Below are 47,063 nucleotides of genomic sequence, written 5' to 3'. Positions count from 1 at the left end.
CGTCGGACAACTCTCGGGTTCCATCCTGGACCCCGCATCACAGCGGGATCGATTCGGCATCAGCGGACTCCTTTTCCACTGATACGAAGCCCGATCGAAGAGCGTTTAGCTAGCAACACGAAGTTTTGTAACTGCTTCTAGAACATTCACGCTCTTGCACGAACTAGTTCACTTAGCGCTCGGCATTTCAACGATCGACGCAGGCGGAAAAGAAGGAGTAGTTAGATCGGCTAAGAATCGTATCGAGAAGTTTTGCAACACGGTTGCCGCCGAGATAATCGTTCCTTGCGACGATTTCGTTCAATATGTTCCAAGTAATTGGCAAAGTCGAGGCATAATATTTCTTGGAGAGTTAGCAACTAGATACAAGGTCAGCCGACAGGTTATTGCAATTCGATTGGTAGAATGTGGTTTCGCAGATCGCGACTGGTTGCGAAAGACATGGAAACTGTTGAAAATCAAATCGCAAAAGAAATCGGGCGGAGCAATACCGCGTCACGAATTCGCGTTATCTCGCTACGGGCAATCGTTTTGTAAAACAGTCCTCTCCGCGTACACTACAGGCGAAATCCATGGTGGCCAATTGACAGGCCTTATTGGGTTAACGCTTAAGCACGTTCCGAAACTGCTTGGCAAATTGTATCCGACAATGGTGCATCCGCGAAAGCAAGGGTAGCGAACGTGGCTCAGTTGTTTTGCCTTGATACAAGCTTCTTCATCAATGGTTGGCATCGTCATTATGCTCCAGATGTGTTTCCTGCCATCTGGACTAAACTGGAAACTCTCATGGGAACAAATGAAGTGTTCTCATGCGCGGAAGTACTCGACGAGTTAACGATGCAGCAGGATGAACTATATCGCTGGGCAAAGGCGCGAAAGCGATGGTTCGTACCGCCTGATGAGACCGTGATTTGGCAAATGCAAGAGGTCATGTCTCGGTTTCCAAACTTCGCCGCCTCCGGTGGTGCGCCGAACGCAAGCGATCCGTGGGTGATCGCACGCGCCAAGGCCGAAAAGGCGGTATTGGTGACGGACGAAAGGAAGGCTAGTAATCCACCGAAAAGCACTCGACCGCCGAAGATGCCGGACGCCTGTACTGCATTGAACGTGCAGTGGCTTTCGCCGCTCGATTTTCTAAGAGCCATCGACGTACGCCTATAGTGCTTCGATCGCTAATGAAGCCCTTAACCGCTTATGCTTTCCAAGTGCGTATTACACCTGAAACGACCTTTGATTGACCAAGGCTTCAACCGCCTTTAGGATGTGTGCGCTCAGGTCTAGTCTTACGTCACCGATGCGCGGAACCGCGGATGATCGTCCAAGAGTTGCATAAAATTCAGCAACGACACGGCTTCTTGCCGAAAGACGAACTCCACGAGCTCTCGCATCGCCTCGGCACTCCGCTCTACCGGCTGAACGAAGTCGCGAGCTTCTTCCCCCACTTCCGCCTCGAGCCCGGCCCGAAGGTCGAGGTGCTCGTGTGCCACGACATGGCTTGCCATCTGCGCGGCGGCGAGTTGATGCGCGAGGAACTCCAACGACAATTTCCGGAAGGCTCGCGCGACGTCGCGGTGCGGCCCGTCTCCTGTTTGGGTCGGTGCGATCGTGCGGTCGCGGCGACGGTGAACGGTCGGCTGTACGTGAACTGCGATGCGGCTCGCCTAGCCGACACGGCGAAGGCGATCGCCGCGGGAACGAAACCCGCTCACGATCGTGACGACTCCCAGGCTCGGCATGCGCCGCAACCTTGGCTCTGCGATGTGTACCAAGGCAAGCCGGAGTATCGTGCCGCGCGCGCCTTCTTGGCGAACGCCGATGCCGATGGTTTCGCCGCGCAGCTGAAGGACTCGGACCTGCGCGGCATGGGTGGTGCCGGAGTTCCCGCCCATCAAAAGTGGACCGACGTGCGCAACACGGCCGGAGATCAAAAGTTCATCGTCTGTAATGCCGACGAAAGCGAACCGACCACGTTCAAGGATCGCGAGCTGTTGTTGCGCACGCCGCATCTGATCGTCGAAGGAATGATCTTGGCCGGACTCTTCACCGGCGCTACGCGCGGCTACGTCTACGTTCGCCATGAGTACCACGAACAGATCGAAGCCGTGCAGCACGAGATCGATCGGGCCGAAGCGCTCGGCGCCTGCGGAGCCAACGTCTTCAACTCCGGTCGGCCGTTCTTTCTGGAAGTGTTCGAGAGTCCGGGCGGATACATCTGCGGCGAACAGAGCGCGCTGATCGAAGCGATGGAAGATCGCCGTGCGCAACCGCGCAACAAACCGCCGCAACTCGAAACGAACGGACTCTACGACAAGCCGACCTTGGTGAGCAACGTCGAGACGTTCGCTTGGGTGCCATCGATCGCGATCCACGGCGGCGCATGGTATCGCGATCTCGGTAGGCCCGGCTGTCGCGGAGCCCGCTTCTTTTCGATCTGCGGCGACGTGCGCAAGCCCGGCGCGTATGAAGTGCCGTGCGGCATCACGCTCGGGGAGCTGATCGACGATTTCGCCGGCGGCATGGCGGGGAAGCTCAAAGCGGTCGCGCTGTCGGGCCCTTCCGGCGGCTTCGTGCCTGCCACGTTGCCGCTCGCCGAGCTTTCGCGCGGCTGGCAAGAGAAGCTGCCGAAATCGTTCGTCGAGAAGACGCTGGCGACAAAGCTCCCGACTTACGACATTCGCGACTTCCCCCTCGACCTGCAATGCTCGCGCGACATGGGCCTGATGCTCGGAGCCGGCATGATGGTGTATGCCGAGGGCTCGAACATGTTGGATCATGCGCTGAACTGTTTGGAGTTTTTTCGGAACGAGTCGTGCGGCAAGTGCGTGCCGTGCCGGATCGGGACGCAGAAGATGGTCGAGATCGCGGCCTCGTTTCGCAACCAAGCCGCGTCGCGCGCGAAGCCCGCATCGTGGGAGCCGGTCATTGCCGACTTGGCGCAAGCCATGGAGCTGACGAGCATCTGCGGCCTCGGCGTCGTCGCACCGAAGCCGCTGACGTCGGTTTTGAAGTATTTCCCGGAAGATGTCGCGTCGTTCGCTCGCAGCTAGTTAGGTTCGAGATCCGGTCGTCGGCGAGATATTGAAAAGGTGGAAGTTTTATGAGCGACGGGAATCGCGAAGTCACCGTCATCGAAGAAGAAAGCCTCTTCGCGCGCGACATCGACGGCCAACTCGTGCGCCTCGATCAAGTCGTGGCCGACGACTTGCAGAAGTCGATCACGATCGTCATCGATTCGCGCGAGGTAACGGTTCCGAAAGCCGTGCCCGCGACCGATGCGCAAGGCAATATCCGCCGCGATGCGCAAGGTCGGCCGATTCCTCGCGCCACGACGATCTACGATGCGACGAGCAAGCTCTACGTGCAGAAGCTAGGCGATAAGAACCCGATTCCGATTCTTTGTCATCAAGACCATCTCGATCCGGTCGCGGTCTGCCGGCTCTGTTCGGTCGAGATCTGGAAGGTGAAGCGCGGCAAAGTGCAACGCGAGCGGAAGCTGCTCCCCGCTTGTCAGCATCGCGTGGAAGAGACGATGGAAGTTCACACGTTGAACTCTCCGAATGAAGAAGCGCGCGAACGGATTCGTTCGTCCGTCGCGACGTTGACCGAGTTGCTCGTGGCCGACCATTTGACGAAGCCGCAAATCGAATCGGTGCAGCGGAAAGCGCTCGCAACGTCCGGCGATTCGACGCTCGATCACGGCAACGAACTGATGTCGCTCGCCCGTAAGCTCGGGATCGGCGAGCCGCGGTTTCCTTCGCGCGTGCTGGAACGAAAGCAAGACGACTCCTCGGCGTTCATCGCCGTCGACCACGCGGCCTGCATCTTGTGCGACCGGTGCGTGCGCGCTTGCACGGAAGTCAAACACAACGACATCATCGGCCGAGCCGGCAAAGGCTATTCGACGCACATCGGCTTCGACCTCAACGACCCGATGGGCTCGTCGAATTGCGTGTCGTGCGGCGAATGCATGGTGAGTTGTCCGACCGACGCGCTCACGTTCAAGCAGCGGCCCGCGCCTTCTGCGGACGAAGAGGAACCGGCCGACGGCGACACGGCTTGCGAGATCTTGCAAGCCGAAGAGATCAAGAAGTACGAGTTGTTCTCGAGCGTGCCGTTCAAGTTTCTGCAATGGAACACAGGCGCCGTGCAACGACGACGCGTTCGGCCCGGCGAAGTTTTATGTCGTCAAGGAAATCCCGGGAACACGGCGTTCATCATCATCAACGGCGAGTTCGAGATTCGCGTCCGGCCGTCGTCGAGGTTGGAGAAGCAACCGACGTCGGGCCTCGGCCGCTTCTTCGGCAAGCTGACGACGCGCGCCAAGCGCGAGTCGGAAGATGAAGACAAGGTCGTCGCGATCGCGACGAGCGACGATCTGATCGTCGGCGAGATGACGTGCATGAGCCACTACCCGCGCTCGGCGACCGTGCAAGCGAAGACCGTCGGCGAAGTGCTCGAGATCAATCGCAACATCTTGTTCTACTTGCAGCGCGATCGGACTGCGCGCAACTTGCTCGATCGCGCTTATCGCCGCAACGCGTTGGCCGATCAGCTGCGGCGCGTCCCGATGTTCAAGCAGTTCGACGACGTGACCCGCAATCGGTGCATCGAGCTGTTGCGCAAGAACGTCGAGCTCGTGCATGTCGATCCGGGCCAAGAGATTTTTCATCAAGGGGAACCGGCCGACCATTTCTATCTCGTGCGCTTGGGCTTCGTCAAAGTAACGCAGACCGTGCGCGGACAGACGCGCGTGGTCGATTACCTCGGCCCAGGCAAAAGCTTCGGCGAGATCGGCCTGTTGTCGAGCGTGAAGGCGATCGCGTCGGAGCATTTCCCGGCGGGCTTTACGTCGGGCGTGCGCACCGCGACTTGCTCGGCATTGGACGACGTCGAGCTCGTGCGCATTCGGGGCGAGCACTTTCGGCAACTGATTCAGACTTCTCCGCAAGCCGCGGAGTTGCTCGTCGAGAGCGCCGTGCGCATGCTGGCTCAAGACGAAGCCGCGCGCACGAAGATCGAACAACCGCTCGACCAGTTCTTGTCGCAAGGCTTGTTCAACGCGAACAAGCTGCTGGTGCTCGACTTGGAAAGCTGCACCCGTTGCGACGAATGCACGCGCGCTTGCTCGGACACGCACGAAGGGGTAACGCGGCTGATTCGCGAAGGGCTACGCTTCGATAAGTTCTTGGTCGCGAGTTCGTGTCGGTCTTGTTTGGATCCGTATTGTCTAGTCGGCTGCCCTGTGGATGCGATCCATCGTCGACCGCGCGACAACTCCGATCTCTCGCTCGAGATCGTGATCGAAGACCATTGCATCGGCTGCGGTCTGTGCGCGAGCAACTGTCCGTACGGCAACATCAACATGCACCCGCTCGAGAACGGCTCGTCGATCAAGGCGCAGAAAGCGACGACGTGCGATCTGTGTCGCGACGTGGTGCCGGCAAGCCAAGCGACGAGCTGCGTCTACGCCTGTCCGCACAACGCGGCATTTCGCATGAGCGGGCAAGAGCTGTTGCAGCTCGTCAGCCCGACGGCCGTTTCGCGCGGCTGATCTTCCGCGCTCGAAGCTGCGAATGCCGGCGGTGCTTCGCGCGCGGCGGCGTTGCCGGCAATGGCGCGGCTTCAGTGCATGAGATTGACGCATTTCGGGGGATCGACTACAAGCTCCATTCGCCGGTCCCCGTACGAGCGATTTGCCGCGACAAGGATGGAGCATGCGCAATCGGTTTTCGTCAGCGAACGATACGTTCGACTCCTCGACGTCGCGCTCGCTCGTCATCCGCTTGGCGTTGCTGTTCGTCGTCTGCATGTCGGTCGTCGGGACGTTGATCTTTCGCTCCGGCTCGGGCAACGGCGCGGAGCCTCCTGCGGTTCCCGCGCGCCCGACGCTCTTCGGCGCGCTGCCGAGCTTCAAAGCACCGGCCGAAGTCCCTGCGGAAACGGTTCCGCCGGTGGCCGAGACCGATCCGTTTCCTTTTCCGCCGGGCTTCTCCGCGGAAGAGCTCGTCAAGCAGACGGTGGAAAAAGCGGCCGACAAATCGATGGGCTGCATCCAGTGTCATCACGGCGTCGGCGATATGCATGCCAAGGCGACCGTGCATCTCGGCTGCACCGATTGCCACGGCGGCGATGCCTCGGCGACGACCAAGGAACGAGGTCATGTCGGCGCGCGATTTCCCGAAGCGTGGCCGACGGCGGGAAATCCCGTCCGCTCCTATGCGCTGCTCAACCATGAGTCGCCGGAGTTCATTCGCTTCGTCAATCCCGGCGATCTGCGCGTCGCCCACATCAGTTGCGGCGCTTGCCATGCGCAGGAAGTGCTCGCCGTTCGCAAGAGCATGATGACGCACGGCTGCATGCTCTGGGGCGCTGCGCTTTACAACAACGGTGCCGTTCCCAACAAGCGCGCCGTCTACGGCGAAAGCTACAGCATGTGCGGGTCGCCTCAGCGCCTGCAAACCGTTCCGCCGCCGACGCAAGAAGAGATCGAGAAGAAGGGAGTGTTGCCGTATCTGGAACCGCTGCCGAGGTTCGAGATCTCGCAGCCGGGCAACGTGCTGCGCATCTTCGAGCGCGGCGGCAGATTTCGGTTAGACACGGGCATTCCCGAACCGTTGGAAGTTCCCGGCAAGCCTCGAGCGCGGCTCAGCAACCGCGGCTTAGGAACCGAGAACCGAACCGATCCGACATTCCTCGGTCTGCAAAAAACGCGGCTGCTCGACCCGACGCTCAACTTCCTCGGCACGAACGATCATCCCGGCGACTTCCGTTCGAGCGGTTGCTCGGCGTGCCACGTGCCTTATGCCAACGATCGCTCGCCGGTGAACTCGGGCCCTTATGCGATGTTCGGCAACATGGGTCGCACGGCGACTCCCGATCCGACGATCTCGCCGAGCGAGTCGGGCCATCCGATCATGCACCGCTTCGCGCCCGGCAACTCCATTCCGACGAGCCAGTGTATCGTCTGCCACATCCATCCCGGCACGACGGTGTTGAACAGCTTCACCGGTTATCAATGGTGGGACGAAGAAACCGACGGGGAGTTGATGTATCCGAAGGTCGGTAAGCAGCTCACGAGTCAGCAGCTTTCGGAGTCGCAGATGTCGAACCCGGATGAAGCCGCGGCGCGCGGCTTATGGTCGAATCCGGACTTCTTAGCAAACGTCACCGATCTGAACACGCAAACGCGCCACACGCAGTTCGCAGATTATCACGGCCACGGCTGGGTCTTCCGCGCGGTGTTTAAGAAAGATCGCAGTGGGCGCATACTCGATCATCGGGGCGAAGTGTTGCCCGAGCCGACGAACGAAATGCTGCGCGCGGCGATCGCCGTGCCCGAGCTGTCGCGGAAGCAATACGCGATCGACGAAACGAAAGCTCCGCCGCCGCAACGCGATAACATTCCCGTCCACTTGCTCGACATCCATTTGGAAAAAGGGATGCACTGCGTCGATTGCCACTTCGAGCAAGACTCGCACGGCAATACGAAACTCTACGGAGAGGTCCGAGCGGCGGTCGAGATTCAATGCGAAGATTGCCACGGCACGATGGATCGCCGGCCGTTTCAGAAGCTCGAAGGAGACAAGCTCGTCGACTCGTTCCTCCGCACGTCGGGCCCGGCTTCGGACACTTCGTCGGTCGAAGGAGGCCGCAACTTGGAGCTGATGCGAACTCCGAACGGCCGGAAGCGTTTCGAGCGCGAAGGAAACAAAGTCTTCCAGAATTCGATGGTCGAGACGAACCTCCGTTGGGAGATCGTGCAGACGATCGACACGATCGATACGAAAAGCGAACACTACAACCCGCGCTCGCACCACGCCAAGACGGTGCGCACGTTCGACGATTCCGCACCCGACGCGGCCGAGGGAGACGCGAAGATCAAGTGGGGCGGCATGCCGCGCGAGAATCAATGTGCGCATCAGAGCAAGAAGATGAGCTGCATCGCTTGCCACTCGTCGTGGAATACGAGCTGCTTCGGCTGCCACTTGCCGCAGAAGGCCAATAAGAAACTCCCGAGCTTGCACAACGAGGGAGACGTTTCGCGCAACATCGTCTCGTACAACTTCCAAACCTTGCGCGACGACGTGTTCATGCTCGCTCACGACGGCGACGTGACCGGCAACCGCATCGGGCCGGTTCGTTCGTCGTGCGCCGTGCATGTCGGCTCGTACAACAACAACCGCGAGTCGATCTACGTTCAGCAACAAACGATCTCGTCCGACGGCATGAGCGGGATCGCCTTCAGCACCAACGTGCCGCATACGGTACGCGGCGGCAACACGCCGCCGAAAGATCCCGCGGCCTTGGCCGAGTGGCTGGCGAACTATAAGCCCGGCACCAACGAAACGAAGATGTGCAGCGATTGCCACGTCTCGAACAAGAACGACAACAACGCCATCATGGCGCAATTGCTGATGCAAGGAACGAACTACGTCAACTTCATCGGACGCTACTGTTGGGTCGCGGCCGGCGAAGAAGGGTTCCACGGCGTCGTTGCGACGGAGAATGACGAGCCGCAAGCCGTGCTCGGCAGCCATCTGCAAAGCTTGGCTTTCCCCGAGCGATTCCAACAACATCAAGCCCGCGGCAAGTTGCTCGAACACGGGCATCGCCATTCCGCGCGCGATGTCTCCGACACGCTGCTGCATCCGCTCAGGCAAGAAGAAGTCTTGAACCTGCAAGCTCGCGGCGAGTATCTCTACGCCGCGTGCGGCGAAGGAGGGCTCCGGATCTTCGACATCGCGTTCGTCGACGATAAGGGCTTCTCGCAACGGGTCTCCTCGGCGCCGGTTTCTCCGGTCGGCCAGCGGTTCTTCGTCAACACGAAGTTCGCTACGGCCGTCGCTGCACCGACGACCATCGCACCCGACCCGACGCGCAATCAAGATCCCGCCAATCGCGAGCCGAAAGTTCACGGACTGTATGCGAACATATACGTCGCGGATCGCTACGAAGGGCTCATCGTCGTCGGCGCGGGAACATTGCTCGACGGCAACCCGCTGAACAACTTCGTGAAGCGCGAAGCTACGTTCAACCCCCACGGCATCCTCAACGGCGCCCGCAGCATCACGATCGTCGGCACATATGCCTACCTCTGCTGCGATGCGGGCCTTGTGGTCGTATCGCTTGCCGATCCGAAGTGTCCGCAGATCGAAACCGTGCTCGGCTCGGCCGTGTTCGATGAGCCGCGCGCGATGCAGGCTCAGTTTCGCTACGGCTTCGTTTGCGATCGGCGCGGCATCACGGTGCTCGACATGACGGACCTCGCCCATCCGGTTCCGCGCGCGATGCTCCCGCTGCGCGACGCGCGCAACATCTACCTCGCGCGCACCTACGCCTACATCGCGGCCGGTGCGCAGGGCTTGGTGATCGTCGATATTACGAACCCCGAAGCGGCGTTCATCGATCAGGTGTTCGATGCCGGCGGCTGCATCAACGACCTCAACGACGTGAAGCTCGGCATCACCTACGTGAGCGAGTTCGCCTATCTCGCCGACGGCCACAACGGGATGCGCATCGTGCAGCTGACCTCGCCCGAGACGCCGGGCAACGACGGCTTCAGCCCACGGCCGACGCCGGAGCTGATCGCGACGTATTGCCTGCCGCGCGGCGGCCGCGCCTTGGCGATCTCCAAAGGGGTCGACCGCGATCGGGCCGTTGATGAGTCGGGAAATCAGATCTCGGTGTTCGGTCGGGTCGGCGCGGGTCCGCTCAGCGCCGTCGATCAGCACCGGATGTACTTGCATCGCAACCGGCTCTGGAGCGTGAGCGACGATCCGTTCGATCCGCGCCACTACGACTATCTGAATTTCGAAGCCCTGCCGCCGAACCCGAACGCGGGCCCGACTTCGAACCGGCGACGAGAAGCAGGTCTGCCGGAGCGCTAACCGCGCGAGGCAGCGCGAACCGAGCCGCGTATTTGACATAGCCCCTATGCATGGTCGATACTGGCTGCGAGCCGGCTTTCGAATCGAGCCGCGCCTGTTCGCAGCGTGTCGATCCGGCGGCGGGCATCGCTCGTGGTCGGCATCGACGAAGTTGGTTCGCCGTCCTGTTCGAGAAACCGGCACCTTGCTCATCTATCGCGACTTCGCTCGCCACCGTAACTGGATCATCTTCGTCGTCGTCGCGACTCTGACGGCGGTCGGATTCTATGTCCGCGCGGCTTCGCAAGCGGTCGAGCTCCCCGGCGGCGGCAGCCCGATCGGCTTGATCTACGGCACGGTCGGCGCACTGATCATCGTCTTCGAGATGCTGCTGTGGCCGCGCAAGAAGGTGCGCGCTTGGCGCATCGGCAGCGCTCAGGCTTGGCTGCGCGCGCACATTTGGCTCGGCCTGCTCTGCGTGCCGTTCGCCGTCTTGCATACCGGCTTCGTCTTGGGCGGGCCGCTCACGAGCACGCTCGTCGTCGTCTTCTCCATCGTCATCGTCAGCGGTGTGTATGGAGTCGTGGCGCAGCAGATCATTCCCAAGATTCTGCTCGACGAGGTTCCCGCCGAAACCATCCATTCGCAAATCGGTCACGTCTCCGAGCGCCACGCTTGGGACGCCGAAGACATGATCCTCGCGCTCTGCGGGCCCGATCCGCAGAATCGTTCGCGGTTCGTGTTTCCGAATCGGCGCAATCGTGGGAACGACGGCGCCGTGGTGAGCAAGATGCGCCGCGTCGGCGCGGTGCGCGGCGTCGTGCTGGAGACGCGTCGCGCCATCGGTGTGTTGAACGACGGACGCTTGCTGCGCGACACGTTCTACGACGTGATCGTCGACTACCTATTGAAGGGTCGCAAGAGCCGGTCGCGATTGGCCGATCAAACCTATTCCGCGCGCTTTTTCGCCGACCTGCAAGCGGCCGTCGAGCCGGAAGCGAAAATCGCGGTCGACTCGCTCGAAGACCTTTGCCGTCAGCGCCGCCAGTTCGATCTGCAATCGAAATGGTTCTTTCGGCTGCATAGTTGGCTCTGGCTGCATCTGCCGTTGTCGGCGGCGCTGTTCGTTTTGCTGGCGGTGCATATCTTCGTGGCGTTAAAGTATCTCTAGGGCGAATCTTTTCGAGGGCGATCAAGCAACCGACGCATGGCACAGAATCCGGCCGAAGACAACCCGTCGAAGTATGCGAGCAAGATGCGCGTCGAGCGCATTCCGCTCACCTACTATCGCCGCGCCGACCCGGTCGATCGCATCAAGCTCATCCTGACCGTCGTCGCCGTGCTGCTGTTCGGAGGTTGGGCCGCCTTCGGGCTCGTCGCCGATTCCAAGCAGCATTCGCCCGGGCCCGTCGCGTCCGTACATGCCATGTGGGACAAGCAATGCGCGGCGTGCCACAAGCCGTTCGAGCCGACGAGCGGCGAATCATTTGCGCTCTTCGGCGGTCCGAGTCGGCACGGCGTGATTCAATGTCAACAGTGCCACAGCGGCGGCGCACACCACACGAACCTCAAGACCGAAGAGCAAGCTTGCTCCGCGTGCCATCGAGAGCACCGCGGGCTCGACGCGAAACTAACGCTCGTCGCCGACGGCAACTGCACCAACTGCCATCGCGATGTCGACGCGCATGCACGCGACATCCGACTCGTCGACCGCGCTGCGCCGTTCGCCGCCGGTGCGATCGACTCGTTCGCCGTCGGGCATCCGGAGTTCAAGGCGTTGGCGGGGCCCGATCCGGGTCATTTGAAATTCTCTCACGCGCGCCACATGGCGCTCGGGCAGAAGCTGTTGGAAAACGATCGCGAGTTGCCCAAGAAACTAAGCGATCTACCGGAGCAACATCGGGCCGACTACGCGGCGTATGCCGTCGGCGCGGCCGGGATCTTAAAGCTCGAATGCGCGTCGTGCCACGAATCCGTCTCGACCGGCGCACAGTTGCCCAACGACGGCGACTACATGCAGCCCGTCAACTTCGAGCGGCATTGCGCCGCGTGTCATGCGCAAACCTATGCGCCGGTCGCCGAAGTCGACGCGAAGCTGGAGCTCATGCCGCACGGCCTCGGGCCCGAGCAAATGGAACGGGCCGTGAAGGGGGCGATCGTCGATCGCTTTCTCGCCGTGAAGGCGAAGTCGCCGGATGCGAACGACGAAACCGGCTTCGGCTTTCCGGGCAAGCGCCCGAAGGAAGAAACCGCCGAGACGGCCGCGTGGATTCAAAAGCATTTGCCGCGCGCCGAGCAAATGCTGCGCGATCGGTGCGTGCAATGCCACGAGTTTCCGCAAGACGCCGCGGCCTCGCCGCTGAAGTCGTCGCCGATGCGCACCGAAGTTCCCTCGGTGTGGTTGAAGAACGCGAGCTTCGACCATCGCGCGCACCGATCGGTAGCGTGCGTCGGTTGCCATGCCGCGGCCGGCGCGGCGTGGAAGCCGGGCACGCCGACGCTCGACCATGACCAAGTGATGATCGACGGCTACGCGAGTTGCGCGAAGTGCCACACGCCGCATGTCGCCGGAGGTGCCGTCGGCGCTCGATCCGATTGCGTCGCTTGCCACCGCTACCACGGGAGCGACAAACCGCGCGGGTATTTCGATCGCGCGTTTCAACCGCTCGACGCCCGCAACGACTGGAGTCTGATGCATCTCCTCGAGAAGAAGAATTTAGAGCAGGGCCCAAAGCAAGGCATAGAAAAAGACATAGAGCAGAAGTAGTTCGACGCGACTCGCGTTCCGCCGCAATTCGACGATTATCTTTCATGGCTACGCTTACGATCTGCGGCTTAGATGCTCATCATTTCTTGCGCGAGACGTTGCCGCTCGAGCAACCGGTCTGCATCGGCCGCGCGCCGCGCAACGGCTGGGCGATCCCCTGGGATGCCCACATCTCGCGCGAGCATGCCGAGGTGGTGTGGAATAGTCGCGAGCTGCGGGTGCGCTGTCTCGATTCGGCTCGCAACCCGCTACTGTACTTCGGGCGGAAGGTGCGCGAGCTGACGTTATCGCCGGGCGAAGAGTTCACGATCGGCTCGACGAAGTTCACCATTCAGCCCGACGAAGAATCGGTCGCGGGCCTGTCGAGCGTCTGCGAGTTTACGTTCTCGCGCTCGGAGCTACATCAACTCGCGTTCGTCGACGCCGAGCGCCGCCTAGAGCAGTTGGCGAAACTTCCCGACCTGATCGCCTCGGGCATGACTTCCGAAGCCTCGGCCGAAAAGCTGGCCGAGTTCTTGCTCTCGACGATTCGCTCGGCTTCGATCGCGGTGGTGGTGAACGTCGGGGCCGATCCCGCGCGGCGCGACTACGATCGCCCGGTCTTCTTAAGAAGTGCGAGCCGCGCAGCCGATGTGCGCACGCTGCCGAGCCGCACCTTGCTCCGCTCGGCGCTGCAAGGGCATTGCAGCATTTTGCACATCTTCAACAACGCGGCCGACCCGAGCGTCACGCTGTCGACGAGCCTCGACTGGGCGTTCTGCGTTCCGGTGTCGAATCCGGGGAGCGAGGGTTGGTGTCTGTATGTGAGCGGCGCGTTCGATTCCAACCTGCTCGGTCGCGGTCCGCGCGAGGCGGCCGACTTGAAGGGGGACGTGAAGTTCGCCGAGTTGCTCTCGGAGTTTCTCGGTTCGATCCGCGAATCGCAGCAACTCCGACGGCGAGAAGGAGCGATGTCGCAATATTTCTCGCCGATCGTCGTCGAAGCGCTGCGCAACCAGCACAGCGACGACGTGCTCGCGCCGCGCGAAGCCGACGTGACGGTCCTGTTTTGCGACGTGCGCGGCTTCTCGCGCCGCGCCGAGCGAGCCCGCCGCGAATTGCACGACTTGCTCCAACGGATCGGCACGGCGCTCGGAGTCATGGCCGATGCGATCGTGCGGCACGAAGGGATCATCGCCGATTTCCAAGGTGACGCTGCGCTCGGCTTCTGGGGCTGGCCCACCGGCTCGAGCGATGATCCCGCGGCCGCCTGCCGCACGGCGCTCGAGATCGCGGCGGAGTTCATGGCCGCGGCCCGCGACTCGAACCACGTGCTGACCGATTTTCGCGTCGGCATCGGCATCGCCCACGGTCGCGCCATCGCCGGACGAATCGGACCGCAGCAACAAGCGAAGGTCGGCGTCTTCGGACCCGCGGTCAATCTCGGCGGTCGTTTGGAAACGATGACGAAACATTTACGAGCCAACATTCTCATCGATGAAGCGACGGCCGATTACGTGCGCCGGACGATGCCGCCAGAGGAAGCGCGCGTGCGGCGAGTGGCGAAGGTCAGGCCGGCGGGCATGGACGATCCGTTGTGGATCGCCGAGCTGTTGCCGGCGGCGAACCAAGAAGGAGCCGTGAGCAACGAGCAGATCGGCTTATTCGAAAGCGCCGCCGATGCCGTCGTCGAAGGGAATTGGTCGGACGCGCTGAAGATTCTCTACGAGCTTCCGACGCACGACCGAGTCAGAGAGTTTCTGATCGCTTACTTGTTGGAACACCATGCCGAACCGCCGCGCGGCTGGGACGGCGTGATCACGCTCAAGCAAAAGTAGCCCGACGGCGACGTCCGGCTTATCGCAACTGGCGATCCTGGCGGCGAAATTCCGCGGCCAGCAGGTCTTCCAGAAAGACGCGTCGATCTTCCGGCGGCGGCTCGTCGACTTGCATCTTCCGGCAGAGCGCGCCGACCATCCCTTCGCCGATCTGTTGCCGCTGGGCGGCGCTCATGGTCGTCCACCGTTCCAAGATCCGCTCGACCGCGTCGATGTCGCCGGGCTTCAAACGTCCGAGCTTCGCGTGATCGAAACGGTAGCGAGCCTCGGCGGTCGTCAGGCTCGCGAGCCGGGTGCGGATCTCGCTCAGTTCTTGCGGCTCGTCGCTGACGACGATCGTGCCCGAGGCCATATCGCCGAACCGCTGCGAGCGCGACGACAGCAGCGGCACGATCCAGAGCAACGGAAAATGATCGACGACGCGAAAAATGTTTCGCACGAAAATACTCACGGCATCCAGCGCGAAGCCTTCGAGCTTGACGACCCGAATCTTCGCGGCTTTCTTCCCGATGGTTTGCCCGCGCAACAAAAGTTCGCTAAAGCCGAAGTAAACGAAACTGCCGAAGCCCCAAAACAACATCGCGATGCCGATGATGATGAGCCCGACCGTTTGGGGATCGCTTTTCCCTTCGGTTTTGAAATACCGATCGAGGTCGCGAAACCAGTCGCGGAGGATGCCGTCGAGCGACGCGGCGACGAACACCAACGCGATCATGAAGAAAAACAGTCCGACATGCAGTATGATCGTGTCTAAGAACCAAGCCGTGAAGCGGGTTCCCAAACCGGCCGGCTTGTAAGAGAGCCGGACGTTTTCCGGAGTTTCGTATTCGACCTGCGGCGCCATGCGACGGACTCTGATGTTCGGGTCGAGACTTTTTGCGGTGAGGGATCGAGTATGAGCGGTTTTCTCGCGCGGAACAAGCCGACGTGGAACGAACTCGAAGCGCTCGTGCGAAAAGGGCGCAAGTCGCTCCGTTCGATGTCGGTCGAAGAGCTCAGCCGGTTGGACGTGCTCTACCGTCGGACGACGATCCACCTCGCGCAAGCCTCGACGCGCAGCACCGACACCCGCTTGATCACCTACCTCAACAGCCTCACGGCTTCGGCGCATAGCCTGATCTATCTGCCGCCGCGACGTTCGATGCTGACCGGACTGGCTACGCTCTTGCTCGACGGCATCGCGCGCTCGATCGCGCGCAACTGGCGGTGCCATGTCCTCTCGGCCGTGTTGATGATCGGCGGCGCTTGGCTGGCCTACTTCGCTTCGATGACCGATCCGCTCGCAGCCTACGCGCTTTGGCCGCAAGCCGATCCTCGTCAACCCGGCTCGACCCATGAACAACTTTTGGAAGGACTGCGCGACGGGCGCGACCAAGGGGGAGGCCGGAAGTTCCTCTTCGCCTCGTTTTTGTTTACGCACAATCTCAAGGTCGGCATCTTGGCGATGGCCTCGGGCGTGCTCGTCGGAGTGCCGACGGCGCTCTTGATGATCTACAACGGCATGGTGCTCGGCGTGTTCGTCGCGATTCACGTGCGCGCGGGAATCGATCTCGAAATGTGGGCTTGGATCTTGCCGCACGGCGTGACGGAGCTCGGCGCGATCATCCTTTGCGGCGGCACCGGTTTCATTCTCGGCAGGGCGGTGCTCGCGCCGGGCTTGCAGACCCGCGCGGAAGCGCTGCGCGTCGCCGGCGGAGAAGCCGGCACGACCGCGATGGGCGCGCTTTGCATGTTGTTCGCCGCGGCGATCATCGAAAGCTTCTTGCGGCAGAGCCACCTTTCGACGGCCGCGCGGCTTTGGTTCGCCGGCGGTTCCGCGGTCTTCTGGGCGCTGTTCATCTGGCACGGTTTACTGCGCGAACGAGCGGCAAAGCAACTCTCGCCGCAACAAATCGCGCTGCTGCTCGACACGGCCGACGCTACAGCAAGTTCTTCGCTCTCAGCTCGACGAAGCGGTTTACCAGCGGCACGGTGAGCTTGCTCGGTTCGATATCGAGCACGAAGACGCCCGCGTGCCGGAGCGATTGCATGACGAGGGCCCGCTCGCGCACGATCCGAAACGTCACGGCCTTCTTCGCGCCGTCGAGCATCGTCTCGACCGGCTCGCGCACGATGCGGTCGAGCATCGGCGTACGCAGCGCGGCGAGCAACACGACATGCCGTTTGCTCAGCTGGGCCAACGAAGCGCGAAACTGCGCCGAGGTCTCGACGTCGACGATATCGGAAATGACGATCAACAACGATCGCTTCGCCTGCCGCAGTTGCAAGGCCGAGAAGATCGGCCCGAAATCCGACTCGCGAAATTCCGACTTCGCGGCGTACACCGTTTCGGCGAGGGCCTGCAACGACGGCACGCCCGACACCGGCGGCAGGTAGCCGCGAAGCTCGTCGTCGTAAAGAGCGAAGCCGCAACGATCGCCGCTTTGCAAGGCCGTGCGCGCGAGGATCAAGCCGGCGTCGATCGCGCAATCGAGTTTCGTTCCCCGATCTGTTTCGGCTCCCATCAAGCGTCCGCAATCGACGACGACCATCACATCGCGATGCCGTTCGATCTGAAAGCGCCGCACGACGGGATGTCGCAAGCGGGCGGTGGTGCGCCAATCGATGCGGCGCGGATCGTCTCCCTCGCGAAACTCGACGAGCGACTCGAACTCCGTCCCGACGCCGAAGCTCCGGGTCCGGACGTTTTTATCGAGCAGCATTTGCGCGGCTCCTTCATCCTTCATCAGCTCCTCGCGCGAGGCGAACTTCTCCGGCAAGACTTTGATGACGTTGCCGGAATCGATCTCGCGCTGAATCTCGATCAGGCCGAGGTCGCCGTGCAAGCGAATCCAGAGGGGGCCGAACGTGTGCCGACCCCGGATCGGGATGCGGAAGCTTTGCGCGATTTGCGACTCGCCCGCTTGCGGCTCCAAGCGAAACGGCGGGACCATGAACCGGGGCTCGGCGTGCGCGGGAGCGACGTCGCGCAGCTCGCCGTGGATCGGCTCGAGGCCGTCGTTCGCCAAGCGCCACGCGACCACGAACGGGAGATTTCTGCCGATCACGTTCGGCAGCGCCCGCTCGACGCGCAGACTCCGGAACCGCGACAACACCCGGCGAATTTCGAGGAACGCGGCGACGACGAGCGCCACGGCCGACGCGACGATCGACCAAAACAGCGGCGGCAACGGGAACAACAAATAGACGCTCGCAAGACCGCCGAGCCCGATCGCCGCGCGGACGAGATTCACTCCCGGCCGGATGCCGACCCACGGGCGAGCGGCAACCCACTTCGGCGGCGCGAGGGGTCCGAGCGCGGCTCCGCGCTTCGCGCGCACCGGCCGCACGTTCGGCGGGCGACGGCTTGGCGTGCTACTCGACATCATCGGGGGACTTCCACGGTTTCCATCAGCTGCCCGAGCACTTCGTCGGTCGTCGTGCCGTCTAGCTCGGCCGTCGGGTCGAGGACCACGCGGTGGCGCAGCGCGGGAACGAAGGCCGTTTGAATATCGTCGGGGGTGATGAAGTCGCGGCCGGCGAAGCGGGCCAAACTTTTCGCACCCATCAGCAACATCAACCCGGAACGAGGGCTCGCGCCGACGGCGAACGCATCGTCGCGACGGGTCGCGGCGAGCAACTGTTGCACATAGGCCGTGACCTCGGGCCGGACATGCGTTTCGCGAATCGTTTGACGAGCCGCGAGAATCTGATCGGCTCCCATCACCGGCAGGACGCCGATCCGCTTCGGGTCGGACAAGCCGCCGCCGGCATGATGCTCGTTCAACACGCGGCGCTCTTCTTCGTCCGACGGGTAACCGACCAGCACCTTGAACATGAACCGATCGAGCTGCGCGAGCGGCAGCGGATAGGTTCCTTCTTGCTCGATCGGGTTCTGCGTCGCGAAGACGATGAACGGATCGGGCAGCTTGTGGGTCGTGCCGTCGTGCGTGACGGAGAGCTCTTGCATGGCTTCGAGCAACGCCGACTGCGTGCGCGCCGAGGCGCGATTCACTTCATCCGCCAAGACGAAGTTGGCGAAGATCGGGCCCTGACGGAACTCGAATTGGTGCGCGTCTTGGCGAAAGATCGACGAGCCGGTGATGTCGTTCGGCAGCAAGTCGGGGGTCATCTGCACGCGGCGGTAGTTCAAATCCAACGACGCGGCGATCGTGCGCACAAGGAGCGTCTTAGCGACTCCCGGCGGCCCTTCGAGCAAGACATGGCCGCCGCTGAAGAGGGCCGCCAGGGCGAAATCGACGACTTCATCTTGCCCGAAAACCACCTTCGCGATTTGGGAACGAACGGCTTGATAAAACTGATCTAAAGACAACGGCTTATTCCTTGTATCGCACGCAGGGCTTCGGATTGAGAACAAGATTTGCCGCGAGCTTGCGCGGCGTCGAGCGAGCCGAGGGCTGCGCGAAAGCGCTCGGCTTCGGCAGGCGCGCGCCGACCGATCGCACCGGCGACCGCTTCGGGCGTCGGTTCGCCGGCGCCGAGATTATAGCGTTCGGCGAGCAGGCGTAAGACACCGCCGCGCACTTCGGCCAGCAGAAACGGGGTGCTCGCCCGGCCGCGATGCAGGAATCGCGACATCGCTTCCACGTATTCGCCGAGCGTGCGGCGCGACTTCGGCAAGGTTTCCAACGGCGGACCGAGCAGCATCCCGCGCCGCAGGATGACGAGCCCGATCAACGCGCTGCCGACCAGCGAGAAGACGGCGTAGCGGCTTTGCGTGAGCAACCACAACGGATTCCCGCGCACGGAGAGCCCGTGATAGAACTCGTCGAACACGACGCCCCGCTTGCCGCCGTCGGTGAGCAGGGCGTAGGCGAAGACGGCGTTGTCGCTCTCCGCGAGCTTCACGTTCATCGCGAGCGACGACTCGGCGACGACGACGATCTCGCCCCGGCCGCGCTGAAACGACGCTGCGAGAATGCGCTCGGTCTTGTCGGCGGCGGTGTAGCGGAGGAGCCCGGCGGCGGATTCGAGCGAGTCGTTGAAGGCGAGATCGCTCGTCGATTCGTGCGGCAACACGATCCGCTCAACGCCAGCCAACGTCTCCTTCAAGTTTCCCGTCCCTTTCACGGCGACGGTATCGAACGGAATCGAGCGCGGGTTTTGCACGTCTTTCCAAGCTTGCTCCGCGCCGCGACGGATGCGCGTGCGCCTGCCCGACGCTTGCTCCGATTCATCTTGCTCGTCGATTCCGTCCGTGGCGGCGAGGCCGGCGATTTCCAGCGCGCTGCGGCCGGCGAGTTGCACGCCGCCGAGCCCGAGCAGCGTGAGAACGTCGGTGGACTTCTTCGCCGCTAAGATTTTGACCGTGGGTTGGTCGCTCGGAGCCGGAGCGACGACGATGCGACCTCCCTGCTCGACCCACGGCAGAAGACGTTCGAGATAGGCCGGCTCCGCCGAGACGAGCTCGTCGTTCGGTAGCCACAAAACCAGCGTGGTCGGCAGCGGCAGGTCGGCAGGGGGCGGCGCGACGCGCCGATCGAGCGGCACACCGAGCTCGGCGAGCAGCTCGTAGGTAGCGCGCAGCCCGTGCCAGCGCGTGCCGTAGGTGTCGGTGGAGAGGCCATCGGAATCGGGAGGCCGGGAGAGCGACACGATGCCGAGCACCAACGACGTGACGAGCACGACGACGGACGCGACGATGGCACTACGCACCGTGAACATCGGGCTTCCTTCGGGTCAGGCGGCAGAGATCGTCGTGCGCAGAGCGGCAAGCGGCGTAGTCGCCGTCGGTGCAGACTTCATCGCCGTACCATTTCCGATCGATCATGTCGACGAACAGCCGGAGCAGGTCTCCGAGCGCAGGTTGCTTCTGATAACGTCGCAACAGCTCGCGGTTCGTCGTGCCAGGGCGATGGGGCTTGTTCTCCTGCTGCTCGAGGCGCAACACGCCGGCTCGGAACAACAGCCGAACGGCGGTGATGAAGTCGCGCTGCGCGGCCGCTTCGTCGGCGAGCCCTTCGAGCTTGCGCGGGTCGAGGCGGCGATGCGCATTTTTATCCGTGAGGCTCGCGACGCGCTTGCGGTTGTCGAGCGATTGGAAGATCGAATAGACGATATGCGATGTGATCAGCAGCAGCAGCACGCCGAGCACGATGACGATGACCCAGCGCAGCGCCTCGGGCAGCCCTTCGGTGAGGCTGAAGATCCAGCGAAACGGCTTGAGGATCCAATAGATGAGCTCGCTCAGGATGTCGAGGTGCCACGTCGCATCCCCCTTCACCGCTTCGAGCTTGTATTCGTCGCGAGCGACGATCTCCGCCGCCTTCGCGCGGACTTCGCTCGGAGCATGCGCCGCTAGGGCGAATCGTTCCACGGAGTGTTGCCCGATCTTGCGAAGTGCTGCGGAGAGGAACGACGAGGAAACCGCCGCCCGACGCGAAACCGTCGGGCGGCGAAAGTGGCGAGCTGCTCGGAGTTAGCGACCGGCCGGGGCCTCGTCGTCGACCGAAGCGGCCAGCATTTGCAGATCGAAGTTTTCATGCTCGCAGCGCGCGGAGAAGTAGAACACGACAAGCACCGCCGCGCCTAAAATTTGCGTCACGCCGGAGAGGACCGCTTGCACGATCAGGCTGACGAACGGCTGCGTGACCAATCCCCCGATCATGCCGACTCCGAGATTAATCACCCCGACGACGAGGAACACGATGAATAGCTTAAGGATGTTTCCTTTCATGAGTTGCTTGCTGCGGCCCATGGCGGTGCCGCCGCTGGTTCCCTCGAGGATGGCGACCGGTTGCGCGAGCGCAAACCAGAAGGAGAAGATGAGCCCGGGAATGACGAGCAACAGGATGCCGAGCGCGACGGCGAGGCCCGTCAGGAAGAGAGTTCCGACCAGGGGAAACCAGCGCTTTAGGCCCGACTTAATACACTCGCCGAGCGTCGTCGGCCGGGAAACATACATCGAGGCGATGCCGTGAACCGTCGCCGCGTTCCAAAGAGGATACGCGAGCAGATATAAGGGAATCGACACCAGTAGCGGCAAAAACAACGTCGTCAAAATGCCGAGTTGCTCCTCCGGCGGGAGTTTCTGAAGTGCTTGGACATCGAGCCCGAGCGAGAGTTGTACGAAACCTACGATGAGTGTAATGGGAAGCAGCGTGACCGCGTAAATGCTGAACAGCAGGACGAAATTGTCTTTGAAGACGTGGATCGCTTGGTCGAGAATGCCGCCGATGCCGAGCTTCTGTACTTGGTAACGCATAAAATCTTGGTCCCTGCCTTAGATGGCGGATTTATGGAGCGATACACGGATCGAACTCCCCGATATGATGCCGCCGCTCGGGCCGTATTGCAACGTCCAGGGTGTGAGTAAATCATTTTCACACAGCGGGCCGGTTTGGGCATTCGCCAACCAAAGCGTCTGAACATCGCCCAAAAAGCGGTTGGCGCCTGGCATCATCTTCGCCGGCTTCGGCGTCCTCAAAACCCGCTCGCATGGATGTCCGGGAATGAATTACGGCTTCCCGTCTGACGGGAAAAGAGTGGTATTTTCGGAATGGTATGCACCTTGCAATTAATCGTTGCAAAGCAGTCTATCGAACCGAGCCCTACTCCCCATCTCGTGCGCCACTCCCTTCTCCCGGCGTTTGAAAGGTCTCTCTATGTGCTCCTTTAAATCTGCGCGTCTCCTCCGCGCCACGACCGTCGCTTCTCTGGCGTTGATATTTCTGTTTCCCAGTTGGGCTCAGGCGCAGATCGCCATCGGCGGCATCAGCATCGGCGCCGGGGGCGGAGGCATCGGGGTCGGCGTCGGCGGGCCTAGCGGCATCGGCGTAGGAATCGGCGGCGGTGGGATCGGAGCCGGCATCGGCGGCCCAGGTGGGATCGGAGTCGGTATCGGCGGCGGTGGGATCGGGGCCGGAATCGGGAACATCGGAGGAATCGGCGGCGGCATCGGAGTCGGGGTCGGGCCCGGCGGGATCGGGATCACTCCGGGAGGAATCGGCGGCGTCGGCGGGATTGGGATCAACTCGGCCGGAGTCGGCTTCGGCGGGGCGAATATCATCGGTCGCGGGCCGGATGGACGCTTGGTAGTTCGCGCCGGTGCGCTAGTACGAGAGCGAGCCGATCTCGGCTTGAATCTCGGCCCGTCGCTCCAAGTGCTCCGCTCCGCTCGGGGCGTCGGCCTGCTGCCGGGCTTCCGCGTCGGCGATGTCGTCAGCGCGATCGACGGTCAACGAATTCTCACCCGGGCCGATATCGTGAAGGCGCTCGCCACACGGAGCCCGAATGAAGATGTGCTCGTAACGCTCACTCGCGCCGGCACGACGCGCGACGTGCTGGTTCGCTTAGGCAACACGCTCGCTTCGGCCACATCGCCGAGCACGCTGAGCCCGGGCAACTTAGTCGATCCGGCGCTTGTGATTTCGCCGGCCGACTCCGTGTTGAAGGTGCTCGCCGGCCTGACGGTGTTGAACGGCCTCGAGATCGACGGCGTCGATCCGACGGGTGCCGCGGCCGGTGCCGGGCTGCAAGCCGGCGATATCATTCTTTCCGTCGGCGGCCTCGCGGTCGCTTCGAAAGACGCCCTCGCCACGGCCTTGGCCGCGTTGCAACTCGGCAAGCCGCTCGACTTCACCGTGCTCCGCGGGGGCAACCCGACGAACGTGGTGATGCAGCCGACGAATGTGCCGAATGCGATCGTCGGCGCGGCCGGCGTGAACGGCGGCACGGGCCTGCACAATGCCGTGGTTGGCGACGTGGGTGCGGCTCCCGGCGCAGGCTTGGGAACCGTGATCGGAAAGTTTCCCGGCACCGATAACAACGCCGCGGCATTGGGAACCGGGGGCGGGGTCGGTGCTTTGTTGAACAACACGCCTGTCGGCGACGGCGGTGCCGGAAGCGGCGTCGGCGTCGGAGCCTTGCTCGGCGGCTTGCCGGGCAACAAATCAAACGACAACTCCGCGGCCGGAGCAGGCGGCGGACTCGGCACGGTCTTGAACAATACGCCCGTCGGCAATGCCGCAGCGGGAACCGGACTCGGCGCAGGCTTGTTGCAAACCGATCTGCGCACGCTCGGCACCGCAGACAACATCACGGCGCTCGGCACCGGCGGCGGCTTAGGCGCGGCACTCGATAACCAGAAGCTCGGCAACGCCAGCACCGGCCTCGGAGCAGGCGCAGGCGCGTTGCTCGGCAACGTGCCGACCGCGACCCGCCCAGGGGGCGGCTTGGCTTTGGGCACGGGTGCGGGCGGTGGTGCGTTGGATAAGAGCACACCGGTCGGCGATCTCGGCCTCGGCGGCGGTGCCGGAGCGGGAGCCTTACTAGGCGGGCTCGGAACCCCGGGTGGAAACAGCGCGAAGCTGACCGGTGTCGGCACCGGCGGCGGAGTGGGTGCGGTACTGAATAACACACCGGTCGGCAATGTCGACGCAGGGACAGGCCTCGGCGTCGGGGCCTTGCTCGGCGGATTCTCGGGCAACGGTTCGCCGTTGACGCCGGCCGTCGGCCTGGGCGATGGCACCGGAGTCGGACTCAATAACTCGCCGCTCGGCGATATCAACGCGCGTACCGGAGTCGGGGCGGGCTTGCTCCTTGGTGGGTTTACCAGCGGCAACATTCTCGGCGGCGGAAGCCTCATCGGCACGACTGCCGATGCCGGGGGCGGAGTGCTCCTCACGGGAGCCAACACACCGATCGGCAACTTCGGCGTCGAGCCGACTCCGGCCGTGCAACTCGCGCTCGGCCAAGGGAGCAATCCGGCCGGTGTCGTGGCCGGAGGGGGCGGTAGCGGATACGGCGGCGGATCGAACGGCGGGACCAGCCCGAGCCGTGACGGAGCGACGACGCTCGGCGGCGGCGGCAACTACGGTGGCGGCGGAGTCGTGGTTCCAGGCGGAAGCGGCAACACGGGTGGCGGAACGTCGACCGTCGGTGGCGGCGGCGGCAACTCGGCCAGCAGCGGCAACGGCGGCATCTCGATCCCGGGCGGCAGCGGAACCGGCGGCGGCACGGGCACGGGCACCGGCCCAGGCTCGACTCCCGGCAACGGCACCGGCGGAACTCCGACCGGCGACCCGACGACGAGCCCGAACACTTTGATCGGCGGAACCGGCGGAAACACGGGCGGGAACGGCGCCGGCGGCATCGCGATCCCAGGCCCGAACAGCGGTAACGGAAGCGGCACGGGAGGCGGCACCGGTGGTAACACCGGCGGCAATGGGAACACCGGCGGCGGCAACACGCTGATCGGCGGAACCGGCGGCACGCCGAGCACCGGCCCTGGCGGCAACGGAGCGGGCGGCATCGTGTTGCCCGGCACGAATGCAAACGGCGGTAACGGCACCGGTGGAAACACGGGGGGCGGTAACACCACGATCGGCGGCACCGGCGGCAACCCGACCGGCACCGGCGCGGGCGGGATCGTCATTCCCGGCGGCGGCAACGGTGGCACGCCAGGGACACCGGTCGTGATCGGCGGCGGCGGGACCACACCCAACGGCGGCGGAACCGGCGGGATCGTCGTTCCGACGGTCACGACGACTCCGACCACGCCGACGACACCAACCAATCCGACGAACCCGACGACGCCAGGCACGACGAACCCGGGCGGCTCCGGTGGGTCCGGCGGTTCGCTCGGCAGCTCGGGGGGCGCGTTCACGAGCGGAGCTCAAGGCTTCGGCGCCGGATATCCCGGCTTCTACGCCGCTTCGCTCGGCCTCTACGGCGAACAAGGTCCGGCGTTCTTAGGGGTGATGTTCGAGGACGACACGCTCTTGATCGCGCATGTTTGCGAGCATGGGCCGGCGGAAGTCGCCGGCGTGCTCAAGGGAGATAAGATCCTCGCGATCGACCAACAGCAGTTCGCCAACCACGAAGAGTTCTTGGCCTACATGGGCCAGCGCACTCCGCTTGAGCTCGTGCAGATGACGGTGATGCGTAAGGACGAACCGGTGAGCTTGGCCGTCGAACTCGGCGGGCTCCTCTCGAAGGACGTCGTCTACGGCGTCGATGTCGATGGAATCTTCTCGGAGTCGATCAAAGATTTCAGCGATGCCGATCTCGCAGCGCAAGAGTCGCTCGGCTTCATCGCCGGGCAAGAGATGAAGCTCATTCACGTCTGCCCGACCGATGCGGCCTTCGCGGCCGGCCTGCGACGCGAAGACAAGCTTCGTTCGCTGAACGGGAAGACGTTCGCCGACCGTGCGGCGCTGACCACGTTCGCCAAGGGAATGAAGATCGGCGATGAAGTCACGGCGATCGTCGATCGCGACGGTCGACAAGCGACGATCATCTGGCACTTCGGCCAAATCTCGCCGTCGGCCGGCTTGCACCAGATAGCTCAAGCACGACCGATCGTCGTGCTCGGCAAGGGGCTCGAAGTGGCTCGCGTCGATCGCGGGAGCGAAGCGTATGCGGCGGGTCTTCGTGCGGGTGACAAGGTTTCCTACCTCAACGGTAAGAAGCTCGACTCCCTCACGGACGCCGCTCGCGTGCTGAGCGGCACCGCACCGGCGTCCGATCAAGTGCATCTCGTCGCCACGCGCGACGGCGATGCACGGAGCATCTTGTGGAAAGTTCGGCAGCCCGCCCAATAACGGGCCGCCGAACTTTCACGAGACTGCGTGAGGGCTACCAATAAAGTAGACCGCCCACCGAAACCAAATGGCTATCGAAGTTCTGACGAGCCACGTTCGAGTCGCTGCTGAAGAAGGTGTATTGAGCGAAGAGCGTGGAGTGAGGACCGATGTTGCGCGCCAAGCGGGTAGTCAGCGTGTAGATGCTGTCCTGGCGAATGGTGCCGGTTTGGAAGTCGGGGCCTTTGAAGCCATAGTAACCGTAGGAACCGTAGACGAGGGCCTGATTGCGGAGGTTGCAGCCGAAGCTCTTGCCTGCACCGAGGAAGAAGTTGTGCAGGCTATAGCTAAAACCGTTGTACACGGCGTTGTTGTACCCATAGGCGTAACCACCGAACCAATACTGCGTGAGATCGCGCCCGAAGTATTTATAACGCTGCAACTGAGCGACCGTGGTATCGGAGTCTTGAGCCGGAGCGATGTAGTAGCCGTTGTTCGCCAAGTTCATGTTGAAGATCCAGTTCACACACCGGTTCTTCTGAAAGGCAAACCCGCCGCCGTAGTTGTTCGCGCTGAGGAACTTGTCGTGGTCGAGCAAGTAATACGTGTAGTTGTAGTACGAGTAAGCGGTCAGCCGATCGGTCAATTTCCGCGTGTACTGCGTGAGCGACGTGTAGGCCGTCAGGTCCAACTGTTCGACGCTCGAATGCAAGCTCTGGTAGAAGTTAAAGCCGGTCGTGATGCTTTGCACGTCGTCGCTATAGACCCGATATTGCGCGAAGACGTTGCTTTGGAACTGGGCGTCGTTCTTGCGAACCGGCACGTTGAACGGCGTCAACGCCAACGGCAGCGACAGGTTCGTCACGTAGTCGGCGGTCTGCGAAACCGAGACGTTCAACCGCTTGCGGCTGTTGTAGCCGGTCGAGAAGCCGCCGTAGCTATAGCCGCCGTAGCCGGGCAGCAAGCTGTTCGAGCCGGTGTAGCCGGGCTGGTTGTAGGAGTAGGCGCGCGGTGTGTAAGCGCTTCCTTGTTGTTGCTCGGCTTGGCGCACCCGTTGCCGCAAGACTTGCTCTTCCGGCGTCGTCCCGGCAAACGGCTCTTCCCGTTGCACGAGTTGAAACGGCGAGGGCTCGTCGTTGATTTCGCTCGGCACGAGCGAAGCGTCGAGCGACTCGCGCAGCGCTTCGTCGGAGAAGAGCTTCATCTCGATTTCTTCCGACTGGGCGTATTCGACGCCGGAGCGGGGAATGAGCTCTTCTCCCAACACGTCGCCCCACGTGGGAGCGACGGGAACCAGAGTCACCAACGTCGCCAACGTCAGTTTCCAAAAAGATCGCATGAAAGCTTCCTTGCCGTTACTAGGCTTCGTGAACAAGACCGTTACTCGAAGAATGTTCGGAGCGAAGCGGCCTCTCCGTATAGCCGTCGCTTAGCTTTTCTTCGGAGCAAGCCGAACGACTGCTGTACCACGAACGTGTGGGCTGAAAAAACCGGAACGAACGTGATAAGCGTTGTTTTAAGCACGCCGCACGACCCTTTGCGTGCGCAACCGTACGCAGCCGGTCGTCGGCAAATTCGATACGCACGGAGATGTTTTCCCACCCCGATCCACACAGTTTCCGCACACAAGGAAGATTCACTATGCACCTAACAACCCGCACAATCGGCCGCTGCTTAGGGGCCCTCGCGGCCGCTTTGTTTTTTTCCACATTCCCTTCGCCGCAGGTCCAAGCCCAGAAGATCGGCGACGTCGTTGCCGTCACGCATCAGGTCGACCTCGTCTCGGGCGAGCGTGTCGTGGCGACCATCGACGTCGGCAACACGGTCGTCGTCGGGGGGATCGAGAAAGACAAGCTCTGGGTCAATTGCCTCGCCGCCGGTTGGATCGACAAGGCCGATGTCGTGCCGCTCGCCGGCGCAGTGAAGCACTTCTCCGCACGGCTCCAAGAGAACCCGACCGACGCCGAAGCCCTCTACGGCCGAGGTCGCGCCTGGCAGGCGCAAGAGAAATGGGACAGCGCCCTCGACGACTACACCGCGGCCATCGCCGCCGCTCCGACGAAGACGGCGAACTTCGCGGCCCGCGCCGCAGTGCGCACCCGCAAGCGCGACTACGAAGGAGCCTTGGCCGACTACGCCGAAGTGCTTCGCTTAGACCCACTCGATCATCAAGCCTACCGGCTGCGCGCCGGAGTCTACATCGAGATGAAGAAATACGGCGAAGCGATCTCCGACTACAACGTCGCTGCACGGCTCTACCCCAACGACGGCGCGCTGAACAACGACCGCGCTTGGCTGCTGGCGACGTGCCCCACCGAGACCTATCGCAACGGAGCGCAAGCCGTGAAAGACGCCACCCTAGCTTGCGAGCTCTGCGGCTGGAAAGCCCATAACCGCCTCGGCACTCTGGCCGCGGCGTATGCCGAGTCGGGCGATTTCGAGAAGGCGGTCGAGTATCAACGCAAGTGCGTCGCGCTCGCGCCGACATCGTCGCGCCAAGCCCAAACCACGCGCCTCAGGCTCTACGAAGCAGGCAAGCCGCATCGGGAGTTCGCGGGGCTGTGGAAATAATTTTTCGTTCTCGAACGTCGTGGCCCGGTTTCGCTTCGCATTCCCGGCGAGCATCCCTTATCGTCAGGCTGCGAACGACCAGGCCCCGACATTCGAGAGACGAACTATGACCAGCTTATCGGCAGTGCTCTTGGCGGCTTCCCTTTCCTTGCTCGGCGCGGAACCGAAAGAATGGACCGTCGAAAAGCATCTTCAAGTCGCGGGCCAACCCACCGGCAAAGAGCTCGCGAAGCTCGGCGACGAAGCGTATCGTTTCGTAATGACCGACGCCGGGCTCACCTCGTCGACGGTCGTGCTCGTCTACAAGAAGGGCCCCGACTATTTCTTGAAGGGGGCCGAAGTTCACCTGCACGACTACTACGGCTCGCAGGGGAAATCCGGCGTCAAAAAAATCGAACGGAAGCTCACCTCGGAAGAATGGACCGGCCTGCAAACGAAGCTCGCCGCGCTCGACTTCTGGAACATGCGCGACCCGGACCCGAAACTCGTCCTCGACGGCACTCGCTGGACGATCGAAGGAGCGCTCGGGCCGAAGCAACGCGCGGTCTTCATCGCTTCGCCCGAAAAGGGGAGCTTCCGCGCCGTAGGTCTTGATCTCTGGGCGAAGTCGGGCTTCGGCATGGGGTATTTGCAAGACCGGACGGAATAACTCCGCTTCCGTCTTACGATCTCTGCTTGTGCCCTTTCCGCCGATCGTTTCCCTGCCGATTCTCGGCCGTAGGAGCCCGGCTGCGAGGCCCGTCGCGCGGGAATTCACGACGTAATTCGCCCGTTTAGTTGTGTCTTGTTCCCGCGATTCGTGATTAGAATCGCCGCTGTCGGGAACTCCGTCGGGAACTATTTCCGCTCTCCGGACGTCGAACCCGCTGACGCGATCCTCTGCGCGAGCACCTGCGCAGCGCGTCGTTGCCGTGCTATGCCGCGTGCGCCTCGGTGCAAGCGTGGCGAAGGTCGAAGCTCATTTCCGCAGCATCCTATTCAGGAAACCGTTCTGCTCGAAACACCGCCGGAACATCGCGCCGCGGTCGTCTTGCGCCCCCTCATCAGGATCTACAGCATGTCTCCCGCATCCGTGCGTCGCTTGCCCCGCGCCTCGGCATTCGTCCGGCTCGCGCTGCCGTTTTTCTTAGTCGCTGCTTTATTCTCCGCGGCGAATGCTCAAGAGCCGGCGAAGCCCGACACGCCGAAAGTCGATGTACCGAAGCCCGACGCGCCGAAGTCCGACGCGCCGAAAGCCGATCCCGTAAAAAAAGATCTGCCGAAAGAATCGCCGGCCAAGGAAGTGCCGCCCAAGGAGCCCGCTCCGAAAGAGCAGACTCTCAAAGAACAAACGATCTACATCCCTTACACGAAGCTTCGCGAGATCTTCGAAACGGAGAAGCGCGGCGTCTTTCTCCCTTACGATAAGTTTCAAGAGTTGTGGCGGGCCGCGCGGGAGAATCAGCCCGTCGTCCCCGACGTGAAGCCGCCGGTCGCGACTCTCATCAGCGAAGTGCTCAACGAGGCCGTCGTCTCGCGCGACGTCGTCAAGGTCTCGGCGAAGATCAAGCTCGAGATCCTCGGCACCGGTTGGCATTCCGTTTCGCTCCGGCTGCGCGACGCGGCGATCACCTCGGCCAAGCTCGACGGCAAGCCTGCGCGGATTCTCTTCGACAAAGAGACCGGCTATCGCTTGGTCGTCGAACGGGCCAAAGACGGGCCGCAACAGTTCGAGCTGTTGTTGGAATACGCGAAGACGTTTCTCAAGCTGCCCGGCACGAACACCGTCTCGTTCGAGTCGCCGCAAGCGCCGGTGAGCCGTTGGCAGGTGCGTCTCGACGAGCCGGGCGTGAAGATCGACATCCATCCGTTGATCGCCGCGAGCGATGTTCCGCCGACCGATCCGAAGCAGCCCCGCTCGGAGATTCTCGCCTTCGTCGGCGCGGCGGAAACCGTGAAGATCGATTGGACCCCGCGCGCCGAAGGAGCCACGGGACTCGATGTTCTCGCCGGCGTGCAGACTGAAGAACAAGTCACGATCGACGAAACGGCGACCCACACGCGGGCCACGCTCGTCTATACGATCAGCCGTGCGTCGCTCGCGCAGCTCCGGATCGACGTCCCTGCGAACCAGCGTGTCGCCAACGTGTTTGAGGCGAACGTACGCCGCTGGAGCATCGAGAAGCCCGCTGCGCCCAACGCCGCTACGCAGCGCATCTTGGTCGAACTCTTCGAGCCCGCGAAGCAAACGCAATCGATCGTCGTCGAGCTCGAGCAAATCACGGAAGAGGCGGCCATGCGCACTTCCGTCGTTCCGATCATCTCCGCCGTCGACGTCGGACGGCAACAAGGGATCGTCGTCGTGCAAGTCGCCGAAGGCTTGCGCGCGGAAGCGGAGAAGCGCTCCGGCCTGCTGCAACTCGACGCGGCCGACTTGCCCGGCTCGCTCGCGCGCGGACGCTGGGCCTTCTCCTATCGCTACGCAACCGTGCCGTTCGACCTGGCGCTGAAGATCGAGAAAGTGCAGCCGCGCATTACGAGCGAGATCTTGGTCGAAGCGAACCTCCAGCCCGACAAACTCGCGCTGAACGTCAAAGCGAAGCTCATGATCGAAAAAGCCGGCATCTTCCAACTCGCGCTCGAGGTTCCCGCCGGCTTCGAGATCAACGAAGCGACCGGCTTTCGCGCCGAGGGGGTCGAGCCCCTTGCGATCGACGGCTTCCGCGTCGAAGGGGCCGATCGCAACTCCGTCGTCTTCAATCTCACGCGCAAAGCGATCGGTCGGGTCGGGCTGAACGTGCAGCTCAGCAAAGCGCTGAACGATCCCGAGCTGAAGACGCCGCTGGGGCGCGAAGCGGCGCTCGAGTTCTCCTTGCCGCGCTTCACGGCGAGCACCGTCGAGCGCACCTCGGGCCGGCTCGTCGTCTATGCACCCGAGAGCTTGCGCGTGAACCCGGGCGAAGCGAAAGGGCTCCGCTCCGTCTCGTTTCAAGAAGCGCTCGCGGGTATGGAACAATTGCGCGCGGCGAATCCATCGAATGCGCGCCCCGTGCAGGCGTTTTCCTTCGCCGATGCTCCCGCCAAGCTCGTGCTCGCCGTCGAGCGCCGCAAGCCGCAAGTGACGGTGCGCCAACTTCTGACGGCGAAGATCGAGCCCGGCGTGGTGAAGTACCAAGCTTCGTTTCACTACGACATTCTCTACAGTGCCGTTCGTTCGCTGCGCATCGACATTCCGGAGAAGATCGTCGGCAGCGTGCATAACGATACGCCGGGCGTGCGCGAAAGCGTAATCACGCCACCCCCGGCCGATCTCGCCGCCGGCTACGTCGCGTGGTCGCTCGCCGGCGAGAGCGAGTTCATCGGCAACTTCACCCTTAAGCTCAGTTGGGAAACGCCGGTCGAAAAGCTCGATGTCGGGTCGAGCGTCGAGATCGTCGTCCCGCATCTGATGCCGCGGCTCGTCGATCGGGCGTGGGGGCAGATCGTGCTGGTCAAGGCCGAAGCGATCGACCTGCGCGAAGCAGGCGAGCCCCGAGCGCTCCGGCCGATCGATCCGCAACACGATCTGATGCCCGGCGCGGCCGTCGTCGGCGCGGCGCGGGCCTTCGAGTTCCACGAAGATTGGAATCTCGCCGTCACCGCGACCCGCTACAAGCTCGAAGAACTCAAACGGACCAGTATCGAACGGGCCGTGGTGCGGGCCGTCGTCACGCGCAGCCGTCAGACTTCGGTGCAAGCCCTCTATCAACTCCGCAGCGCGCGCCAACGCCTCGCGCTGCAGCTTCCTGCCGGCGTGACGTTCGACACCGAGCCCCTCAGGATCAACGGCAAGAGCGTCACGCTCGAAAGCGGTAAGCAAGGGGAATACTTCATCCCGCTCGCCGGGCAGAATCCCGACACGCCGATCGTCTTGGAGTTGCGCTACACGCTCCTCGATCAAGGGACCACGTTCGACTTGCCGACGTTTCCCGAAGACCCCGCGATTCAACGAGTCTACCTCTGCGCGTATCTCCCCGAAGAATGGGCCGTGCCGCGAGCCGAAGGCCCTTGGACCGATGAGATCTCCTGGGTTTGGGGTCGGGCCGATTGGCGCTACAGCGGCGGTCGCGGCTTCGTCCCTTATCCGAATAAGACCGACGGCGAGCTCGTCGCTTGGGTCACGCAGAACGTCGCGATGCAAGGGAAGCCGCTCGACAACTTCCAGCACGATGGACGCTTGCTCGTCTTCTCCGTGCTGCATCCCGAGCCGCCGCCGGCCGGATCGTTACGGCTCGCCACGATCCATCGGACGCTGCTCAACGGACTTGTGTTGCTGGTCATCATCGGCGGCGGCTTGCTGCTGGTGCGAAGTCGCGCGGCGCTCCGAGCCGCAGCGGTCGGCCTCGCGATCGTCGGCTTAGTCTTGGCCCGCGTGTTTCAACCGATGCTGATCTATGAACTGGTCAACGGCATCTTCATCTGGTCGGTCGTGATCGTCGGCGTGATCTGGATCGTCGCTTGGATCATGAGACGCGCGTCGGGCCAGGCCGTGCCCGTCTCGCGACCGACGCCACCCGCGAAACCGAAAACGGAACCGAAAACGGTCGTGAACCTTGCGCCCGCGTCGAGCGACGTCGCTCCCCCTGCCCCGGTACCTGCGGCAGAGCCGGTGGTTGAGTTTCATCCCGTAACGCCGCCGGTCACCCCTCCCATCGACCCGGACGAACCGAACCCACCGAACGCGCCGGAGTCGGGGAAGTCCGACCCGCCCGACTGGGCCGCACCCGGAGGGAAAGGCCATGAATAATCGCTTACGTCTCGCGGTGTTGGTCTTGTTCGGCGGGGCCTGTCAGTTGCTCGGCTGTTCATCAGCCTCGGCGGCTCCGCTCCCCGTCGCGCGCGAAATCTACGTTCCGTTCGAAGAGTTGAACGTACTGCTCGAAGGCCCGGTGCGGCGTGTGCTGATGTCGCGCGAGGAATACGAGGCGCTATTGGTGAAGGCGCGCACGAACCCTGCGGAGTCGGTTCCCCATCAAGCTCTACTGCTCTCGGCCGATTACGACGTGAAGATCGAAGACCTGCGGGCGTTCATCACGGCCAAGCTCGGTTGCGAAGTCCTCGCCGACGGCTTGCAAGGCCTGACCTTCCACTTCGGCCAGGTCGGCATCCAAGAGGCTCTGCTCGACGGCAAGCCCGCCTCGCTCCGGCGCACGGAGTCGGGTGAGTTGATGCTGCTTCTCGAAGGCCGCGGACGGCACGAGCTGACGTTGAAAATGGTCGCGCTGTTGGAAACGAACGCCTCGGAGCAGACGTTGCAAGTGCAGTTGCCCCGGCTGCCGGCGTCGCGGCTGCATGTCTCGGCGGAAGGGAACGTCGAAGTTCGGGGCGGGGCCGCGCTCATCAGCCGCGCAGTCGACGACAAGACCGGCCGAACGCAACTCGAGCTCGTCCCGGTCGACGGCTCGATGTCGCTGGCCTTGAGCTTGAACAACCGCACGCGGCGCAAACAGCGGGCCGTCGTGGCGCGCAGCGTCGTGATCGATGAAGTCACCAGTGCCTACGAACGGCTGCACGCGACGGTCAGCCTGTCGATTCTTCATCAAGCGATCGACCGCTTCCGCTTCGCGATTCCCGACGGCTTCGAGATCTCCGACGTGCAGACGCCGCTCTTGGCGCGCTGGTCGACGACGAACGAACCAGGCCGGCGGATTCTGGATGTCGCGCTCCGCCAAGAGACGACCGAGCCCGTCGTGCTGAACATCGCGGCGGTGCGCAGCCCTGCCCGCCTCGAGGCTTGGACGTTCCCCAAGCTCGAACCGCTCGACACGGTCGGGCAGATGGCCGTCGTCGGGCTGCTCTTGGAAGATCGCCTCAAGGCGGAAGACCTCGCCGCCGAGGGAATGTTGCCCGTCGACAACGACGTGCTCGCGCAAGCCCTGCCCGCGAGCGTGTTGACTCCCGAGGCGGGCTCACCGCGCGTCCGCCCGATCGTGGCGTATTACGCGCCCGACGGCGCGATCGATCTGAAAGCGAAGTTCACTCGTCCGCCGGCGCGCGTCATGGTGACGACGAACGTTTTGCTGACGCTGCGCGAGAAGGGGCTTGAAGTGCGCGGCGGCTTCGCGCTGGCTCCCGAAGCGGAAGCGCTGCACGAGTTCGACTTCACGGTCCCTGCCGGCTGGAACGTCACCGAAGTCACGCGCGACAACGGCACGACGGTCCCCTTCGAACGCTACGGCCCGGCCGACGCCCCCCGGATCCACGTCCGCTTGCCGACGAAGATCGCCGGCGGCGCGAGCGGGAGCGTGTATTTCCAAGCGGCGCATGTTCCCGCCGCCTGGCTCGATGCGTGGACGGCGACGAACGTCGAGTTCCCGGTGTTCGCCGTCGCCGGCGCAGCGATCGACACCGGCGCCGTGGCCGTCGATGCGAAAGACGATCTCACCATTCGGCCCGACGTGCTGACGAACCTCACGCCGCTCGACAAAGCGGAGCAAGCGAAGTACGGGCTCGTCGATGTCGCCGTGCAATTGGCTTACCGCTACGACTCGCCCGGCTATCGCGCAACGATCGCGGTCGAACGAACGACGCCGCGCATCACCGCGCGGACGCATTCCTTTTTCCGCATCGATGCCGATCTGCTCACCGCCCACTACGAGCTGGCCTACGACATCGCCCGCGCGCGGACTCGCCGCTTGGAGTTCGTGCTTCCCGCCACTACGCCGGCCGCCGTGTCGCTGCGCGGGCTCGACGGGGTCGTGCTCAAGGAGTATTCCGCCACCGACGTTCCGGAAGGGCGCCTGTGGCGCGTCTTGCTTTCGGAAGCGGCGCAAGGGCGCGTACGGCTCGCCGTCGACTTTCAGCAACCGTTGTCGAAAGGAAATACGGGCGAGCTGCCGCTGCCGGTCGTGCGCGCTCAAGGGGTAGCTTATCAATCGGGGGTCGTCGCGGTCGAAGGGAACGCCGAGATCGATGTGCAGGTCGTCAAGCATCCGCGCAAGGTCGACGTCGGCGAGTTGGCCGAGGCCGAGTATCAGACCGGCCGCCGCTTGTTGGGAGCGTTCGGCTTCGTCGGCGACGACTCCGCGACGACGATCAGCGTCGTGCGCCATCCCGCCTACGGCTTGCAGCCGGCCCTCGTTCAAGCGGCGCGCTACGTCACCGTGCTCGATGCCAACGGTCGGGCTCAGACGTCCGCCGAGTTCCAGATTCGGACGAAGGCCGGCTACTTGGAAGTTAAACTGCCGAGCGAGTCGACGTTGTGGTCGGTCGTGCTCGACGGACAAACGGCCCAACCACAGCGCGAAGGAGATCGGCTGCTGCTGAGCTTCCCCGCCGCGGCCGGCGAACAGCTCCGCTCGTTGAAGGTCTCCTACGAAACCGAGGTGGCGAAGATCGCGGTGCTCGGGCGAATCGAAATCCCAGCGCTCGTGCTGTTCCTACGTGCGACTCCCGGCGCAGCGCCGCAAGAAGTGCCGATGGCCGATGCTCGTTGGGAGTTGCACTTGCCGGCGCACTATCGCGTGCTGCGCTCGCAAGGAACGTTGACGAATCAAGACTTGTCGCGCGTCGAACGGCCGGCCGCGGCGAACGTCGTCGACTTTCTCTTCGGACTCTCCGGCGGCTTCGGCAGGGCCGAGGTTTACAAGAGCACGGCCCCGAGCGCGAGTGTCTCCGCGTTGCCCACCGGCGAGGCCGATCGCAAGCCCTCGGACAGCTACCTCCTACACGACAGCGACATGCTCACGAACGAAAAAGGGGACCAGGCGGGCGCGAGGCCGGAAGCGAAACCGCAAAAGCCGAGTGAGTCGGCGGCGCAGACCGCAACGACCTTGGCGCGCCCCACGACTCCGACACCGGCCGCTCCGCCGCGAGTCGCTCTTCCGACCTCGACTTCGCCGAGATCCACTTTCACGTCGGCCGCTCCCGCACCAGCCGCTCCAACGCCGTTCGACGACGCGGCACCGATGGACAAGCCCGCCGTCGCTGCGAAGACGAGCGTGGCGAAACAGAACAAGCTTCGTCGGCCCGAGTTCGATCTGGCCGGTGTGCGCAGCTTGAAGATCGATCTTCAATCGACGAACGACGTCGCGGTGTTCGAGAGCTTGGGGATCGATCCTCGGCTCGATGTCACGCTCGTCGATGAACGTCGCGCCGACGGGATCGCGCTCGTCGCGGCGCTGGCCGTGTTTCTCTACGGCACGTTCTTGAGCTGCCGCCCGCGCAAGCGCAAGCTTCGCTATATCGCCGGCGTCTGCCTTGCGACGACGCTGCTGCCGCTCGTCGCGATGCGGCCCGAATGGATTCCGCTGGTGAACCCGTCGTTCTATGCCGCTTGCTGGCTGATTCCGTATTACGGCTTCATCCGCCTGCTCCGTTGGGGCTGCGGCAAATGGTCGTCGTGCCGCGCATCGTCGGCGACCTGCACGGCGCTCGGCATGCTCGCGCTGTCGTTCACCACATCATTCGCCCCGTCGTTCACGACGACGGCGATCGGTGCGCCGCCTGTTGCCGAGCGCGCTGTCGAGCGCTCCGCCGAGCCGAGCGTTCCGAACCTTCCCGTCGTGGTGCAGCTCGCCGAGCCGGCGCCTCCGGTCGCCGTGCCGGATGATGCCACGATCTTGCTCTATCAGCCGACGGATCAGACGGGCCCGCCGCGCGCCGAGCAACTGCTGGTTCCTTACGAGCGCTACCAAGAGCTTTGGAATCGTGCCTATCCGCAGAAGCGGAGCCCGACGCCGCCCCCTGCTCCGTATTCGGCGGCCGGAGCGGAGTTTCGTTCGACCCTCGCAGGCGATGCGTTCCTGTTGGTCGAAGGTTGGATCGACTACGAGCTCTTCACCGACGAGTTCGTGCAGATTCCGTTGCCGCTCGCCGGCGGAGTGCTCGCGTCGGCCTTGCTCGACGGCAAACCTGCGCGACTCACGTTTGCGCAAGCGCCGGAAGCACCCGTGCCCGAAGCGAAGCCGAGCTCGAGCGTGCCCGTTCAACAGGCGAAGCCTGCGCCGAGTTCTACGTCGGCGCCGCTCGTACTCGTCGCGAGCGGCAAAGGGCGGCATCGGCTCGAACTCGCCGTTCGGCTTTCGCTCGAAAAGACCGGCGGCTGGCGCATCGCCGAAGGCCGGCTACCGGTCGCCCCGGCCGCGAGCCTGATGCTTACCGTGCCGCAAGCCGACACCGATATTCGCTTGGGCGGGGTGCCCGATCGTCGCAACTACACGACGACCAAGCCGGCGGAAACGATCGCCACGGCGCTCGGGGCCGACGGCGCGCTGCGCATCGAATGGCGTGCGAAGATCAACGAGACCCAGATCGACGAATCTCTCAAGGCGCGCAGCGAGGTCGTGTTCGCCGTGCAAGACGACGGCGTACGGCTCGCTTGGCGAACCGCGCTCGAGTTCGGTGCGACGCGCCGCGAGCGGTTCACCGTCGTCGTGCCGCCCGACTACTTGGTCGAGCGCGTCGTCGGCCGCAACGTCCGAGGCTGGGAACCGCGCGACGTCGACGGGGTGCGGAAGCTCGACATCGAGTTACTGCGCCCGGCGAGCAACAGTGAAGAGTTCGCGATCTATCTCTCGCGCCGGCTGAAGTTCACCGCCGCGCCGACGGAGTTCGTCGTCCCGGTCGTCGGCATCGAAGGAGCAGCCGTTCACAACGGCACGATCGCAGCCCGTCGCAGCTCGATTCTCGATCTCCGCACCCTCGCCAACACAGGCCTGACGCGCATCGACGCGATCCAGAGCGCGGAACTTTACTCCGCCACGGCCGACCCGAGCGATGTGAGCCCGCTCGGCATGCGGGCCTACGAGAGCTATCGCTTCGTCGCGGTTCCGTTTTCGTGGAAGCTGTCGATCGTGCCGCTGGTCGCGAAGTCGAGCGCCGAGGCCAACTCGATCTTGAAGATCGCCGAACGGGAACGAAGATTCGAAACGCAGATCAAGCTCCGCGTCGCGGGTGCGCCGATCCATCGCTTCCGCGCCTTTCTGCCCGACGATCTGCGGCTCGATCAAGTGATCGCGCCAGGCACCTTCGAGTGGGCCGTGACGACGGTCGATGGTCGCTCGCTCCTCACCGTCTACTTCGCCACCGGTCACTCGGACACCGTCGAACTGCTGCTCGCCGGGCTGCTCGGCAAGACCGGTCCGACGCTCACGGTGCCGTTGCCGAGACTCGACGTACTGGATGTCGAGCGACAAGAGGGGCACCTCGTCGTGCAGATCGACCCGGCGTTCGACGTCGAGCCGACGGCACTGCGCGGCTGCGAGCAAGAGCTGCTCGATCGAACGTTCGGCTGGTTGCGCGAAGCGCAGCGGCCGACGGCGCGGATCGCCTTGCGCTACACCTCGGGCGACTACGCCGGCACGATCAACCTCAAGGCACGGCAACCGACCGTTCGCTGTCAGACGATCACGAACGTTCGGGTCACCGACCGCGCGATCGAAGAAACGATCTTGCTCGAATTCACGATTCGCGATGCCGGGGTGCGCGAGGTTGCGTTTCAGCTCCCCGCGGCGCTGGCCGACGCGAAGATCGGCGTGCCGCAACTGCGCGAGAAAAAGATCGAGCCGATCGGCACCGACGGCCGGCTGATTCGAGTGCGCCTGCTGCTGCAAGACGAAGTGATGGATCAACTGCGCGTGCTCGTCGAAAGCGATCGGCTGCGCACGAGCCTCGAGCAGAGCGCGCCGATTCCGCTGCCGGAGACCGGCCGTATCGAAGGCCGCTTCGTAACGCTCGAAGGCTTCGGCCGCGATGAGCTGGTCGTCGATAAAACGACGGGGCTCGAGCCCCTCGGGCGCCAACAGCAGCAATGGCAAGTGGTTGCGGGTCTGCTGCGCGGCGGCGCCACGCAAGCGTATCGGGTCGAACCGACGGCCGTCGATCCGCAACTCACGTACACGACGCGCAGCCGGGCGACGGTCGAGACCGTCGGCGCGCGGATCGGGCTCGCCGAGACGACGCTCGTCGTCGATGAGTTCGGGGCCTATCGGGGCGTACAGACGTATCGGGTCGACAATAAGTCCGAACAATTTCTCGTCGTCGAGTTGCCGCAGGGTTCGCTTCTGTGGACCGTCTGGGTCGCCGGCGAGCCGGTGAAGCCGACCCCTGCGCCTCCGCCTGCCTCGGCGCGCGAAGTCCGCATCCCGCTCGTTAAGACGGCCGAAGGGGATCTCGATTACGAATTGAAAATCGTCTACGGCGGCAAGCTCGCATCGCTGCAAACGCTCACGAAAGTCGACTTCCCGCTCGTGCGCACCGTGAACGTGAAGGTCGAGCTCAGCCAAGTGCGGCTGTATCTGCCGGAGTCGTTCGATTGGTTCGACTTCGGCGGCACGATGAAGCCGGTGCAAGAAGAGTCGGTGATTCAGGCCGGCAGCTTATCGTACTTCAACAAGAGCGCCGAGAAGCTTGCGCTGACCTTGGAACGGGGCGACGAGTTCGCCAAAGCGCGGGCCTCGAATAGCTTGCGCGAGCTCAAGTCGGACGTCGGTTCGTTTCTCGGGGCGCTCTCTAGCAGCCCTTCCTATTCGCAGCCGCAAGCAGCCGACGGCGACCTGCGCCAAGAGCTCCTTCGCAACAACGAACTGTGGAAAGAAGCCGAGCGGAAACAACAAACTCACTCGGCGCAAGCGCTGCCTCCGACGAATGCCGACACGGGGGCTATTCTCTCCAATTCGGGAACGCTCAACAGCACCTACGAAGGGCAATCGAATGCGCGCTCGAAGAACGTCGTCAGCGCCATCGGAGGCAACTTCGGAGGAGAGTTGCAACCGTCGCCGATCAACGCTCCGGCCCCGACCGCGTCCCCGGCCGGTACGAGCCGGTTCGATGCTCAATGGCTCGCGAGAAACGGCTTGGCGAACGGTAGTCTCGCGAACAACGGCGTAGTGAACGGCGAAGTAGCGAACAGCGGGCCGGCAGGCACCGGGAAGCCAGGCGAACCGAAAGGAGTGTTTACCAAGAGCGGCGCGGGCACGATGGTGCTCGGCGGCGTATCGAACTATTCCAACGCGCAGCCCGTCGCGCCGCAGGTGGCACAAGGCAAAGCCAAGGAGTCGCTCCTGAAAGACCTCGCGGCCCAGCAAGAACAAGTGCAAATGAATCAAGCCGAAGATCGCCGCGGTCTGGCCGGCGGAAAACAAGCGACGGCGCAGCGCTATCAACAGCGGTTAAGCGAGCAAGCGAAGCAGCCGACGCCGGGACGAGGGGTTGAGGGCCTCGTGGCCGGCGACGGATTCACCTTCGAAGGATCGAAGGACCAACTCGAGGCGAAGGCAGTTCAAGGAGGTTGGCGAGCAGCGGCCGCCGGAGCGCATGCCGAGTTCGCCGGCCTCGCCGGACTCGAAGTGCAGATTCCGAAACGGGGGAAGCTTTACCGTTTCACGACCCCGCTCGGCGATGCTCGGATCACGGCGCGCCCGGTCTCGGCTTCACTGATCGAAGACCTCACGCGGCTCACCGCGGTCGTCGCCGGGTTGATCGTGCTGTGGGTCCTGTGGCGGCTCGTTCGCAACCGCTTGGCATGGTTCGCCGAAAGCCGTCGCGGCGCACTCGTGGTCGCCGCGATCGGCTTGTTGAGCATCACGACGCAAATCGCTCCGCTCGCAGGCTTGCTCACGCTGCTGACCGGTTTCATTCTGCTGATTCGCCGCTTCTTCATCGACTTCGAGTACTCGTTCAGCCGCGAATCGTGACCCAGGTAAACACCACGGCTAAGTAGAGAAACGCAACCGTGAGGCTGTGATAGCCGAGCGCGTAGAGCCGGTTCGTCAGATAAGGTTTCACATCGAACACGAAGAACTGGAGCGTTAAGCGAATGCTCCAAAACGCGGCGATGAAACCGGTGACGCAGCGCGCCAAGGGCGTTCCCCCGACGAGCGTCTCGCTCATGCCAAGCGACAACGCGCCGAGCGCGGCGATGATCAACACGATGAACGCGCCGTAGGTCCACACCAGCTGCCGCAATAAAGGATCGAGCGGACGAAGTTGCCGGCGCCATTCCAGCTTGCGCGGCACCAAGGCCGAGGCCGTCAGCACACCGAGCTGCAAGACGCCGCCGAGGCGAACGGCAAGCTCCAGGTTTGCCGAGTTGATGTTCATGATCGAGCTCCTTGAAGTAGAACCGATGAGAGAGCGGAATTATCGAGCGAGACGCAACGCCTCGAGCAGCGGCACGACGACCAGCCGCACGAACGGCTGGTGAAACAACAGGCCGAGTGGGCCGACGATCGCGAGCAGGGCGAACAGCCGCGCGCGCAGACCGTGCTGAAGCTCGCATCGCCGCCCGACTGTCGAGCGGGCCGCAAGCACCGCGCCGGCTTGGAGCAAGAAGTAGAGCGTCGGCAGTCCGTAGCCGGCTCGGGCCGGCAGCGAGATGACGGCGTCGTGAACGAGGCCTGAGAATGCGAAGCCGGCGACGAACGCCGGCTGGACCCCTACGCGGCGCACCAGCGGCTCGAAGACCCAGCGATGCGCGAGATCGCGAAAAGCTTTGTTCCAGCGTCGGTCCCAAAACTCCGCGACCGACGCGGCCGCAAGCGGGCGATCCATGATCGGCTCGGCCGCGACGCCGGCCGATTGCCAAGCCAGCGCCGCCAGCCGAAACAAACCGAAGTGCAACATCGTGACGATGCCGATCATCGCCGCCCAACCGACAATGAGCGGATCGACAACAACTGGGTCAACTGTGAGCCGCATCCGCGCTGCGACGACGATCGTGAGTGCTCCCACAAGCATCGTCGTTCCCGCGCCGACATAATCGCGCCCCGTCGGACGACTTGTCGGCTCGCGATCCGAAAAGAAAGCCTCGGCATCGAGCCCCGGCCAAGCGAAGAAGTAACCCCACGTCCGGCCGCATGAAACTTTCTTGTCACTCGCGACGCTCCGATAGGTGATCCATTTGAAACCGTAGAAGAGCGTCATGGCCCAGAGGCACATCGCACCCCAGGCGGGAAGTTGCCGGTAGACAAGTGCCGTCGCGAGGATGCCGAGCAGCGGGAGCCGGAGCGTGTCGAACGTCATCATCGACGCTTTCGTCAAGCGATTCAGCCGGCTGCGAGTCGCGCTATGTGGCATGATTGCGCGCATGATCGTGTCTCCCTCCGGAGATCCAACCGCAGCCGGCGGCGGCTCTTAACCGGCCGTCGTGAATAAATCGGAAATTGTGCGATTCGCGGCGCGCGAGCATAATAAACGGCATGTGGCCCGACGAGCGCGATACGCAGCAGCTTCTTTCGGCGGCGCAAGCCGGCGATGCCGAGGCGCGCGAACGACTTTGGACCCGACACCGCGGCGCGCTGCATCGGCTGGTGGCGATGCGTCTCGATCGCGGGATCCAAGGCCGGGTCGACGTGAGCGACGTCGTGCAAGATGCGTTGCTCGAAGCCGATCGTCGGTTGGCCGACTATCTGCGCCAGGCTCCGATGCCGTTTCATCTGTGGCTTCGGCAGATTGCGCGCGATCGGATGATCGATGCGCATCGCCGCCATCGGGGCGCCGAGCGGCGCAGCATCGATCGGGAACAAGCGCCACCGGCGCGGTCGATGTACGCGGATCAATCGGCGTTCGATCTTGCGGCGCAACTGCGCGACGGTCGCGAACCGACCCCCGCCGCGGCGCTGTTGCAGCGCGAGTTGGAAGCGCGCTTTCGCGAAGCGCTCGCGCAGGTCGACCCGGCGGATCGTGAGATCCTCGAGCTAAGGCACATCGAGCAGCTCTCGAACCACGACACGGCCCTCGCGCTCGGGCTCAGCGAACCGGCGGCCGGCATGCGCTACCTCCGCGCTCTGCGCCGGTTGCGGCTGTTGCTCGACGAACATCCTTCGACCTCGGGCGTGCTATGACGGCCCGACCTCCCGAACCGCCGCCGACGGAGCTGCTCGACGCTTCGGCCCGCGACGAGCAACTCGCGCTCGTCGTCAACGAACTGATCGAGGTTTTGCAAACCGGCGGCGAGCCCGACGTGGAAGCAGCCGCAAGCCGACATCCGGAGCTGGCCGCGGAGCTGCGTTCGCTCTGGGGAGCGATGCTGCTCACGCATCGCTTGGCCGACGCCGTCTCGAATGAAGCAGTCGCAAGCGAAGCCGCTTCGCCGCCGGAGGCCAAGCATCGGATCGCCGAAGACATTCCTCGCCGCGGTCGCGAAGAACTTGTTCGCGGTCACGACACCGATTTTCCCCGCTTGTTCGGTGAATACGAGCTGCTCTCCGAGCTCGGTCGGGGCGGCATGGGGATCGTCTATCAGGCCCGGCATCGGGGGCTCGATCGGATCGTCGCGCTCAAGATGCTTCGTCCCGGCGTGTCGCTCCATTCGGCGGAAGTGGTTCGCTTTCGCCAAGAGGCGATCTCGGCCGCGCGGCTCGATCATCCGCATGTCGTGCCGGTATACGAAGTGGGCGAGGCGGAAGGTCGTCCGTACTTCTCGATGCAATACGTCGCCGGCAGCACGCTTGCCGAGCGCTTAGCGGCCGGTCCGCTGCCGGCGCGCGAAGCGGCTGCTCTCTTATTGCCGATCTGCGAAGCCGTGCATGCGGCGCACGCGCAAGGAGTGTTACATCGCGATCTCAAGCCGGCGAACATCTTGATCGATCAAGACGGCCGGCCGCTCGTTACCGATTTCGGTCTTGCGAAGCGGATCGAAGACGACAGCTCGCTCACGCACACCGGCGCGATCCTCGGCACGCCGACCTACATGGCACCCGAGCAAGCGGCGGGAAGCCGCGGACGGATCGGTCCGGCGAGCGATGTCTACAGCCTCGGCGCGATTCTCTACCAGATGCTCACCGGCCGGCCGCCGCTGCAAGGGGCCACGGCCATGGAGACGGTACTGCTGGTCTTGGAGCAAGAGCCGCTCCCTCCTCGATTGCTCAATCCGCGGGCCGACGCCGTGCTGGAGATGATCACGCTCCGCTGCCTGCAGAAGCCGCCGGACTTGCGGTACGCGAGCGCAAAAGCTTTGGCCGATGATCTCCGCGCGTTCCTGCACGACGAGCCGGTCACGGCGCGCAGCGGCCGGTTCGGGCACGTCTTAGCGCGGTGGCTCTCGGAGACGCACCATGCCGTGGTGTTGGAGAACTGGGGCTTGCTGTGGATGTGGCACAGCGCGGTGCTGCTCGCGATCAGCTTCGCAACCGACACGATGCGCTGGCAGCAAGTGACGTCGCCGCTGCCGTACGCCGCGCTCTGGATCGCGGCGATGGGAGCTTGGGCGTTGATCTTTTGGACGCTGCGCCGGCGAAGCGGACCGGTGACGTTCATCGAACGGCAGATCGCGCACATCTGGGCGGGGAGCATCGTGACGATCGCGCTGTTGTTCCCGATCGAGCTGCTGCTCGGCCTGCCGACGTTGAGCCTCAGTCCCGTGCTCGGGCTGGCGAGCGGGAGCGTGTTTCTCATCAAAGCCGGAATGCTCAGCGGCCGGTTCTACGTGCAGGCTCTCGCGCTCTATGCCTGCGCGCCGGCGATGGCGCTCCTGGCGCGCTATGACTTGCCGTTCGGCATCTCGCTGTTCGGCCTCGTTTCCGCGGCCTGCTTCTTCTTTCCCGGGTTGAAGTATTATCGGAAGACGAAGCGACTGAGGGCGTGAGGTCTGAGGCGAGCGGGGGACGTAAGTCCCCCGGTAACATCGATGCTGCTTAACGCGATGCGACTTGCCGAGGCGAACTTACCGGGGGACTAACGTCCCCCGCTCGCCTTCGGAGTCGACACGTTGCTCGCGACGTGCGTCGGCCACGATCGAAATGCTTTCGACCGCCGCCGCGATCTGGGCCACGAGCTCTTCGGCGCGTGAGGCCGGTGCTCCGGCGAGCTTCGCCAAATGGATCATCGAGACCAGCTCGCGAATCCAGGCGAACGTGCCGAGCAGGTCGCCGCGAGCACGACGTCGCTCGTCGGCGGCGCTCGGCGACGGATTCTGTGTTGCCAGCGCGTCCAACTTGCAGATCCGCTCCGCCTCGACGACAAGCGCCGAGCGCAGCTCGCCGAGCCGGCCGCGGTTGCGATCGAGCACGGGTCGGGCCCAGCCGTCGAGTTCGGCGAACGCGGCGTCGAGCTCGCGCTCGATCTGTTCGATCGCGGCTGAGAACTCATCGTGCGGCTGCGGGCGCGCCGCGGGCTGCGAAGCGGAGAAGAAACCCATGATCGGAATCTCGCGAAACGTGTGAGGGAGACGGTCGTCTCTGCGACCAACCGCACACGAGGCGGGAGATTAACCGAGGATTTTCGCTGCGAGCGCAAACGAGACGGACGAAGGCGCGGAACCGGGGGCCTGACGGCTCCCCGCTCGCCTCAAAGGACGGACTTACTCGCGCCGGCCGATGGCGGGATTTGGATTGGGATCCTTCGACTTCGGCGCGGTGACGAGATGCGGCCCGGCTTGCGACACGGCAGGCGGGCCGATGTGCGGCTTCGCCGGTTGTGGAGCTGCCGTCTTCTGCGCCGCGGCGGGCTGCCCGTTCGTCGCCGGCTTTTGCGGCTGCGGTGCCGTCTGCTGCGGTGCTGCCGCTTGCGGCTTCGCCTGCTGCTTCTTGCGCTCCTCGGCCACGCGGCGATCGATCGCCGCCGCGGCCTGCTGATCGGCCGTGGCTTGCTCGGCTCGGCCGCAGCGGGCGTAGAGTTCGGCCCGCTCCAACAGAGCTTCGGCGCTGGTCGGCCAATGCGTGACGGCCGAGGTGAAATCGGCCAACGCTTTCGCCGCGGCCTTCATGCCGATCGCCACGCGCCCGCGCCCGATCAGCGCGGCGAGCGACTTGGGAGTCTTCGTCAACACGCGATCGTACATCGCCGACGCTTCCGGCAACCGCTCGGCCGAAGCGAGGCACTGCGCGGTTCTCAGCATCACCTGATTGCGCACCTGCTCCGTCTCCAACGCGTCGGGACTTCCCGGCGCCGCCTGTTCTTCGTCGAGCGACTTAGTCACCAACTCCAGATCGGCGATCGCCTCGGCATAGCGGCCGAGCTTTTCGTAAGCTCGCGCACGCATGTAGCGGATTGGGCCGGCATCCGGCGCGAGCTTTAGGAGCACATCCAAGTCCTTCACTACTCCCGCGTAATCTCCCATGTCCATCAGAAGGCGAGCGCGCTCGTAGCGGGCGTCGGGATGGTCGTTGCGATTGATGATCTGCGACAACATCGTGATCCCTTCATCGAGCTCGTGCAGCACGGCCTTGGCTCGAGCGGTGATTTTCTCATCGAGCGACGTGCCGAGTTCGGCGGCCATCTTCGCGTCGGCTTCGATCAGGCGCGACACGAACTCTTCGGGAACCGGCGCGGTGCGCGGATCCAGCGCCGCGGCCAAACGGAAACGATCCTTCGGACTCGGGTGCGAATCGTTGGCATCGGTCGGCCGCGCGATGACTTCGGCCAACACCGTTTCGAGTTGTTCCCGTTCCGACAGGTCGGGGAGCGGCGCGCTGCGATAAAACTGCGTGACCGCGCGGCGCGTGCGGATGAGGTCGTCGATCGTTTTGCCCAAGGCCCAATCGAGTTCGATCGAACGGCGAATGGCTTGCGTCAGGCCGTCGCAGAAGGCGGTCGCGCCGTAGGCGGCCACGGCCATGCGATC

General features: G+C 63.6%; 26 protein-coding genes and 1 pseudogene. 16 read left to right on the top strand and 11 right to left on the bottom strand.

What is annotated here, in order from left to right; translation table 11 throughout:
• Positions 1 to 136 precede the first annotated feature (136 nt).
• From K8U03_09730 to K8U03_09695, 8 genes and pseudogenes are all read left to right on the top strand, one after another.
• A pseudogene (locus K8U03_09730) lies at positions 137 to 676 on the top strand (ImmA/IrrE family metallo-endopeptidase).
• Positions 677 to 681: 5 nt separating this feature from the next.
• Positions 682 to 1,161 (top strand): DUF4411 family protein, encoded by a 480-nt coding sequence (locus K8U03_09725; GenBank protein ID MCE9605165.1) that lies wholly within the window; start codon positions 682 to 684, stop codon positions 1,159 to 1,161.
• Positions 1,162 to 1,310: 149 nt separating this feature from the next.
• Entirely contained in the window at positions 1,311 to 3,047 is a 1,737-nt protein-coding gene (locus tag K8U03_09720; protein ID MCE9605164.1) for an NAD(P)H-dependent oxidoreductase subunit E, read from the top strand.
• Positions 3,048 to 3,097: 50 nt separating this feature from the next.
• Complete coding sequence (locus K8U03_09715; GenBank protein MCE9605163.1) at positions 3,098 to 5,551, top strand: cyclic nucleotide-binding domain-containing protein; 2,454 nt, start codon at positions 3,098 to 3,100, stop codon at positions 5,549 to 5,551.
• 256 nt (positions 5,552 to 5,807) lie between these two features.
• Positions 5,808 to 9,887, top strand: a complete 4,080-nt coding sequence (locus K8U03_09710) for a hypothetical protein (protein MCE9605162.1) — start codon at positions 5,808 to 5,810, stop codon at positions 9,885 to 9,887.
• Positions 9,888 to 9,933: 46 nt separating this feature from the next.
• Complete coding sequence (locus K8U03_09705) at positions 9,934 to 11,037, top strand: hypothetical protein (GenBank protein MCE9605161.1); 1,104 nt, start codon at positions 9,934 to 9,936, stop codon at positions 11,035 to 11,037.
• Positions 11,038 to 11,073: 36 nt separating this feature from the next.
• Positions 11,074 to 12,633 carry a hypothetical protein gene (locus K8U03_09700; protein MCE9605160.1) on the top strand — a complete coding sequence of 520 codons (1,560 nt, stop codon included), beginning with the start codon at positions 11,074 to 11,076 and terminating at the stop codon, positions 12,631 to 12,633.
• Between the two features lie 44 nt (positions 12,634 to 12,677).
• Positions 12,678 to 14,450 (top strand): FHA domain-containing protein, encoded by a 1,773-nt coding sequence (locus K8U03_09695; protein ID MCE9605159.1) that lies wholly within the window; start codon positions 12,678 to 12,680, stop codon positions 14,448 to 14,450.
• Positions 14,451 to 14,469: 19 nt separating this feature from the next.
• Here K8U03_09695 and K8U03_09690 read toward each other — a convergent pair whose 3' ends face one another.
• A complete protein-coding gene (locus K8U03_09690; GenBank protein MCE9605158.1) occupies positions 14,470 to 15,294 on the bottom strand; it encodes an RDD family protein in 825 nt (274 codons plus the stop codon).
• 51 nt (positions 15,295 to 15,345) lie between these two features.
• On the opposite strand from K8U03_09690, the gene K8U03_09685 reads away from it, so the two are divergent.
• Complete coding sequence (locus K8U03_09685) at positions 15,346 to 16,425, top strand: stage II sporulation protein M (GenBank protein ID MCE9605157.1); 1,080 nt, start codon at positions 15,346 to 15,348, stop codon at positions 16,423 to 16,425.
• Here K8U03_09685 and K8U03_09680 read toward each other — a convergent pair.
• From K8U03_09680 to K8U03_09660, 5 genes are all read right to left on the bottom strand, one after another.
• On the bottom strand, positions 16,370 to 17,815 hold the full coding sequence (locus K8U03_09680) for a DUF58 domain-containing protein (GenBank protein ID MCE9605156.1): 1,446 nt from the start codon (positions 17,813 to 17,815) through the stop codon (positions 16,370 to 16,372). The genes K8U03_09685 and K8U03_09680 overlap by 56 nt on opposite strands.
• Complete coding sequence (locus tag K8U03_09675) at positions 17,815 to 18,762, bottom strand: MoxR family ATPase (protein ID MCE9605155.1); 948 nt, start codon at positions 18,760 to 18,762, stop codon at positions 17,815 to 17,817. Before K8U03_09675 ends, K8U03_09680 begins: the two co-directional genes overlap by 1 nt.
• Complete coding sequence (locus tag K8U03_09670; protein MCE9605154.1) at positions 18,753 to 20,114, bottom strand: DUF4350 domain-containing protein; 1,362 nt, start codon at positions 20,112 to 20,114, stop codon at positions 18,753 to 18,755. The genes K8U03_09675 and K8U03_09670 overlap by 10 nt, the downstream gene beginning before the upstream one ends.
• The gene (locus K8U03_09665; protein ID MCE9605153.1) at positions 20,098 to 20,766 is read right to left on the bottom strand and encodes a DUF4129 domain-containing protein; all 669 of its coding nucleotides are present in this window, start codon (positions 20,764 to 20,766) and stop codon (positions 20,098 to 20,100) included. Before K8U03_09665 ends, K8U03_09670 begins: the two co-directional genes overlap by 17 nt.
• A 102-nt stretch (positions 20,767 to 20,868) precedes the next feature.
• On the bottom strand, positions 20,869 to 21,654 hold the full coding sequence (locus K8U03_09660; GenBank protein ID MCE9605152.1) for a hypothetical protein: 786 nt from the start codon (positions 21,652 to 21,654) through the stop codon (positions 20,869 to 20,871).
• 400 nt (positions 21,655 to 22,054) lie between these two features.
• Between K8U03_09660 and K8U03_09655 the strand changes: the two genes are divergently transcribed.
• Positions 22,055 to 25,993 carry a PDZ domain-containing protein gene (locus K8U03_09655; protein MCE9605151.1) on the top strand — a complete coding sequence of 1,313 codons (3,939 nt, stop codon included), beginning with the start codon at positions 22,055 to 22,057 and terminating at the stop codon, positions 25,991 to 25,993.
• 34 nt (positions 25,994 to 26,027) lie between these two features.
• Here K8U03_09655 and K8U03_09650 read toward each other — a convergent pair whose 3' ends face one another.
• Positions 26,028 to 27,311, bottom strand: coding sequence for a hypothetical protein (locus K8U03_09650; protein MCE9605150.1), 1,284 nt, complete (start codon positions 27,309 to 27,311; stop codon positions 26,028 to 26,030).
• A 302-nt stretch (positions 27,312 to 27,613) separates the two neighbouring features.
• Here K8U03_09650 and K8U03_09645 point away from each other — a divergent pair, with 302 nt between their 5' ends.
• The 4 genes from K8U03_09645 (at position 27,614) to K8U03_09630 (ending at position 41,196) form a co-directional block, all read left to right on the top strand.
• Entirely contained in the window at positions 27,614 to 28,543 is a 930-nt protein-coding gene (locus tag K8U03_09645) for a tetratricopeptide repeat protein (protein MCE9605149.1), read from the top strand.
• Positions 28,544 to 28,649: 106 nt separating this feature from the next.
• A complete protein-coding gene (locus K8U03_09640; protein ID MCE9605148.1) occupies positions 28,650 to 29,192 on the top strand; it encodes a hypothetical protein in 543 nt (180 codons plus the stop codon).
• A 408-nt stretch (positions 29,193 to 29,600) separates the two neighbouring features.
• Positions 29,601 to 33,308, top strand: a complete 3,708-nt coding sequence (locus K8U03_09635; protein ID MCE9605147.1) for a hypothetical protein — start codon at positions 29,601 to 29,603, stop codon at positions 33,306 to 33,308.
• Entirely contained in the window at positions 33,301 to 41,196 is a 7,896-nt protein-coding gene (locus K8U03_09630) for a hypothetical protein (GenBank protein ID MCE9605146.1), read from the top strand. Before K8U03_09635 ends, K8U03_09630 begins: the two co-directional genes overlap by 8 nt.
• Here K8U03_09630 and K8U03_09625 read toward each other — a convergent pair.
• Positions 41,180 to 41,602, bottom strand: a complete 423-nt coding sequence (locus K8U03_09625) for a hypothetical protein (GenBank protein ID MCE9605145.1) — start codon at positions 41,600 to 41,602, stop codon at positions 41,180 to 41,182. The two genes, K8U03_09630 and K8U03_09625, sit on opposite strands and share 17 nt — an antisense overlap.
• A gap of 39 nt (positions 41,603 to 41,641) precedes the next feature.
• Positions 41,642 to 42,589, bottom strand: a complete 948-nt coding sequence (locus K8U03_09620) for a membrane bound O-acyl transferase family-domain-containing protein (protein MCE9605144.1) — start codon at positions 42,587 to 42,589, stop codon at positions 41,642 to 41,644.
• 110 nt (positions 42,590 to 42,699) lie between these two features.
• On the opposite strand from K8U03_09620, the gene K8U03_09615 reads away from it, so the two are divergent.
• Both K8U03_09615 and K8U03_09610 read left to right on the top strand, forming a co-directional pair.
• The gene (locus tag K8U03_09615) at positions 42,700 to 43,344 is read left to right on the top strand and encodes a sigma-70 family RNA polymerase sigma factor (protein MCE9605143.1); all 645 of its coding nucleotides are present in this window, start codon (positions 42,700 to 42,702) and stop codon (positions 43,342 to 43,344) included.
• Positions 43,341 to 45,086 (top strand): serine/threonine protein kinase, encoded by a 1,746-nt coding sequence (locus K8U03_09610; GenBank protein ID MCE9605142.1) that lies wholly within the window; start codon positions 43,341 to 43,343, stop codon positions 45,084 to 45,086. Before K8U03_09615 ends, K8U03_09610 begins: the two co-directional genes overlap by 4 nt.
• Before the next feature lie 78 nt (positions 45,087 to 45,164).
• Here K8U03_09610 and K8U03_09605 read toward each other — a convergent pair whose 3' ends face one another.
• A complete protein-coding gene (locus tag K8U03_09605; GenBank protein ID MCE9605141.1) occupies positions 45,165 to 45,638 on the bottom strand; it encodes a hypothetical protein in 474 nt (157 codons plus the stop codon).
• Between the two features lie 162 nt (positions 45,639 to 45,800).
• Positions 45,801 to 47,063: tetratricopeptide repeat protein (locus K8U03_09600; GenBank protein ID MCE9605140.1), on the bottom strand; the 1,263-nt coding region annotated here is incomplete at its 5' end.

The organism is Planctomycetia bacterium, assembly GCA_021413845.1.
GTDB lineage: Bacteria > Planctomycetota > Planctomycetia > Pirellulales > PNKZ01 > PNKZ01.
Note: the sequence above shows the minus strand (reverse complement) of the source record. Positions and strands in the feature narration are given on the sequence as shown.

Coding starts and splice junctions, on each gene's coding strand:
- K8U03_09700 (MCE9605160.1), top strand. CDS start 11,074: ATGGCACAGAATCCGGCCGAAGACAACCCGTCGAAGTATGCGAGCAAG.
- K8U03_09715 (MCE9605163.1), top strand. CDS start 3,098: ATGAGCGACGGGAATCGCGAAGTCACCGTCATCGAAGAAGAAAGCCTC.
- K8U03_09720 (MCE9605164.1), top strand. CDS start 1,311: ATGATCGTCCAAGAGTTGCATAAAATTCAGCAACGACACGGCTTCTTG.
- K8U03_09610 (MCE9605142.1), top strand. CDS start 43,341: ATGACGGCCCGACCTCCCGAACCGCCGCCGACGGAGCTGCTCGACGCT.
- K8U03_09640 (MCE9605148.1), top strand. CDS start 28,650: ATGACCAGCTTATCGGCAGTGCTCTTGGCGGCTTCCCTTTCCTTGCTC.
- K8U03_09710 (MCE9605162.1), top strand. CDS start 5,808: ATGTCGGTCGTCGGGACGTTGATCTTTCGCTCCGGCTCGGGCAACGGC.
- K8U03_09705 (MCE9605161.1), top strand. CDS start 9,934: ATGCATGGTCGATACTGGCTGCGAGCCGGCTTTCGAATCGAGCCGCGC.
- K8U03_09620 (MCE9605144.1), bottom strand. CDS start 42,589: ATGCGCGCAATCATGCCACATAGCGCGACTCGCAGCCGGCTGAATCGC.
- K8U03_09660 (MCE9605152.1), bottom strand. CDS start 21,654: ATGCGTTACCAAGTACAGAAGCTCGGCATCGGCGGCATTCTCGACCAA.
- K8U03_09635 (MCE9605147.1), top strand. CDS start 29,601: ATGTCTCCCGCATCCGTGCGTCGCTTGCCCCGCGCCTCGGCATTCGTC.
- K8U03_09630 (MCE9605146.1), top strand. CDS start 33,301: ATGAATAATCGCTTACGTCTCGCGGTGTTGGTCTTGTTCGGCGGGGCC.
- K8U03_09655 (MCE9605151.1), top strand. CDS start 22,055: ATGTGCTCCTTTAAATCTGCGCGTCTCCTCCGCGCCACGACCGTCGCT.
- K8U03_09625 (MCE9605145.1), bottom strand. CDS start 41,602: ATGAACATCAACTCGGCAAACCTGGAGCTTGCCGTTCGCCTCGGCGGC.
- K8U03_09680 (MCE9605156.1), bottom strand. CDS start 17,815: ATGTCGAGTAGCACGCCAAGCCGTCGCCCGCCGAACGTGCGGCCGGTG.
- K8U03_09650 (MCE9605150.1), bottom strand. CDS start 27,311: ATGCGATCTTTTTGGAAACTGACGTTGGCGACGTTGGTGACTCTGGTT.
- K8U03_09645 (MCE9605149.1), top strand. CDS start 27,614: ATGCACCTAACAACCCGCACAATCGGCCGCTGCTTAGGGGCCCTCGCG.
- K8U03_09685 (MCE9605157.1), top strand. CDS start 15,346: ATGAGCGGTTTTCTCGCGCGGAACAAGCCGACGTGGAACGAACTCGAA.
- K8U03_09605 (MCE9605141.1), bottom strand. CDS start 45,638: ATGGGTTTCTTCTCCGCTTCGCAGCCCGCGGCGCGCCCGCAGCCGCAC.
- K8U03_09615 (MCE9605143.1), top strand. CDS start 42,700: ATGTGGCCCGACGAGCGCGATACGCAGCAGCTTCTTTCGGCGGCGCAA.
- K8U03_09695 (MCE9605159.1), top strand. CDS start 12,678: ATGGCTACGCTTACGATCTGCGGCTTAGATGCTCATCATTTCTTGCGC.
- K8U03_09690 (MCE9605158.1), bottom strand. CDS start 15,294: ATGGCGCCGCAGGTCGAATACGAAACTCCGGAAAACGTCCGGCTCTCT.
- K8U03_09670 (MCE9605154.1), bottom strand. CDS start 20,114: ATGTTCACGGTGCGTAGTGCCATCGTCGCGTCCGTCGTCGTGCTCGTC.